Source organism: Bacillus sp. FSL K6-1284 (assembly GCF_038002625.1).
GTDB lineage: Bacteria > Bacillota > Bacilli > Bacillales > Bacillaceae > Bacillus > Bacillus paralicheniformis.
The window spans coordinates 4,307,318-4,364,988 of sequence record NZ_JBBOCW010000001.1; the positions used below are offsets into that span (position 1 = coordinate 4,307,318).

General features: G+C 43.2%; 53 protein-coding genes, 4 tRNA genes, 5 pseudogenes and 1 riboswitch (2 of these 63 running past the window's edge). Of the genes and pseudogenes, 36 read left to right on the forward strand and 26 right to left on the reverse strand.

Annotation, left to right across the window (positions count from 1 at the left end; translation table 11 throughout):
• The 3 genes in view from MHB72_RS21870 to galT are tightly spaced (at most 14 nt apart) and all read left to right on the forward strand, a layout consistent with a single transcriptional unit that may run on beyond the window.
• Window positions 1-1,070, forward strand: the 3' portion of a protein-coding gene (locus tag MHB72_RS21870; protein WP_216919111.1) for a galactokinase. Its footprint begins 100 nt before the window's first position; 1,070 of the gene's 1,170 nt are visible here — the last part of the coding sequence; the start codon falls outside the window, past its left edge; it ends in the stop codon at window positions 1,068-1,070.
• Between the two features lie 14 nt (window positions 1,071-1,084).
• Window positions 1,085-2,086, forward strand: a complete 1,002-nt coding sequence (gene galE / locus MHB72_RS21875) for a UDP-glucose 4-epimerase GalE (RefSeq protein WP_216919109.1) — start codon at window positions 1,085-1,087, stop codon at window positions 2,084-2,086.
• A complete protein-coding gene (gene galT / locus MHB72_RS21880; protein WP_216919107.1) occupies window positions 2,083-3,570 on the forward strand; it encodes a UDP-glucose--hexose-1-phosphate uridylyltransferase in 1,488 nt (495 codons plus the stop codon). The genes galE and galT overlap by 4 nt, the downstream gene beginning before the upstream one ends.
• A 35-nt stretch (window positions 3,571-3,605) precedes the next feature.
• Here the strand turns inward: galT and MHB72_RS21885 are convergent, their stop codons facing one another.
• Window positions 3,606-4,781 (reverse strand): ROK family transcriptional regulator, encoded by a 1,176-nt coding sequence (locus tag MHB72_RS21885; protein WP_216919104.1) that lies wholly within the window; start codon window positions 4,779-4,781, stop codon window positions 3,606-3,608.
• A gap of 206 nt (window positions 4,782-4,987) precedes the next feature.
• Between MHB72_RS21885 and MHB72_RS21890 the strand changes: the two genes are divergently transcribed.
• From MHB72_RS21890 to gnd, 7 genes are all read left to right on the forward strand, one after another.
• Window positions 4,988-5,359: a MarR family winged helix-turn-helix transcriptional regulator gene (locus MHB72_RS21890; RefSeq protein ID WP_228119609.1), complete on the forward strand. Its 372-nt coding sequence runs from the start codon at window positions 4,988-4,990 to the stop codon at window positions 5,357-5,359.
• 12 nt (window positions 5,360-5,371) lie between these two features.
• Window positions 5,372-5,764 (forward strand): rhodanese-like domain-containing protein, encoded by a 393-nt coding sequence (locus MHB72_RS21895; RefSeq protein ID WP_216919103.1) that lies wholly within the window; start codon window positions 5,372-5,374, stop codon window positions 5,762-5,764.
• The gene (locus tag MHB72_RS21900) at window positions 5,758-6,192 is read left to right on the forward strand and encodes an EVE domain-containing protein (protein WP_020453584.1); all 435 of its coding nucleotides are present in this window, start codon (window positions 5,758-5,760) and stop codon (window positions 6,190-6,192) included. Before MHB72_RS21895 ends, MHB72_RS21900 begins: the two co-directional genes overlap by 7 nt.
• 186 nt (window positions 6,193-6,378) lie before the next feature.
• Window positions 6,379-7,110 carry a GntR family transcriptional regulator gene (locus MHB72_RS21905; protein WP_020453585.1) on the forward strand — a complete coding sequence of 244 codons (732 nt, stop codon included), beginning with the start codon at window positions 6,379-6,381 and terminating at the stop codon, window positions 7,108-7,110.
• Window positions 7,103-8,644: a gluconokinase gene (gene gntK, locus MHB72_RS21910; protein WP_023856845.1), complete on the forward strand. Its 1,542-nt coding sequence runs from the start codon at window positions 7,103-7,105 to the stop codon at window positions 8,642-8,644. Before MHB72_RS21905 ends, gntK begins: the two co-directional genes overlap by 8 nt.
• Before the next feature lie 21 nt (window positions 8,645-8,665).
• On the forward strand, window positions 8,666-10,012 hold the full coding sequence (locus MHB72_RS21915) for a GntP family permease (protein WP_023856844.1): 1,347 nt from the start codon (window positions 8,666-8,668) through the stop codon (window positions 10,010-10,012).
• A 30-nt stretch (window positions 10,013-10,042) separates the two neighbouring features.
• The gene (gene gnd, locus MHB72_RS21920; RefSeq protein ID WP_216919101.1) at window positions 10,043-11,449 is read left to right on the forward strand and encodes a decarboxylating NADP(+)-dependent phosphogluconate dehydrogenase; all 1,407 of its coding nucleotides are present in this window, start codon (window positions 10,043-10,045) and stop codon (window positions 11,447-11,449) included.
• Between the two features lie 115 nt (window positions 11,450-11,564).
• Here gnd and MHB72_RS21925 read toward each other — a convergent pair whose 3' ends face one another.
• Complete coding sequence (locus MHB72_RS21925) at window positions 11,565-12,428, reverse strand: HNH endonuclease (protein ID WP_096748425.1); 864 nt, start codon at window positions 12,426-12,428, stop codon at window positions 11,565-11,567.
• 300 nt (window positions 12,429-12,728) lie between these two features.
• On the opposite strand from MHB72_RS21925, the gene adhE reads away from it, so the two are divergent.
• The 3 genes from adhE to ahpF all read left to right on the forward strand — a co-directional run bounded on the left by adhE (window position 12,729) and on the right by ahpF (window position 17,706).
• Complete coding sequence (gene adhE / locus MHB72_RS21930; protein WP_020453589.1) at window positions 12,729-15,332, forward strand: bifunctional acetaldehyde-CoA/alcohol dehydrogenase; 2,604 nt, start codon at window positions 12,729-12,731, stop codon at window positions 15,330-15,332.
• 267 nt (window positions 15,333-15,599) lie between these two features.
• A complete protein-coding gene (gene ahpC, locus MHB72_RS21935; RefSeq protein ID WP_020453590.1) occupies window positions 15,600-16,163 on the forward strand; it encodes an alkyl hydroperoxide reductase subunit C in 564 nt (187 codons plus the stop codon).
• Window positions 16,164-16,176: 13 nt separating this feature from the next.
• Entirely contained in the window at window positions 16,177-17,706 is a 1,530-nt protein-coding gene (gene ahpF, locus MHB72_RS21940) for an alkyl hydroperoxide reductase subunit F (RefSeq protein WP_020453591.1), read from the forward strand.
• 48 nt (window positions 17,707-17,754) lie between these two features.
• On the opposite strand, the gene MHB72_RS21945 is transcribed toward ahpF, so the two are convergent.
• The 3 genes from MHB72_RS21945 to MHB72_RS21955 all read right to left on the reverse strand — a co-directional run bounded on the left by MHB72_RS21945 (window position 17,755) and on the right by MHB72_RS21955 (window position 20,784).
• A complete protein-coding gene (locus tag MHB72_RS21945) occupies window positions 17,755-17,877 on the reverse strand; it encodes a hypothetical protein (protein WP_256163442.1) in 123 nt (40 codons plus the stop codon).
• Window positions 17,878-18,004: 127 nt separating this feature from the next.
• Window positions 18,005-19,357: an amino acid permease gene (locus tag MHB72_RS21950; protein ID WP_025810517.1), complete on the reverse strand. Its 1,353-nt coding sequence runs from the start codon at window positions 19,355-19,357 to the stop codon at window positions 18,005-18,007.
• 147 nt (window positions 19,358-19,504) lie between these two features.
• Window positions 19,505-19,584: riboswitch (glycine riboswitch) on the reverse strand.
• A 237-nt stretch (window positions 19,585-19,821) separates the two neighbouring features.
• The gene (locus MHB72_RS21955) at window positions 19,822-20,784 is read right to left on the reverse strand and encodes a helix-turn-helix transcriptional regulator (RefSeq protein ID WP_025810516.1); all 963 of its coding nucleotides are present in this window, start codon (window positions 20,782-20,784) and stop codon (window positions 19,822-19,824) included.
• Window positions 20,785-20,893: 109 nt separating this feature from the next.
• Between MHB72_RS21955 and MHB72_RS21960 the strand changes: the two genes are divergently transcribed.
• The 16 genes and pseudogenes from MHB72_RS21960 (at window position 20,894) to MHB72_RS22025 (ending at window position 34,804) form a co-directional block, all read left to right on the forward strand.
• Window positions 20,894-21,379 carry a GyrI-like domain-containing protein gene (locus MHB72_RS21960; protein ID WP_216919100.1) on the forward strand — a complete coding sequence of 162 codons (486 nt, stop codon included), beginning with the start codon at window positions 20,894-20,896 and terminating at the stop codon, window positions 21,377-21,379.
• Between the two features lie 21 nt (window positions 21,380-21,400).
• Window positions 21,401-21,865 carry a hypothetical protein gene (locus MHB72_RS21965; RefSeq protein ID WP_020453596.1) on the forward strand — a complete coding sequence of 155 codons (465 nt, stop codon included), beginning with the start codon at window positions 21,401-21,403 and terminating at the stop codon, window positions 21,863-21,865.
• Between the two features lie 212 nt (window positions 21,866-22,077).
• Window positions 22,078-22,161: pseudogene (locus tag MHB72_RS22945) on the forward strand (hypothetical protein); the annotation flags it as partial.
• A gap of 509 nt (window positions 22,162-22,670) precedes the next feature.
• A complete protein-coding gene (gene fbp / locus MHB72_RS21970) occupies window positions 22,671-24,596 on the forward strand; it encodes a fructose-1,6-bisphosphatase (protein ID WP_128822247.1) in 1,926 nt (641 codons plus the stop codon).
• Window positions 24,597-24,705: 109 nt separating this feature from the next.
• A pseudogene (locus MHB72_RS21975) lies at window positions 24,706-25,044 on the forward strand (FAD-dependent oxidoreductase); the annotation flags it as partial.
• A 381-nt stretch (window positions 25,045-25,425) separates the two neighbouring features.
• Window positions 25,426-25,651, forward strand: a pseudogene (locus MHB72_RS22950) (iron-enterobactin transporter ATP-binding protein); the annotation flags it as partial.
• Window positions 25,602-26,522 carry an iron-hydroxamate ABC transporter substrate-binding protein gene (locus tag MHB72_RS21980; protein WP_041817479.1) on the forward strand — a complete coding sequence of 307 codons (921 nt, stop codon included), beginning with the start codon at window positions 25,602-25,604 and terminating at the stop codon, window positions 26,520-26,522. The pseudogene MHB72_RS22950 and the gene MHB72_RS21980, both read left to right, overlap by 50 nt.
• An 84-nt stretch (window positions 26,523-26,606) precedes the next feature.
• Window positions 26,607-27,617, forward strand: coding sequence for a FecCD family ABC transporter permease (locus tag MHB72_RS21985; RefSeq protein WP_216919663.1), 1,011 nt, complete (start codon window positions 26,607-26,609; stop codon window positions 27,615-27,617).
• Window positions 27,614-28,618, forward strand: coding sequence for a FecCD family ABC transporter permease (locus tag MHB72_RS21990; RefSeq protein ID WP_216919098.1), 1,005 nt, complete (start codon window positions 27,614-27,616; stop codon window positions 28,616-28,618). Before MHB72_RS21985 ends, MHB72_RS21990 begins: the two co-directional genes overlap by 4 nt.
• Before the next feature lie 501 nt (window positions 28,619-29,119).
• Window positions 29,120-30,763: a DUF2075 domain-containing protein gene (locus MHB72_RS21995; RefSeq protein WP_216919096.1), complete on the forward strand. Its 1,644-nt coding sequence runs from the start codon at window positions 29,120-29,122 to the stop codon at window positions 30,761-30,763.
• On the forward strand, window positions 30,760-31,071 hold the full coding sequence (locus MHB72_RS22000; protein WP_075212816.1) for a nucleotide pyrophosphohydrolase: 312 nt from the start codon (window positions 30,760-30,762) through the stop codon (window positions 31,069-31,071). Before MHB72_RS21995 ends, MHB72_RS22000 begins: the two co-directional genes overlap by 4 nt.
• A 265-nt stretch (window positions 31,072-31,336) precedes the next feature.
• Window positions 31,337-32,239 (forward strand): ABC transporter ATP-binding protein, encoded by a 903-nt coding sequence (locus tag MHB72_RS22005; protein ID WP_216919094.1) that lies wholly within the window; start codon window positions 31,337-31,339, stop codon window positions 32,237-32,239.
• Window positions 32,236-32,388: pseudogene (locus tag MHB72_RS22010) on the forward strand (ABC transporter permease); the annotation flags it as partial. The gene MHB72_RS22005 and the pseudogene MHB72_RS22010, both read left to right, overlap by 4 nt.
• Window positions 32,382-32,729: pseudogene (locus MHB72_RS22015) on the forward strand (response regulator transcription factor); the annotation flags it as partial. The pseudogenes MHB72_RS22010 and MHB72_RS22015, both read left to right, overlap by 7 nt.
• Before the next feature lie 413 nt (window positions 32,730-33,142).
• Window positions 33,143-33,871, forward strand: a complete 729-nt coding sequence (locus tag MHB72_RS22020) for a DUF4145 domain-containing protein (RefSeq protein WP_216919092.1) — start codon at window positions 33,143-33,145, stop codon at window positions 33,869-33,871.
• Window positions 33,872-33,886: 15 nt separating this feature from the next.
• Window positions 33,887-34,804: a hypothetical protein gene (locus tag MHB72_RS22025; RefSeq protein ID WP_216919090.1), complete on the forward strand. Its 918-nt coding sequence runs from the start codon at window positions 33,887-33,889 to the stop codon at window positions 34,802-34,804.
• Between the two features lie 388 nt (window positions 34,805-35,192).
• Here MHB72_RS22025 and MHB72_RS22030 read toward each other — a convergent pair whose 3' ends face one another.
• From MHB72_RS22030 to MHB72_RS22120, 19 genes are all read right to left on the reverse strand, one after another.
• Window positions 35,193-37,151 (reverse strand): AAA family ATPase, encoded by a 1,959-nt coding sequence (locus MHB72_RS22030; protein WP_216919088.1) that lies wholly within the window; start codon window positions 37,149-37,151, stop codon window positions 35,193-35,195.
• A 165-nt stretch (window positions 37,152-37,316) separates the two neighbouring features.
• A complete protein-coding gene (gene rlmH / locus MHB72_RS22035; protein WP_003177946.1) occupies window positions 37,317-37,796 on the reverse strand; it encodes a 23S rRNA (pseudouridine(1915)-N(3))-methyltransferase RlmH in 480 nt (159 codons plus the stop codon).
• An 80-nt stretch (window positions 37,797-37,876) separates the two neighbouring features.
• Entirely contained in the window at window positions 37,877-38,035 is a 159-nt protein-coding gene (locus MHB72_RS22040) for a CxxH/CxxC protein (RefSeq protein ID WP_003177948.1), read from the reverse strand.
• Between the two features lie 198 nt (window positions 38,036-38,233).
• On the reverse strand, window positions 38,234-38,716 hold the full coding sequence (locus tag MHB72_RS22045) for a DUF4234 domain-containing protein (RefSeq protein WP_216919086.1): 483 nt from the start codon (window positions 38,714-38,716) through the stop codon (window positions 38,234-38,236).
• A gap of 429 nt (window positions 38,717-39,145) precedes the next feature.
• Window positions 39,146-39,664: a GNAT family N-acetyltransferase gene (locus MHB72_RS22050; protein ID WP_035338110.1), complete on the reverse strand. Its 519-nt coding sequence runs from the start codon at window positions 39,662-39,664 to the stop codon at window positions 39,146-39,148.
• Window positions 39,665-39,694: 30 nt separating this feature from the next.
• Window positions 39,695-40,165: a hypothetical protein gene (locus MHB72_RS22055; protein WP_020453614.1), complete on the reverse strand. Its 471-nt coding sequence runs from the start codon at window positions 40,163-40,165 to the stop codon at window positions 39,695-39,697.
• Between the two features lie 252 nt (window positions 40,166-40,417).
• Window positions 40,418-41,269, reverse strand: coding sequence for an SAM hydrolase/SAM-dependent halogenase family protein (locus MHB72_RS22060; RefSeq protein ID WP_043054529.1), 852 nt, complete (start codon window positions 41,267-41,269; stop codon window positions 40,418-40,420).
• 288 nt (window positions 41,270-41,557) lie between these two features.
• Window positions 41,558-42,769 (reverse strand): S1C family serine protease, encoded by a 1,212-nt coding sequence (locus MHB72_RS22065; RefSeq protein WP_026580409.1) that lies wholly within the window; start codon window positions 42,767-42,769, stop codon window positions 41,558-41,560.
• Window positions 42,770-42,851: 82 nt separating this feature from the next.
• The gene (locus MHB72_RS22070; RefSeq protein WP_003177960.1) at window positions 42,852-43,646 is read right to left on the reverse strand and encodes an MBL fold metallo-hydrolase; all 795 of its coding nucleotides are present in this window, start codon (window positions 43,644-43,646) and stop codon (window positions 42,852-42,854) included.
• A 14-nt stretch (window positions 43,647-43,660) separates the two neighbouring features.
• Window positions 43,661-44,509, reverse strand: a complete 849-nt coding sequence (locus tag MHB72_RS22075) for a two-component system regulatory protein YycI (RefSeq protein ID WP_020453617.1) — start codon at window positions 44,507-44,509, stop codon at window positions 43,661-43,663.
• A complete protein-coding gene (locus MHB72_RS22080; RefSeq protein WP_216919083.1) occupies window positions 44,496-45,860 on the reverse strand; it encodes a YycH family regulatory protein in 1,365 nt (454 codons plus the stop codon). Before MHB72_RS22080 ends, MHB72_RS22075 begins: the two co-directional genes overlap by 14 nt.
• A complete protein-coding gene (walK, locus tag MHB72_RS22085) occupies window positions 45,850-47,694 on the reverse strand; it encodes a cell wall metabolism sensor histidine kinase WalK (protein ID WP_020453619.1) in 1,845 nt (614 codons plus the stop codon). The genes MHB72_RS22080 and walK overlap by 11 nt, the downstream gene beginning before the upstream one ends.
• 7 nt (window positions 47,695-47,701) lie before the next feature.
• Window positions 47,702-48,409, reverse strand: a complete 708-nt coding sequence (gene walR / locus MHB72_RS22090) for a cell wall metabolism DNA-binding response regulator WalR (RefSeq protein WP_003177967.1) — start codon at window positions 48,407-48,409, stop codon at window positions 47,702-47,704.
• A gap of 415 nt (window positions 48,410-48,824) precedes the next feature.
• Window positions 48,825-48,897: transfer RNA gene (locus tag MHB72_RS22095), tRNA-Phe, on the reverse strand.
• Between the two features lie 21 nt (window positions 48,898-48,918).
• Window positions 48,919-48,995: transfer RNA gene (locus MHB72_RS22100), tRNA-Asp, on the reverse strand.
• 88 nt (window positions 48,996-49,083) lie between these two features.
• A tRNA-Glu gene (locus tag MHB72_RS22105) sits at window positions 49,084-49,155 on the reverse strand.
• Window positions 49,156-49,162: 7 nt separating this feature from the next.
• A tRNA-Lys gene (locus MHB72_RS22110) sits at window positions 49,163-49,238 on the reverse strand.
• A 224-nt stretch (window positions 49,239-49,462) separates the two neighbouring features.
• A complete protein-coding gene (locus MHB72_RS22115; protein WP_216919080.1) occupies window positions 49,463-49,876 on the reverse strand; it encodes an NUDIX hydrolase in 414 nt (137 codons plus the stop codon).
• Between the two features lie 63 nt (window positions 49,877-49,939).
• Complete coding sequence (locus MHB72_RS22120) at window positions 49,940-51,232, reverse strand: adenylosuccinate synthase (protein ID WP_216919078.1); 1,293 nt, start codon at window positions 51,230-51,232, stop codon at window positions 49,940-49,942.
• Between the two features lie 265 nt (window positions 51,233-51,497).
• Between MHB72_RS22120 and MHB72_RS22125 the strand changes: the two genes are divergently transcribed.
• Entirely contained in the window at window positions 51,498-51,764 is a 267-nt protein-coding gene (locus MHB72_RS22125; protein ID WP_020453622.1) for a holin, read from the forward strand.
• A 17-nt stretch (window positions 51,765-51,781) separates the two neighbouring features.
• Here MHB72_RS22125 and dnaB read toward each other — a convergent pair whose 3' ends face one another.
• The gene (dnaB, locus tag MHB72_RS22130; RefSeq protein WP_020453623.1) at window positions 51,782-53,146 is read right to left on the reverse strand and encodes a replicative DNA helicase; all 1,365 of its coding nucleotides are present in this window, start codon (window positions 53,144-53,146) and stop codon (window positions 51,782-51,784) included.
• Between the two features lie 183 nt (window positions 53,147-53,329).
• On the opposite strand from dnaB, the gene MHB72_RS22135 reads away from it, so the two are divergent.
• Complete coding sequence (locus MHB72_RS22135; protein ID WP_020453624.1) at window positions 53,330-53,527, forward strand: DUF2188 domain-containing protein; 198 nt, start codon at window positions 53,330-53,332, stop codon at window positions 53,525-53,527.
• Window positions 53,528-53,560: 33 nt separating this feature from the next.
• Here MHB72_RS22135 and MHB72_RS22140 read toward each other — a convergent pair whose 3' ends face one another.
• Window positions 53,561-53,788 carry a hypothetical protein gene (locus MHB72_RS22140; RefSeq protein ID WP_436967730.1) on the reverse strand — a complete coding sequence of 76 codons (228 nt, stop codon included), beginning with the start codon at window positions 53,786-53,788 and terminating at the stop codon, window positions 53,561-53,563.
• A 133-nt stretch (window positions 53,789-53,921) separates the two neighbouring features.
• Between MHB72_RS22140 and MHB72_RS22145 the strand changes: the two genes are divergently transcribed.
• From MHB72_RS22145 to MHB72_RS22165, 5 genes are all read left to right on the forward strand, one after another.
• Window positions 53,922-54,074, forward strand: a complete 153-nt coding sequence (locus MHB72_RS22145; RefSeq protein ID WP_020453626.1) for a YycC family protein — start codon at window positions 53,922-53,924, stop codon at window positions 54,072-54,074.
• A gap of 57 nt (window positions 54,075-54,131) precedes the next feature.
• The gene (locus MHB72_RS22150; RefSeq protein WP_020453627.1) at window positions 54,132-55,337 is read left to right on the forward strand and encodes a CynX/NimT family MFS transporter; all 1,206 of its coding nucleotides are present in this window, start codon (window positions 54,132-54,134) and stop codon (window positions 55,335-55,337) included.
• Window positions 55,338-55,468: 131 nt separating this feature from the next.
• The gene (gene nagA, locus MHB72_RS22155; protein ID WP_216919074.1) at window positions 55,469-56,719 is read left to right on the forward strand and encodes an N-acetylglucosamine-6-phosphate deacetylase; all 1,251 of its coding nucleotides are present in this window, start codon (window positions 55,469-55,471) and stop codon (window positions 56,717-56,719) included.
• On the forward strand, window positions 56,716-57,462 hold the full coding sequence (nagB, locus tag MHB72_RS22160; RefSeq protein ID WP_216919072.1) for a glucosamine-6-phosphate deaminase: 747 nt from the start codon (window positions 56,716-56,718) through the stop codon (window positions 57,460-57,462). Before nagA ends, nagB begins: the two co-directional genes overlap by 4 nt.
• A protein-coding gene (locus MHB72_RS22165; protein ID WP_020453630.1) for a GntR family transcriptional regulator crosses the window boundary here: on the forward strand, window positions 57,459-57,671 show its beginning. Its footprint extends 519 nt past the window's final position; the window shows 213 of its 732 coding nt (coding positions 1-213); the start codon lies at window positions 57,459-57,461; the stop codon falls past the right edge of the window. The genes nagB and MHB72_RS22165 overlap by 4 nt, the downstream gene beginning before the upstream one ends.

The window sequence follows — 57,671 nt, forward strand, 5'->3', positions numbered from 1 at the left end:
GCGAACACACGGATTATAATGGAGGGCATGTTTTCCCCGCTTCGATTTCATTTGGCACCTATGCCCTTGGCGTGAAACGAGATGATCAAATGATCCGTTTTTATTCAAAGAACTTCCCTGACAGAGGCATAATTGAATGCAGCTTGAGCGATTTAGCATTTGACCGGTCTGACGGCTGGGCCAACTATCCGAAAGGAATGTTCCTTTTGATGAAAGCAGCAGGCCATCAAATCGTTCACGGCGCCGATATTTTGTATTACGGAAATATTCCGCACGGGGCGGGCCTCTCTTCTTCCGCATCGATTGAACTTGCGACAGGCGTTCTTTTAAAAGGGCTTTATGGTTTGCAGACAGACACGATCTCCTTGGTTAAGCTCGGACAAAAAGTCGAAAACGAATACATTGGCGTAGGCAGCGGCATTATGGACCAATTTGCGATCGGCATGGGGAAAAAGGATCACGCGATTTTGTTAGACTGCCAAACACTTCATTACACATACGCTCCCTTCGTATTGAAGGAACACGATGTGATCATCATCAATACAAACAAACAGCGGACGCTGGCCGGATCTAAATATAATGAAAGGCGGGCCCAATGCGAAGAGGCGCTCCGCGATCTGCAGCAGGAGTTATCGATTGCAAGTCTGGGCGAAATGACGGCGGAAGCATTTGAAGCTCATCAGCACCTCATCCGAGATGAAATTAATCGAAAACGCGCCAAGCATGCGGTGTACGAAAATGCCCGGACGCTGAAAGCGCTGGAAAAACTTCGCGGGGACGATCTCGCCGGGTTCGGCAAGCTGATGAATGAATCTCATATGTCTTTAAGGGATGATTATGAAGTGACAGGGCTGGAGCTTGATACCATTGTCCAGGCGGCTTGGGAACAAGACGGCGTCCTGGGTGCACGCATGACCGGCGCCGGGTTCGGCGGCTGTGCGATTGCGATTGTAGAAAAAGACCGGACAGACAGCTTTAAAGAACGCGTGAATGCCGTCTACCGCGAAACGGTTGGCTATGATGCCGCATTTTATACTGCGGCGATAGGCGACGGCGCCAAAGAAATATAGAAAGGGGAATGGATATGAGTGTGTTAGTTTTGGGCGGTGCCGGCTATATCGGTTCACACGCCGTGTATCAATTATTGGACAGGGGCGAAACCGTCGTTGTCGTTGACAACCTTGAGACCGGCCAAAGACAGGCCGTACATCCTGAGGCAGTCTTTTATGAAGGGGATGTGCGCGATCGCGACTTCCTCCGCACTGTTTTCGAAAAGGAACGTATTGAAGAAGTGATCCACTTCGCCGCCAGTTCACTTGTCGGCGAATCAATGAAAGATCCGCTTAAATACTACGACAACAATGTATCCGGGACACAGGTTTTGCTTCAGACGATGCTTGAGCACGATGTGAAAAAAATCGTATTCTCCTCGACGGCGGCCGTCTACGGAGAGCCTGAATCGGTGCCGATCACAGAAGACATGCCGACGCGGCCGACAAGCACCTACGGGGAAACGAAACTGATCATGGAGAAGCTCATGAAGCGGACTGAAGAAGCCCATGGAGTCAGCTTTGTGTCTCTCAGGTACTTTAATGTCGCAGGAGCAAGGGAAACGGGAGAGATCGGAGAAGACCATCATCCGGAAACACACCTGGTCCCCATCATCCTGCAAACCGCTCTCGGACAAAGACCGCACATTACGATTTTTGGGGATGACTATGATACGCCCGACGGCACGTGCATCCGCGACTATGTTCATGTCGAAGACCTGATTGACGCTCATCTGTCGGCTTTGGACTATTTAAGAGAAGGCGACAAAAGCGATATATTCAACCTCGGCAGCAGCGAAGGATTTTCGGTGAAAGAAATGATTGATGCGGCGAGAAAGGTCACCGGCAAAGACATTCCCGCCGAGATCGGCAAGCGCAGAGCCGGCGACCCGAGCATCCTGATTGCCGGCTCTGACAAAGCAAAGCAGGTCCTAGGCTGGAGGCCTTCGCGCACTTCTGTAGCAAAGATCATTGAAGACGCCTGGAAGTGGCATTCATCACATCCAAACGGGTACAGGAAGGAAGTGTCAACATGATTGAACAAGACATAGCCGGACTCATTCAAAAAGCGCTTGAAACAGGGTTAATCGAACCGGATGACGTGAACTACGCACGCAACCAAGTGATGAACCTGCTGGGTCTGGACTCGTTTCCCGAAGAAGCCCCTGCGGCTTCCGGTGACTCCATCCCCGACCTTTTGGAAAGACTCGCCGCTTATGCAATTGAACACGGCGTCATAACCGACGACGCAGACGCGAAAGACATGCTGGCGGCAAATGTGATGAATTGCTTTGTTGCAAGACCTTCTGTCATCAATGCCGTGTTTCAGCAAAAATACGAGCAATCGCCGCTGGAGGCGACCGCCTATTTTTATCAGCTCAGCAAAAACAGCAACTATATCCAGACAAAACGAATTGAAAGAAATGTTTCGTATCAGGCGGATACACCTTACGGCACAATGGATATTACGATCAATTTGTCAAAGCCGGAAAAAGACCCTGAGCAAATCAAACGGGAGCGCGCCGCTGCAAAACGAGCACGCAGCTATCCGACGTGCCTGCTGTGCAAAGAAAACGAAGGGTATGCAGGACGAATCGGGTATCCCGCCCGGGCGAACCACAGGATTATTAAAGTCCCGCTCGCCGGAGAAAACTGGTATTTTCAATATTCTCCATATGCTTACTATAACGAGCACAGCATTTTATTTTCTGAGCAGCATCGGCCGATGAAAATTGATAAGCTTGCCTTTCACAGGCTGCTTGTTTTTACAGAGCTGTTTCCGCATTATTTTATCGGATCGAATGCCGATTTGCCGATCGTCGGCGGGTCTATTTTAAGCCATGACCATTATCAAGCCGGACGATATGAGTTTGCAATGACGCGCGCAGAAGACGCGTTCTCCTTTCAAATCAAACAGCATCCGGACATCGAAGCCTCTGTTTTAAAATGGCCGATGTCTGTCATCCGCTTGAAAGGAACGGCGATCAACAGCCTTGTCGATGCGGCGGATCATATTTTTCAGACTTGGAAAAACTACTCGGATCAACAAGCGGATATTACGGCTTTTACTGATGAAACGCCTCATAACACGATTACGCCTATTGCAAGAAACATGAGCGGTGTTTTTGAAATCGACCTTGTGCTCAGAAACAACCGGACATCTGCCGAGCATCCATACGGCATATTCCACCCGCATGCTGACGTTCACCATATTAAGAAAGAAAATATCGGCTTAATCGAAGTGATGGGCCTGGCCGTTCTTCCTCCCCGCTTAAAGACCGAACTGGCAGGTGTCCAAGAATTCCTGCTCGGTCAGTCAGATGCCGTTGAAGCGCATCACCGGGAATGGGCCGAACAGCTCAAAACCGAATACGGAGAGCTGTCCGGACCGAAGCATGCTGAATCAATTGTACGAAAAGAACTTGGCCGGAAATTTGTTAAAGCCCTTGAGGATGCCGGGGTATTCAAAAACCGCGAAGCTTTCATGCGCTTCATCCACACGGTCAATCGTCAGGGGTAAGGCTTCACCGGTGTTAAAACAGGCGAAAAAAAGGCTTATTTTAACACCGGATCAAACAGCTCCGCCAACAGCAATGAAACGGCTCCGTAAAGCGTCGCTTCATCGCCGAGCTTCGTTATCGTCACCTCTGTCTGCCTCGCTTCGGCTGTTAAGGCTTTCTGCTGTATCGTTTCTCGTATCGCCGGCAATATGAACCTCCCGCCTTTCATCACTCCGCCGCCCAGCACGATTTTGCCCGGATTGACAAGATGAATGAAGTTGGTCAGCCCGATTCCGATCATCACACCGGTTTCCCGAAAGAGTTCGATACACGTTTGGCAGCCGTTCTCGGCCATTTCAAACAAATCTTTGGCTGTCAGGCTGTCCGGACTTTCTTTTAACCGTTTGTTTCCCCGCTTGGCAATCGCTTTACCGCTCACAATCGTCTGCAGGCAGCCCCGGTTGCCGCACTCGCACTTTTCTCCATTAATATCAATGATCATATGGCCCAGTTCCCCTGCGATTCCTTCCGCTCCATGGTACAGTTTTCCGTTGATGACAATCCCCGCACCGACACCGCGGCCGATGTTTACGGCCGCCATACTGCCGCCTGCATCATCGCGGCCGCCGAACCACGATTCGCCAAGCGCCATCGCCCTGGCATCGTTTTCAACTCTGACCGTTAAGTTGAATTCTTGTTCCAGCATATCTTTAATGGGAATATTGGTTAGGTTTAAAATCGGGGCGATGCGTGACATTCCCGTTTCAGCATCGACGACCCCGTGCATTGCGATGCCGATCCCGATGATCTTTTCCTGATTGACATCGGACCGTCCCAAAATCGCATAAATATTTTCTTTTAAAACATCAATGAACATCTCGTTTGTCAGCGGTTTTTTCAGCAGGCTGGATGTCCGCTGCAGTATCCCTCCGGCTAAATCGGTTAAGACGCACTCCACCGTCTCAGGCCCGGCATCAATGCCAATGACATAATAGGCACCTGTGTTGATGTGCAGCATTGTCGGCTTCCTTCCGCCGCTCGAATGGCCGAGCGTGCTTTCTTTCACGAGCCCTTGTTCGATCAGCTCTTTGACAATGCTTGAGACCGTGGGAGGGGTAATCTTTGTTTCCTTGGCGATCTCGGCTCTCGAAATCGGCTCTGAAGTTCTGATTTTATTAAGAATGATCGATTTGTTCACCGATTTCATTAATTGAAATGTACCGCGTTGCATGTGAAATCCTCCATTTACACCATATCGTAGGTTTTATTGTACCACGGTTAATTAATTAAATTAACAAACGAAAACAAGAAGGCTTGCGTTCAAAAATATAATCAGTTATACTGACTATATTGTTTGGTGATTATTTTAGGTGGTGATGATTTTTGAAACAGTTAAGTCAATTTTACGGATTTTTGCTAGGAAAGGTTCTTCAGCAAATGGAGGATCAATTTGCTGATGTTCTCGCTCCGTATAGCTTGAATGCCAGGCAATTCGGAGTACTTGTATTTATAGAAGAAAACCCTTTTTCTTCTCAAAAACTGATTTCTGAACAACTGCAGATCGACCGTACGACAATGGTGAGCCATGTTGACCATTTAGAAGCTTCAGGCTTTGTGGAAAGGACAAAAAACGCAAGTGATCGCAGGGCATACAGCCTAATCCTTACTGAAAAAGGCAGCGATGTACTGTCATCATGCAAACAGGTTTTAGTACAGACAGAATATGAGGTTTTATCCCCTCTGACTGACAATGAAAAAAAATTATTTAAAGATTTGCTTTTAAAAGTATGGAAAAAGTATAAAAACTAGGAGGCATACCCTATGAATTCACTCGATTTTTTTAATGCACGTTTAGAAGCCACCATTAGTCCAATGGATTATTTTAAATCTTCAAAGAATCACCCTGAAAAATATTTTTTAATAGATGTAAGAAACGGGCCAAGCGAAGTCAGGAGTTTGACGATAAAAGGTGCTCAAGCGATACCTGAACACGATCTCCCTCATCGATTAGAGGATATTCCAAAAGATAAAGAAATCATTGTGTACTGCTGGGATGTCTGGTGCAATACGGCAGCTAAAGCAGCTAAATTTTTATTAGAAAAAGGCTATCAAGTGAAAGAGCTGACCGGAGGGATCGCGGCATGGAGAGAAATGAATTTTCCTGTGTCAGCATGCACCGAAGGGAATACTGACAAGGATGCTTGCGGATGCTGAATGGAATGAAAAGAAGGTATTGGATCGGCGTAGCTTCGCGCGATCACGTCTTGAAAGGTGTATCCGGAGGCTTCGCCCAACTTTGCCACGGAAAAGAGGCGCCTTTAAAAAGAATGAATCCCGATGATTGGATCATTTATTACTCGCCAAAACAAAATCTCAAAGATGATGCGCCCTATCAAAAGTTTACAGCTGTAGGGGAAGTGAGTGATAACAGAGTTTACAAGGTTCATGCGGGAGAAGGATTCTCACCTTACAGAAGGAAGATCAACTTTTTAAAATGCCGGGAAACGCCGATCCACCCATTCATTCCCAACCTCTCTTTCATCAAAAACAAACGGCACTGGGGTTATTCCTTTCGATTTGGGCACATAGAAATTAGCGAACATGACTTCAAACTCATCGTTAAACAAATGGTCAAAATATAAAGGGCAGCTGCTCCCTTTATATTTTTTTGCTTTAGTGGAGTATTTCGAGCGCATTGGCAAAACAAATCGTTTTATAAATGGAAAAAAATTTTCGGAAAATTTGAAATGAAAGTGTTTGCATAATCAAAATAATCGCGTTATCATACTTGTATACAAGTATACTCGTATAACTAGGAAGGTGAGTGTATGAGCCAATCTAAAAATCTTTTATATCCGGAGAAGTGGCTTTCAAGAGCTTCAACAGGTGTTCGCGTCGCATGCGAGCTGAGAATGCGCATTATTTCCGGCTTGATTGAAAGCGGTACCATTTTATCTGAAAATAAATTGGCTGCGGAATTCTCGGTGAGCCGGTCTCCCATCCGCGAGGCTTTAAAAATACTGGCATCGGAAAAAATCATCCGTTTGGAACGGATGGGCGCCGTTGTCATCGGTTTAACCGAAAAAGAAATTGGAGAAATTTATGATGTGCGTCTGGTGATGGAAACATTCGTATTCGAACGGCTTGGACGGGCAAATGTCGACGAACTGGTAACAGACCTCAGCAAAATATTGGAGATGATGAAAGTCTCCATCAAATACAAAGATGCCGACGAGTTCTCATTTCAAGACGTCTTATTTCACGAAACGATTGTCCGCTCCATCAATCATTCTTACATTTTGATGATATGGAACAATCTCAAACCTGTGATGGAAAGCTTTATTCTTTTATCCATGCGGGCCCGCTTAAAAGAAAAATACGAAGACTTTGAACGAATTCTCGATAACCATGAACTTTATATCAAAGCGATCAAAACGAAAGACAGGGATCTGATGCTTAAATCCCTACATCAAAATTTCGATGACGTGCAAGGTAAAGTTGAAGATCTGTGGCTGTCGCAACAAATGCTGGCGAAAGGGGCCGAACAAGAAAATGACTAGTTATATGTTAGGCATAGATATCGGTACGACAAGCACGAAAGCGGTTTTATTCAGTGAAAAAGGGGACGTGATCCAAAAGGAAAGCATCGGCTACGCGCTTTACACACCGGACATCTCGACCGCTGAGCAAAACCCGGATGAGATTTTTCAGGCCGTCATCCAGTCAACGGCGAAAATCATGCAGCAGCATCCTGACAAACAGCCGTCATTCATTTCATTCAGCAGCGCGATGCACAGCGTGATTGCGATGGACGAAAACGACAAGCCGCTCACCTCCTGCATCACTTGGGCAGACAACAGAAGCGAAGGCTGGGCTCATAAAATCAAAGAAGAAATGAACGGGCACAATGTCTATAAACGGACGGGAACGCCGATTCATCCGATGGCGCCGCTAAGCAAAATCACATGGATTGTAAACGAGCATCCTGAAATCGCTGCCAAAGCAAAAAAATATATCGGAATCAAGGAATATATTTTTAAAAAGTTATTTGATCAATATGTCGTCGATTACTCCTTAGCTTCGGCGATGGGAATGATGAATCTCAAAACATTGGCCTGGGATGAAGAAGCACTTGCCATTGCAGGCATCACACCTGACCACCTATCAAAGCTCGTTCCGACAACAGCCATTTTCCATCACTGCAATCCGGAACTGGCGGCGATGATGGGAATTGATCCGCAAACGCCATTTGTCATCGGTGCCAGCGACGGCGTGCTTTCCAACCTCGGCGTCAACGCGATTAAAAAAGGCGAAATCGCCGTCACTATTGGGACAAGCGGTGCGATTCGCACGATTATCGATAAACCGCAAACCGATGAAAAAGGCAGAATCTTTTGCTATGCCTTAACTGAGAATCATTGGGTCATCGGCGGGCCAGTCAACAACGGCGGGATCGTCCTTCGCTGGATCAGAGATGAATTTGCATCATCAGAAATCGAAACGGCAAAACGTCTCGGCATTGATCCGTACGATGTCTTGACCAAAATTGCCGAACGCGTCAGACCGGGTGCCGACGGACTGCTGTTCCATCCATACCTCGCAGGCGAACGGGCGCCGCTCTGGAATCCGGATGTGCGCGGTTCATTCTTCGGCCTCACCATGTCGCATAAAAAAGAACACATGATTCGCGCGGCATTGGAAGGGGTTATTTACAATCTGTACACCGTCTTCCTGGCGTTGACAGAATGCATGGACGGTCCAGTTGCCCGAATTCAGGCGACCGGAGGTTTCGCAAGGTCTGACGTATGGAGGCAAATGATGGCCGATATTTTCGAATCGGAAGTCGTCGTGCCGGAAAGCTATGAAAGCTCTTGTCTCGGAGCCTGCATTTTGGGGCTGTACGCGACAGGGAAAATCGATTCATTCGATGTCGTCTCCGACATGATCGGAAGCACGCACAGACACGCGCCGAAAGAAGAATCGGCCAAAGAATACAGAAAATTAATGCCGCTTTTTATCAACTTATCTCGAGCACTTGAAAACGAATATACACAAATTGCAAATTATCAAAGAAGCTTATCCAGCAAAAAATAGGGGAGAATTGGAGGCGTTATCATGCCATTACTGATCGTAGCAATCGGGATTGTCGCATTATTGCTTTTGATTATGGGGTTAAAACTGAATACGTTTGTTTCCTTGATTATCGTATCGTTCGGGGTTGCATTGGCGCTTGGAATGCCGCTTGACGACATCGTCAAAACGATTGAAGAAGGCCTTGGCGGAACGCTCGGCCATATCGCATTGATCTTCGGGCTCGGCGCCATGCTGGGCAGGCTGATCGCGGATTCAGGGGGCGCTCAGCGCATTGCGATGACCCTCGTCAACAAATTCGGAGAGAAAAACATCCAATGGGCGGTCGTCATCGCCTCCTTTATCATCGGGGTAGCATTATTCTTCGAAGTCGGATTGGTATTATTGATTCCAATTGTATTCGCCATTTCAAGAGAATTGAAGATATCTATTTTATACCTTGGAATTCCAATGACGGCGGCCTTATCCGTCACACACGGCTTCCTGCCCCCGCATCCGGGACCGACGGCTATCGCGGGAGAGCTCGGCGCCAATATCGGGGAAGTGCTGCTCTACGGTATCATTGTTGCAATTCCAACCGTTCTTTTGGCCGGACCTTTATTTACGAAACTGGCGAAAAAAATCGTCCCGCAATCATTTGAGAAAATGGGCAGCATCGCTTCACTCGGTGAGCAGAAAACGTTCAAGCTTGAAGAGACGCCCGGCTTCGGCATCAGCGTCTTCACAGCTATGCTTCCGGTCATTATCATGTCTATTTCGACTGTTATTACGCTTATTCAAGAAACGATGGGTCTTGCAGACAACAGCCTGCTGGCAGCTGTTCGCTTAATCGGGAATGCCTCGACTTCGATGGTCATCTCCCTGTTGGTCGCGATCTATACGATGGGGATCGCCAGAAAGATCCCCATCAAACAAGTGATGGATTCCTGTTCAACCGCCATTACACAAATCGGAATGATGCTCTTGATCATCGGGGGCGGCGGCGCCTTCAAACAAGTCTTGATCAATGGCGGAGTAGGCGACTATGTAGCTGAATTATTCAAAGGAACAGCCATGTCGCCGATCTTGCTCGCCTGGGTCATCGCCGCAATTCTGCGCATCTCCTTAGGATCCGCGACAGTTGCTGCATTAAGCACAACCGGACTCGTTCTTCCGATGCTCGGACAAAGCGATGTCAATCTTGCGCTGGTTGTGCTTGCAACAGGGGCCGGAAGTGTAATCGCTTCCCATGTCAATGACGCAGGCTTCTGGATGTTCAAAGAGTATTTCGGACTAAGCATGAAAGAAACATTTGCCACCTGGACACTGCTTGAAACCATTATCGCGGTGGCCGGATTAGGATTTACTTTATTGTTAAGCCTATTTGTATAAAAAAGTCTTAAATGAAGGAGCAGGTATTACATGCGCAATACAATCGGTGTCATAGGTTTGGGAGTCATGGGGAGCAATATCGCCCTGAACATGGCAAGCAAAGGCGAACAAGTCGCCGTCTATAACTACACAAGGGATTTAACCGATCAACTCGTCCAAAAAACGGGAGGCCAAACAGTCAAGCCGTACTATGAACTTGAAGATTTCGTACAGTCTTTAGAAAAACCGAGAAAAATCTTTCTTATGGTCACAGCAGGCAAACCGGTTGATTCTGTTATCGACTCGCTCGTTCCTCTGCTTGAAGAAGGGGATGTCATCATGGACGGCGGCAACTCCCACTACGAAGATACGGAACGAAGATATGACAGTTTGAAAGCGAAAGGTATCGGCTACTTGGGAATCGGCATTTCCGGCGGCGAAGTCGGCGCTTTAAAAGGCCCATCCATTATGCCCGGCGGAGATCGGGACGTCTACGAAAAAGCAGCTCCGATTCTCACAAAAATCGCCGCCCAAGTAGAAGGAGATCCATGCTGTGTCTACATCGGTCCAAAAGGCGCGGGGCATTTTGTCAAAATGGTGCACAACGGCATCGAATACGCAGACATGCAGCTTATCGCTGAAGCGTATACATTTTTAAGAGAAAAGCTTCTTTTGCCGATAGATGAAATCGCTGACATTTTCGACACGTGGAATCAAGGAGAGCTGAAAAGCTATTTAATCGAAATCACGGCAGAGATCCTGAGGAAAAAGGATGAGCGAACGGGCGCTCCGCTCATCGACGTCATCCTCGACAAAACCGGCCAAAAAGGCACGGGCAAATGGACGAGCCTGCAGGCCATCGACAACGGCATTCCATCATCGATTATCACGGAATCCCTGTTTTCCCGTTACCTGTCATCATTAAAAGACGAACGGACAGCTGCCGAAAACGTATTGGCCGGGCCTGAAACAGAAGAACGGCCCCTGGATCAGAACGTGTGGATCGACCGCGTCAGACAGGCGTTATACATGGGGAAAGTCTGCGCCTATGCCCAAGGCTTCGCTCAATATAAAATGACGTCTGACCTGAACGGATGGCACCTGCCGTTAAAGGACATCGCCCTCATCTTCCGCGGCGGCTGCATCATCCGCGCACAATTTTTAAATCTCATCAGCGAAGCTTTCGACAAACAGCCGGACCTGTCCAACCTGCTGGTCGCACCTGACTTCGCTGAAAAACTAAAAGAATACCAGTCCGGCTTGCGAAAGGTCGTCTGCGAAGGCATCAGCTCAGGCATCTCATTCCCGTGCCTGAGCACCGCCCTCTCCTATTACGACGGCTACCGGACGGGCCGCTCAAACGCAAACCTACTGCAGGCGCAGCGCGATTATTTCGGCGCTCACACGTATGAGCGGACGGATATGGAAGGCGTGTTTCATACGGACTGGCATAAGTAAGGACTGAGACTTTATGAAGTTTTGAAAAACAAACACCTCAGTAAGTAATAGGCTGTCGGGATATCTCTCGACAGCTTATATTTATTATTAGATAAATAATTCAGCATTATAAGATTTATACTTTTGATAAACTATTATTCATATAATGGCCTCTTAAATCATAGATCTTAGCATTCCCAGGAACTTCTTGAAATATAAAACCAAATTTCTGTTGAGCCCATACAATAAAATCACCTTTTTTCTGGCCACATTCTGGACAAATAATAGTAGAACTATTATGCAAATGTTTATTCCAAGTGCAAATTATAAAGTGTAATCCACAAGCCAAACATTTTATTTTCTTTTGAGTATAAGTTGCTGTTGTTTGTACTAATTTACTAATAAGTTTTTCCCCCTCATCTGTAATCTTAATTATATCTCCAGTTGAATGTACCAAGCCTTTAGAAAGTAGTTCAAGTATAGAACTTGAATATTGCGCTTTATTTATACACTTTTGTGTTATATATTGGCCCCCAATTTCTATTAGCAATAGATTTTCCTCGTTTATCTTCTTTATAATTGCAGGTGCTCGTTCACATAACATAGTAGATAATAACTTTATGGACTCACTACTCAAATCACCCTCTTCCTTACTATTTTTAAGAGTTTCAGCAAAGATAGACGACATTAATTCAATCTCTGTCCTGTCAAACGATCTCGATTTGGGTAGTTTGCCCAAACTAACCATTTCATAGACTGTGTCTCTAGCCTTCTTTTGTTCTTTCTTAGTAAAATTCTGAGTCATTTTTGATTTTGTATGGATACTACTATGACATTCAACACAAACAGGTATTAAATTATCAAAATCATCGGTTCCTCCTTCAGACTTTTCTATGATGTGATGCACTTGAATATGTAGTGGTTTAAATTCTTTACAAATACAACAAACTCTTGCACATTTTGCAAGAACTTCTGAACAGACTTCTTCTGTTAATGTCATACTTAATCCCTCCCAAATTTAACATAATGTTACATCTATAAGTAATAAACTGTCAATTCTCGTTTTCATTCTATGATTTCATACTTTGTTCAACATTTCACAAACTAATACTTCAAATTCGTGATATGATAAATTCAGCCACAGAAAAGGAGGACTGATACTAAAATAAACCAGATATCCGCTTCAGGGATAAAATTTTTTAACTCCACTTGTGAAATGTTTCACAAACAATGTCCGCATCATTCATCCCTGAACATCCTGTTGTAATCAAATTCCTATTCATTCACTGGAGGGTTTACAATGGCAATCGAAGAAAAGGAAATGAAACAAAAGCAAAATGCCTCAACCATGGTTGATCAGCTAGTCGAAAAAGGCCTAAAGGCATTGGAAGAATTCCGCAGCTTTGATCAGGAGCAGATTGATGAGATCGTCAAACAGATGGCGCTTGCCGGCCTTGATCAGCACATGCCTCTCGCCAAACTTGCCGTCGAAGAAACGAAGCGCGGCGTTTATGAAGATAAAATCATTAAAAACATGTTTGCCACAGAGTATGTCTACCATCATATCAAATACGATAAAACAGTGGGCATCATCAATGAAAACGAACACGACGGAGTCATTGAAATCGCGGAGCCTGTCGGTGTCATCGCCGGCGTGACGCCGGTGACCAACCCTACTTCCACTACAATGTTCAAGTCCCTGATAGCGATCAAAACAAGAAACCCTATCGTGTTTGCTTTCCATCCATCGGCCCAAAAATGCAGCCGCGAAGCGGCGAGAATCCTTCGGGACGCAGCCGTCAAAGCAGGAGCACCCGACAACTGTATCCAATGGATTGAAACGCCTTCGCTGAATGCAACTCAAGCCTTAATGACCCATCCGAACGTTTCCCTGATTCTCGCAACAGGGGGCGCCGGCATGGTGAAATCAGCGTACAGCTCCGGAAAACCGGCCCTTGGCGTCGGACCTGGAAACGTTCCGTGCTACATCGAGAAGTCTGCCAACCTGAAGCAAGCCGTCAATGATCTGATCTTATCCAAAACATTTGACAACGGCATGATTTGCGCATCAGAGCAGGCCGTCATCATAGACAAAGACATCTACTCAGACGTCAAAGTCGAAATGACAAGAAACAACTGCTATTTCTTAAATGAAACCGAAAAATCAAAGGTCGAGAAATTGGTCATCAATGAAAATACTTGCGCGGTAAACGCTGATATCGTCGGCATGCCGGCATTCAAAATCGCTGAAATGGCCGGTGTCAAAGTGCCTCAAGATACAAAAATCCTCATCGCCGAATTAGAAGGCGTAGGTCCGGATTACCCGCTGTCCAGGGAAAAACTGAGCCCTGTTTTAGCGTGCTACAAAGTCAGCGGAATTCAAGAGGGATTAAAACGCGCCGAAGACATGCTGGCGTTCGGCGGAACCGGCCACTCGGCGGTAATTCATACGAACGATCAAGAAGCCGTTAAAGAATTCGGATTACGTATGAAAGCCGGGCGGATCATCGTCAATGCACCGTCGTCACAAGGGGCGATCGGCGACATTTACAACGCCTATATGCCTTCTTTAACACTCGGATGCGGCACATATGGCGGAAACTCCGTCTCGTCAAACGTTGGAGCTGTTCATTTAATCAACACGAAAAAAGTGGCGAAAAGGAATGTCAATATGCAGTGGTTTAAAGTTCCTCCAAAAATCTATTTTGAAAAACACGCAACCCAATATTTAGCGAAAATGCCTGACATCTCAAAAGCGTTGATTGTGACTGATCCGGGGATGGTGAAACTCGGATATGTAGACCGCGTCCTACACTACTTAAGAAGGCGCCCGGATTACGTTCATTGTGAAATTTTTTCTGATGTCGAGCCTGATCCTTCAATCGAAACGGTGATGAACGGCGTCGACATGATGGCCAAATTCCAGCCGGATGTCATCATCGCCCTCGGCGGAGGTTCTGCAATGGATGCCGCAAAAGGAATGTGGTTGTTCTATGAGCACCCGGATGCTGAATTCTTTGGATTAAAGCAAAAATTCCTGGACATCCGCAAGCGCATTGTCAAATACCCGAAACTGGGCGAAAAAGCAAAATTCGTCGCGATCCCGACGACATCAGGCACAGGCTCTGAAGTCACTTCATTCTCTGTCATTACAGACAAAGAAACGAATACGAAGTATCCGCTGGCCGACTATGAATTAACGCCGGACGTCGCGATCATTGACCCGCAATTTGTCATGACCGTGCCGAAACATATTACGGCTGACACAGGAATGGACGTATTAACACACGCAATTGAATCATACGTATCGTGCATGGCTAACGACTATACAGACGGCTTGGCCATGAAGGCCATCCAGCTGATCTTCGAATACCTGCCTAGAGCATACAAAAACGGCAGCGACGAGCTGGCCCGCGAAAAAGTGCATAATGCATCAACGATTGCCGGAATGGCGTTTTCCAATGCCTTCCTTGGCATCAACCACAGCTTAGCCCATAAGCTTGGCGCGGAGTTTCACATCGCTCATGGACGGGCAAACGCCATCCTTCTGCCGCACGTGATCCGCTATAATGCAGAAAAGCCGAAAAAGTTCACGGCATTTCCTAAATACAGCCACTTCATAGCCGATCAGCGCTACGCGGAGATTGCCAGAACGCTCGGCCTGCCTGCAAAAACAACTGCAGAAGGCGTTGAAAGCCTGATCCAGGAGATTATCTCGCTCGCCAAAGAGCTTAAAATTCCGATGAGCATTAAACAAAACGGCGTGGATGCTGCCGCATTCGAAAGCAAAGTGGATCTCATGGCCGAACGCGCCTTTGAAGATCAGTGTACGACAGCCAATCCGAAGCTGCCGCTCGTTTCGGAGCTTGCTGAGATTTACCGTTCCGCATATAAAGGAGTTTAGCCAAAGAAGCCGTCATTCCGACGGCTTTTCGTTTTCAATTAGGACTCTTCATTCTCACTACTCTACCATTTGTGCCAATCATACTATATGAAAGTTACGAAACTCCAACTCTTTTCTTTAGCTGAAATACTTAACAAAAAATTAACGGGCTTTCCCCTTGACAAAAAATATTTATTACTTGATAATTTGTATATAATTATAATAATTACAGAGAAATAAAGTTTACAATTTTTATTTCTCTTAAACTACATTCAGGAGGACGATATTATGTCTCTAATCGGAAAAGAAGTACAACCATTCGCAGCGAAAGCTTACAAAAACGGTGAGTTTATCGATGTTACACACGAAGATCTAAAAGGCCAATGGAGCATTTTCTGCTTCTATCCAGCAGATTTCTCATTTGTTTGCCCGACTGAGCTTGAAGACCTTCAAAACGAATATGCTGCCCTAAAAGAACTTGGTGTCGAAGTATACTCTGTTTCTACAGACACTCACTTCGTACATAAAGGATGGCATGACAGCTCTGAGAAAATCGGCAAAATCACTTACGCGATGATCGGCGACCCGTCTCAAACGATCTCCCGCAACTTTGAAGTGCTGAACGAAGAAGAAGGTCTTGCTGACCGCGGAACATTCATCATCGATCCGGACGGTGTGATCCAAGCTGTTGAAATTAACGCAGGCGGTATCGGCCGTGATGCAAGCACCCTGATCAACAAAGTAAAAGCGGCTCAATACGTCCGCCAAAACCCAGGCGAAGTTTGCCCGGCTAAATGGGAAGAAGGTTCTGAAACACTGACACCAAGCCTTGACCTAGTAGGCAAAATCTAAGGAGTGCATTCAATTGGTACTTGAAGCAAATATCAAAGCACAATTAAACCAATACATGCAGATGATTGAAAATGACATCGTCCTTAAAGTCAGTACAGGCGATGACAGTGTCTCTAAGGATATGCTGGCTCTTGTAGAAGAGCTGGCTTCCATGTCATCAAAAATCACTGTTGAAAAGGCGCAGCTCGACAGAACGCCAAGCTTCAGCGTCAATCGTGCCGGAGAAGAAACAGGCGTCACATTCGCCGGAGTTCCGCTCGGTCACGAATTCACATCTTTGGTGCTGGCACTCTTGCAAGTAAGCGGCCGACCGCCGAAAGTCGATCAAAAAATCATCGATCAAATCAAGAACATCAGCGGCGAATACCGCTTCGAATCTTATATCAGCCTCACATGCCACAACTGCCCGGACGTTGTGCAGGCATTGAACATGATGAGCGTGCTCAACCCGAACATCACGCACACGATGATCGATGGTGCGGCATACAAGTCAGAAGTCGAAAGCAAAAACATTATGGCTGTGCCGACCGTATACTTGAACGGCGAATCCTTTGGAAGCGGCCGAATGACGCTTGAAGAAATTCTTGCGAAAATGGGCAGCGGCACAGATGCATCTGAGCTTTCTGATAAAGATCCGTTCGATGTACTCGTTGTCGGAGGCGGACCTGCCGGTGCAAGCGCAGCAATCTATGCGGCGCGCAAAGGCATCCGCACAGGAATCGTTGCCGAACGCTTCGGCGGCCAAGTCCTTGACACGATGAGCATCGAGAACTTCATCAGCGTGAAGCGCACCGAAGGGCCGAAGCTTGCGGCAAGCCTTGAAGAACACGTGAAGGATTACGAGATCGACGTCATGAACCTGCAACGCGCAAAAGGTCTCGAGAAAAAAGATCTTTTCCATCTTGAACTCGAAAACGGCGCTGTTCTGAAAAGCAAAACCGTCATTCTGTCAACTGGCGCACGCTGGCGCAATATCGGCGTACCTGGCGAACAAGAGTTCAAAAACAAAGGTGTCGCATACTGCCCTCACTGTGACGGACCGTTGTTTGAAGGCAAAGACGTCGCCGTCATCGGCGGCGGGAACTCCGGTATCGAAGCAGCGATTGACCTTGCAGGTATCGTCAACCACGTGACTGTTCTTGAGTTCGCACCGGAGCTGAAAGCAGACGAAGTTCTGCAAAAACGTCTCTACAGTCTCCCTAACGTGACTGTCGTGAAAAACGCCCAAACAAAAGAAATCACGGGTGATGAAAACGTAAACGGCATCACTTACGTTGACCGTGAAACAGGAGAAGAAAAACACGTCGAGCTCCAAGGCGTCTTCGTCCAAATCGGTCTTGTGCCGAACACGGAATGGCTCCCTGAAACCGTCGAACGCAACCGCATCGGCGAAATCGCAGTCGACAAACGCGGCGAAACAACCATCCCTGGCCTATTCGCTGCCGGCGACTGCACAGACGGACCATATAACCAAATCATTATTTCAATGGGATCGGGGGCAAATGCCGCATTAGGGGCGTTTGATTATTTGATCCGGAACTAACACGAAAGGCGCTATGCTGCTTAAACGGCAGTATGGCGCTTTTTTATGTTATAACCCATATAAATGGGACTTCACATCATGGCCGACAAACGCTTTCCATATGATCAAATTGTACGGATAGGACCAAGCGGGATATTGCGATTGTCCATTCATGTATGAATTGTATTCCATGACTCCATTCCTCTCGTTCTCATGTCTACATTAAATATAAACCTATAAAAGGAAACGGTTAATCAAAAATAAAGACGGCATACTGCATGCAGTACACCGTCTTTTTCAAGAGATTTAATTTGACTCATCATGTTCTTTTTGTCCTGTTTTTTTTCATCCAAAATAAAATAAACAATACAATAAACCATAGAGGAGTCAGCAGCAAGGCCGGGCGAGTCGCATCCGCATACAGCATAATCATGAGAATGACCGCAAACATCGCCAGGACAACATAATTGATAAACGGCGCGAATGGCGCTTTGAATGTTGATGCTGCGTGTAAGTGCGGACGGGTTTTCCTGTATCTAATATGGCTGACAAGAATCACACCCCACACCCATATGAAACAAATCGCGCTGATGGTTGTCACGATCCCAAAGGCTTGTTCCGGTATCAGTTTGCTTAATAGCGCTCCTGCTGACAGGACAATGGTTGATACCCATAACGCGTGACTCGGCACATGGTTTTTATTCAGCTTCGCAAAATTGGCCGGGCCCTGTTTCGTTTTACTTAAATTGTACAGAATCCGGCTTGTTGAAAACATCCCGCTGTTACAAGCAGACGCGGCTGACGTTAATACAACAAAATTAATGATTCCCGCGGCAAGCGGGATGCCGACTAAGCTGAAGGTTTTCACAAAAGGACTTTCCGCTGCATTCAGTTCCATCCAAGGGTTAATACATAATAAGACGATAAGCGCGCCGACGTAGAAAAATAAAATCCGTAAAGGAATTTTATTAATAGCCGATGGAATATTTTTTTTCGGGTTCGACGTTTCCGCCGCCGATACACCTACTAATTCCACACCGACATATGCAAAGATCACCATTTGGAAAGAAAGCAAAAAGCCTGAAAATCCGTTTGGAAACAAACCGCCATGCGCCCAAAGGTTGGTAACCGAAACCGTTCCTGTATGCGTCTTAAACCCGATCACCAGCAAAATAACACCGATGACAATTAACGCAAGAATCGTGATCACCTTTATTAAAGCGAACCAAAATTCCAATTCTCCAAAAAGCTTGACAGTCAACAGATTGAGCCCTAATAAAATGAGTAAACAGATAAGTGCAGGGACCCACTGCGGAATATCAAACCAATATTTCACATAGACACCGACGGCAATCACATCCGCCATAGCCGTCATAATCCAGCAAAACCAATAGGTCCACCCGGTGACAAACGCCGCACGCGGCCCCAGATACTCCTCGGCAATATCGGTTAACGATTGATAACCCGCTTTAGATAACAGCAATTCTCCCAGCGCCCGCATCACGAAAAAAAGCGCAATACCTACAATGAAATACGCAAAGATGATAGAAGGACCCGCCAATTGAATCGCCTTACCGGAGCCTAAAAACAACCCGGTGCCAATCGTCCCGCCAATAGCGATAAGCTGTACGTGCCGATTGGATAAGTCCCTCTTTAATTCCCGCTGTTCCACATCAAACTCCTCCTTACCTCTCTAGTGAACGACGAGCAGTAAAAAAGCCCATAAAAAAAGAGATTGGATGTCCTCCAATCTCGCGGTCATAAGAATATCAAAATATATTTGTGCCGCTGACAATCATCAGCACGACAAATACATATTCGGTACTCTTCTGTCCTTTTGCCTGAGATTGTGAACCCTTCGGCGCCGCAGAATTCCGCGGTCTCTCCAGAAGCTGCTCCTGCTGTAGTTCGACCCACAGCAATCATAGCTTGCATGTATTGAGTTTTTCGATAGAGATGATTACTATCGGATAACTTTTAATTTTAATAGAGGTTGAGTGATTTGTCAATGGTCCTATTTATAGTTAACGCTAGTATTCTTAAACTCACCTATACTAGCGACAATATTTTCACCTGGTTTATAAATCAGCTTCTATTACGGAATCCTTTCGAAAATTGGGGTTTAACTGGCACTGCTCATGGGCAGAATAAGCATAATCTCTCTTGTAAACCTTCTAATACTTCTTCTGGTACTTCCCTGACCTTGATATCTTCACCTAGGAAAAGCAGCCAATTTGTTATTTCGGACAATTCTTCGGGATGATTCACATTGATAAAAGTCTTTAGAATGGCTGCGGTTTGATAAGGATTCGTATAGGAAATTGAAATTTTTAAAGGATGATATTTTTTGAATTGGGCAATCGCCTGTGGACCAAGTTCAAGGACAAGGTTGATTACTTCTTCCTGCTTACTTAGTTTCTCTAAAATCTTTTTCTTACTTATTCTTTTTTTCACAGAGTATGGTTTGACATTGGTAAGATTGTCCACAGGGAAAATCCTCCTCCTTTCATCCTTTAAGTCAAAGCCTTCAATCAGCCAAAGGCCTTTTTCATGATAAAGGTGCAGAAGATAAATGGGATAAGTCTTTATTACCTTCTCTTCTTTGATGGTAATCAATAAATAGCTATCCAAAAGAAGGAGCTGGATGAGTTTTTCTAACATGGGATGGGGGAGATCTGAAAGCTCAAGCAGGTCGGGATTATTGGGGTTTGTCCCTTCAAAAAGCAAGATTCGATTTAAAAAAACCAGGGCCTCTTGCTGGTTTTCTGAGATAAGGCCCAGTAATTTTTCAGCTAAAGACTGACGGCTCTTTAGATAAGGGAGTTGTTGATTTCTTGTAGCCATAAAAGCGATAAAAAGAGCTTTAATCTCATGATCGGTAAAGCGAACAGCAGGCAGGACAGAGTGGTTCATGACAAAATAACCCCCGCTCCTTCCAACTTCAGCAACAAGCGGCATCCCCATAGCTTCAATTTCCCTGATATCCCTGATAGCTGTCGAACGAGAGATGTGAAATTCCTGCATGATTTCAGAAATTGTAAAGTGGGCGCGGTTGTTGATATACCGCATGATGATATTAATCCGTTCAACTTTTTTCATCGGGGCCTCCTAAACAGTATCATTTTTTGACATGATTTAAGGTTATTATAAACGCATCAAGTGAAAAGACAAATCATTTGATTATTTTAAAAAAAGGAAGGTTTTGAATATGAAAAATTACACGCTGGAGGAAAAAGACAGCTTTGCCGTTTTTGGTATTGGAACGGAGCTTGAGAGCGATTACACAGATTCTGCTGGCATAAATAAGGAAAAGGCAGACTTTTGGGCGGCCGTCAAACAAGATGGAAGGCTTGACACTTTAAAAGCCATAGCTACAAATGACTATATTTTTGCCGTGAACGAAGCGGTAAACAACAAGATGATGCATTATGCTGGCGTGATGACAGAGGCAGAGGCGTCGGTGGCAGGAGAAACCAGAGTTATCCAATTTCCTAAGGGGGAATACCTGGTTGTTAAAGGGGAAGGGAAGACGGCTGATGAGTTGAGCAATAAGCTTACTGGCATTGCCTTCGGTCAAGTCTTGCCGGAAGCAAAGAATTTTGCCTATGTTGGCGGGCCGAATGCAACGGTTGAGATGGGGCAGCGAAACGGCTTAGTATTCGGTGAAATGTGGATTCCTGTTGTTAAGAAATAAAAAGATAAAGGAGAGCTGGAATTGTCCTATATCGTTGATTTTAAAAATGTCTCTACGGTTGGATTAGAGTCTTCACCTGCAGCAGAAGCACTTGCTGGTTTACGTGCTAATGAAGCCCGTTACTTTATGAACAAATACAAGCATGAATTTACGGTTGTACCAGCCAGCGAGTCCTGCGAGACCCTTGATTATGTGAACCGAATTTTGAAAGAAGAACGTGATATTGAGTTTGCGGCCAAACCTTTAGAAACGTCGCGTTTTCAAGTGGAAAATATCAAAATTGCCTATGTTTTTTATGAGGATGGTCTTGCAGTCAACGTCATGTATACGATTGATGATCCTAAAAAGCGGGCCGTTGGGTTTAAGCTTTCTGAGGGGATGGAGGTACCAAAGGAGTTAGAAGGGAAGTTTAAGTTCGCTAGGCAGAAGTCTAAATTAGCTGGAACCATTAGGGGCTCCTACTTTGTCATTAAAGGAGAATATTAAAGTAAAAAGCGTAAGTGCCGGAATTCAGTCATTTTTCGTATTTGATCATTCTTTTTCTTTATTCGGATAAGAAAAACTTGGTTGAGCAAAAAAACAAATTCAGCAAAAACAACAACCATTCATGCATTCAAATGACAAAACAGCACCTCTCCATCAAATTTGAAGGTGCTGTTATTTTTTTAGCGTAAACCTTATTGACGACTTATAGTAAGGCTGGTGCAAATGCAGCTATCCACCCTGCCTGTAAAGGCATCCGCACAGGGATTGCCGCTGAACGCTTCGGTGGTCAAGTTCTTGGCGATGATAAAAAGCCCCATAACAAAGAGACCGGATGTCCTCCAATCTCGTGGTCATAAGAATAACAAATCATATTTGTGCCGCTGACAATCATCAGCACGACAAATACTGCTTAAGATTATAAAACCCTTCCGCGGTCTCTTCAGAAGCTTCCCCTGCTATAAGTACGACCCACAGTAATCATGGCCTGCTACGTATTGAGTTTTCATTCCTCTCATTTCTGAAAACGAGACAATCCTGCGATAGAAAAATGACCAAGCCAAAGCCGGGTTACTTCCTAAGCTGAAATGCGGTGTCCGATTAATGTTAAAGAAGCCTTCTCAAGCTTTCTCTCCGCTCATCTCAGCGCCTCTTTCCCTCGTTTTGATTGTCTCAAAAAGGAGTTATGCGGTACTATCATATAAAGGTCAATTATTTAAAAATAATGTCATACTTTTAAAATCACCTTATCATGCAAATGCTCGTACATAGGGGGACAGCTCCTATTCTAAAAAGGGGATGGACGATTTTGGAAACCAAATATTTAGATTTACTCGCACAAAAATACGATTGTGAAGCAAAAGTGGTAACGGAAATCATTAATTTGAAAGCGATACTGAACCTGCCGAAAGGCACCGAGCATTTTGTCAGTGATTTGCACGGGGAATACCAGGCATTCCAGCACGTGCTGCGGAATGGTTCAGGAAGAGTAAAAGAGAAGATACGCGATATTTTCAGCGGTGTCATTTATGATAGAGAAATTGATGAATTAGCAGCATTAGTGTATTATCCGGAAGACAAACTGAAGTTAATAAAACATAATTACGATACGAAAGCATTGTTAAACGATTGGTATAAAGAAACGATTAATCGAATGATTAAGCTTGTATCTTATTGCTCTTCCAAGTATACCCGCTCCAAATTACGCAAAGCACTGCCCTCTCAGTTTGCTTATATTACGGAGGAGCTGCTGTATAAAACAGAAGAAGCTGCCAACAAAGAACAGTATTACTCCAAAATCGTAGATCAGATCATTGCGCTTGGCCAAGCTGATAAGCTGATCACCGGTCTTGCATATAGCACGCAGCGATTGGTTGTCGACCATCTGCATGTTGTCGGCGATATTTACGACCGCGGACCGCAGCCGGATCAGATTATGGAAGAACTAATCAACTATCATTCAGTCGATATTCAGTGGGGAAATCACGATGTCCTTTGGATAGGCGCTTATTCAGGCTCTAAAGTATGCCTGGCAAATATTATCCGCATCTGTGCCCGCTATGACAACTTGGATATTATTGAAGACGTGTACGGCATCAATCTGAGACCGCTCTTGAACCTTGCCGAAAAATATTACGATGATAACCCATCTTTCCGTCCGAAAGCAGACGAAAACAGACCGGAAGATGAGATTAAGCAAATCACAAAAATTCATCAAGCGATTGCGATGATCCAATTCAAGCTTGAAAGCCCGATTATCAAGAGACGGCCGAACTTTAATATGGAAGAGCGGCTGTTATTAGAGAAAATAGATTACGACAAAAACGAAATCACGCTGCACGGAAAAACATATCAGCTGGAAAACACCTGCTTTGCGACAGTGAATCCGGAGCAGCCAGATCAGCTATTAGAAGAAGAAGCAGAAGTCATAGACAAGCTGCTATTCTCTGTCCAGCATTCCGAAAAGCTGGGCCGCCATATGAATTTTATGATGAAAAAAGGCAGCCTTTATTTAAAATATAACGGCAACCTGTTGATTCACGGCTGTATTCCAGTTGATGAAAACGGCAATATGGAAACGATGATGATTGAGGATAAACCGTATGCGGGCCGTGAGCTGCTTGATGTATTTGAACGATTCTTGCGGGAAGCGTTTGCCCACCCGGAAGAAACCGATGATCTGGCGACAGATATGGTCTGGTATTTATGGACAGGCGAGCACTCCTCCCTTTTTGGAAAACGCGCTATGACGACCTTTGAGCGGTATTTCATTAAAGAGAAGGAAACACATAAAGAGAAGAAAAACCCGTATTACTATTTGCGTGAAGACGAGGCAACCTGCCGAAACATCCTGAAAGAATTCGGCCTCAACCCGGATCATGGCCATATCATCAACGGCCATACACCGGTAAAAGAAATCGAAGGAGAAGATCCGATCAAAGCAAACGGAAAAATGATCGTCATCGACGGCGGCTTCTCCAAAGCCTACCAATCGACAACAGGTATCGCCGGCTACACGCTGTTATACAACTCCTACGGCATGCAGCTCGTCGCCCATAAACACTTTAATTCCAAGGCGGAAGTGCTGAGCACCGGAACTGATGTCTTAACGGTGAAGCGATTAGTGGATAAAGAGCTTGAGCGGAAGAAAGTAAAGGAAACGAATGTTGGTGAGGAACTCTTGAAGGAAGTAGCTATTTTGGAGAGATTGCGGGAGTATCGGTATATGAAGTGAGGAAATGTGGAGTTCAGGGATCATTCTCTGGGCTCTTTTTTACGGTTTTCCACTTCGTACAGCAAATTGCTAACAAGGTCTGGTTTTCTGCTCGTTCATAGATAAGTAAGCGGCGATTGATCTCGCAGGCATCGTCAACCATGTCACTGTTCTTGAGTTCGCACCGGAGCTGAAAGCAGAGGAAGTCCTGCAAAAACGCCTCTACAGCCTGTCAAACGCGACTGTAGTGAAACATGTACAAATGAAAGAAATTACAGGTGACCTAAACGTAAACGGCATCACTTACATGGATCGTGAAACAGGCGAAGAACAACACGTTGAACTCCAAGCTGTCTTCGTCAAAATCGGTCTCCTGCCAAACACAGAGTGGTTAGACGGATCAGTCGAGTGCAACCGCATCGGCGAAATCGCAGTCGATAAACGCGGCCAAACAAGCACCCCCGGCCTGTTGACTCATCACCGTTCACTTCCAAACATCATTCGTAATTGATTATCAATGATAAGTTATTAAACTTGTTTTCATCATAATTAATTTTTTCTTTCTAAAAGGTTTCACTTTCATGAGGGTACTATGATAAGGACACAATTTCTGTATTGACATATTGAAAAATGAAATATATATTTATTGTTGATATTGATAATCATTATCGTTTATTTATTTTCATTCTGCTGTTCATACAGCTATTTACTGAAGAATTAAATACTGGCTCTGGAGGACGTTTAATTGTAAAAAATCTCTGTGTAACGATTCCAGATAAAAAGGAACAACCATATCCTGAGGTCAGCGCCAATGTGTTTGAATTGCTATGGCTCTTGTACGGGAGACGGACATGATTTACATCGAGCTGCTCGTTTTTTTCGGATTATATCATTGCATTAAAGACGGCGAAGTCGTGAAGGCTGGGCTTGTGAAGAGGCGAGTACTGCGGGAAGTCTTTCAAATTGGCCCGAGAACAAATAAACCGAAGTGTGTTACTTACAATTTATTAAGAGGTGAAAATGAGCATGAAGAAACTATTAATCCCGTTTATGCTACTGCTGACGCTTATGATTAGTGCATGCGGCAATGAAGAGTCAGCAACAAAGGATAGCGGCTCAGCAAAAAAAGAATCTAAAACGATTACATACCAAGCGGAAACAGGACCAATCGAAGTTCCAGCCGATCCGCAAAGAGTTGTTATGCTTTCAGGGTATACCGGAAATGTGTTAGATTTAGGAGTCAACGTTGTCGGTGTAGACACTTGGTCTAAAAACAATCCAACCTTTAAAGAAAAGTTAAAAGATGTTCAAGAAGTTTCAGAAGATGACCTAGAAAAAATTATTGAATTAGAGCCAGATTTAATCATCGCGTTATCAACGGTAAAAAATTTAGACAAATTAAATGAGATCGCTCCTACTGTTACTTATACATGGGGTAAAGTAGATTATTTAACTCAGCACGTGGAAATTGGCAAGCTACTAAACAAAGAAAAAGAAGCCCGAGCATGGGTTGACGACTTTAAACAGCGGGCAGAAGAAATCGGAGAAGATATTCGCACAAAAATCGGCAAGGATTCAACTGTATCTGTTATTGAAGCATATGGGAAAGATCTTTATGTTTACGGTAATAACTGGGCGCGCGGTACAGAAATCTTATATCAAACGATGAAACTAAATATGCCTGAAAAAGTAAAGAAAGACGCATTAAAAGCAGGGTATTATACGTTATCAGCTGAAGTGCTTCCAAAATATGCGGGAGATTATGTCATTTTAAGTAAGTACTCTGATGCGAATACATCTTTCCAAGAAACAGACACATACAAGAACATTCCAGCTGTCAAAAATGGACATGTCATTGAAATGCAAGGTGAAGGCGCATCATTCACTGACCCAATCACACTTGAAAAACAACTAGCATTCTTTAAAAAAGCGTTTCTAGGAAACTAAGACTAGAAAAGCAGAGGTCTATTGAAAGGGGTTGGCCAAAGGGCAGCCCCTTTCCCATTCTAAGAAAGGAAAATGATGAGCTTTATGATAAGAAAAACTCAATCTTTTACCTCATTTGCCTTCAAACTCATCTTAGGAATTCTAGTGTTTATTGGTATGTTTTTTATGGCAATGGTATTTGGAGCTGCAGACGTTTCAGTTGAAGATGTATGGTTGGCTCTTTCGTCTTCTGCAACCGGCGATCATATTTCGATTATCCGTGATATTCGGTTACCTCGTGAAATAGCTGCGATTTTTGTTGGCGCAGCTCTTGCTGTCTCTGGTGCAATCATGCAAGGTATAACAAGAAACCCACTTGCTGATCCAGGTTTACTAGGATTATCTGCCGGGGCTTATGCAGCATTGGCTGTTACGATCGCTTTCCTTCCATCAGCCAATTACTTTTTGACGATGGTTGCCTGTTTTATTGGAGCCGCACTCGGTGCCTTGTTGGTTTTTGGAATCGGTTCGATGAAAAAAGGCGGATTCTCTCCTTTCCGTATTGTGTTAGCGGGTTCTGCTGTTTCCGCCTTTTTATACGCCATTGCTGAAGGGCTTGGCCTTTATTTTAAAATTTCTAAAGATATCTCGATGTGGACAGCAGGAGGGATGGTTGGAACAACTTGGAATCAACTGCGAATCATCGTACCTTTTATTATCATTGGAATTGTTGTTTCCTTTTTCCTCTCGAGACAACTTACCATTCTCAGCTTAAATGAAGAAGTTGCCGTTGGCTTAGGTCAAAATATCATCAGAATTAAAATCCTTCTATTTATTATCATTATCATTCTCGCGGGAGCATCTGTTGCTCTGGTTGGCAATATGACCTTTATCGGTCTTATGATTCCTCATATTGTTCGGGCAATTGTTGGAACCGATTATCGTTTTATTTTACCAATGTCTGCAACTTGCGGAGCTACTTTTATGCTATTTGCTGATACACTTGGCCGTACCTTAAATGCACCATATGAAACACCTGTTATAGCCATTGTCGCTATGCTTGGTTTACCGTTCTTCCTGATCATTGTCCGAAAGGGAGGAAAAACACTCTCATGATACATTCAACATTAATTAAAAAACAGCGAATGATTTTATCGATTTCTCTCATACTCATCATAGCTACAGCTATTATTGGGATGGGAATAGGGTCTGCTAGTTTATCTTTTGACAGACTCATCCACACTCTATTAGGTCAAGGAACCTTTAAAGAGGAATTTATATTATATTCTATTCGATTGCCTCGAATATTGATTACTTTATTAGCTGGGATGGCACTTGCTATATCAGGTGCTATTTTGCAAGGAATCACAAAAAATGATTTAGCGGATCCAGGCATTATTGGGATTAATTCCGGTGCTGGGGTTGCCATTGCCGTTTTCTTTTTATTTTTCCCGACTGAAGCTGGATCATTTGTTTATATGATTCCAATTGTTGGCTTTATAGGAGCGATTATAACGGGCTTCTTCATTTATCTGTTAGCCTATAACAAAAATAGTGGTATGCAGCCTATAGGCTTAGTCCTCATCGGAGTCGGATTCTCAACTGCACTTTCCGGAGCTATGATTGTCATTATTTCTTCTACTGAACGGACAAAAGTTGATTTCATCGCCAAATGGCTGGCGGGTAATATTTGGGGTACGGATTGGCCATTTATTGGAGCTCTTCTGCCTTGGTTAGTCATCTTGATTCCGTTTACTTTGTACAAAGCAAGTCGACTAAATCTATTAGGATTAAGCGAGCCTGTAACCATTGGAGTTGGGGTTTCCATTGAAAGGGAGCGGATCGTTTTGCTTTTAACAGCTGTCGCATTAGCGGCTGCTGCCGTTTCTGTCACAGGAGGTATTTCCTTTATCGGATTAATGGCCCCACATATCGCCAAAACTTTAGTAGGACCCAGAAATCAACTATTTATCCCTGTTGCTATTCTACTTGGCGGTTGGTTCTTATTATTCGCCGACACAATCGGACGTAATATCATTGAAACCACTATACCGGCTGGAATCATGGTCTCATTAATCGGGGCACCTTATTTTATTTATTTGCTATTGAAAAAGTAAAATCCATAAAAACGAGGCTGTTCCAATGAGTCTCCAAAAATTCATTTCAAAATGTACCCATTAAATCAAACCCTTTGGTAGTCCATTTTGCAGAGGTGGTATGAAAGGGAGGAGTTTTCTCTTTTCAGACGACCTCTTTTATCTATTAGAGTGAAAATCTAAAAAACCTCATTTACTTATGATACGCTCCCCACCTGATTTCTCCATATCATGATAAATTGTTCAAGCAACACTGCTTCCGCAGCTCGCGGTCATGTTTAATTCTTTGATCCAATGCCGTTCTGATCTTATTAACAGCCACCTCTTATCGAGGCTTGCTACTAAGTTTTATTTCAACAAAAAACCGTTTGTTATAGCTGCTTCCTTGTCATCGTAGAGTCCGTGACAACCGTACGGCGCTTTTTCTGACTCTTTCTCCGGAAAATATTTGCATACTTATATCAATAGGCTGCCATAAATATGGTACTATTATTTTAAAAAAGAGATTCAGAGGCAGAAACAATGAATGAACTTGTGTTTGAAAAGAGAGAATTTACTTCAGATCATGTGAATGTTGTAAAAGCACTGCATTTAAATAACTATCCGATTGTGTACATCCTTTATAATGAGAAAAAGAAGCCGACTGCATATATTGGGCAAACGGTTCAAGCTGCACGGCGTTTGAAGAATCATATAGATGATAAAAAGCGAAAGAATTTGAATCGTTTTATATTAATCGGGCATGAGAAATTTCACCAGTCTGCGACCTACAATATTGAGTCAAATTTAATTAACTATTTTATCGCCGATAACCGCTATCAGCTTCAAAACGTGAGCCAGACCAGGTCTAGGGAAATGCACAATTACTATCAGAAACCCTTTTATAATGAAAATATCTTTCAAGTCATTTGGGAGAAGCTGAGAAAAGAGAAAATTGTGAGCGATTCTCTTGAAAACCTTAGGAACAAAGACATTTATAAGTTATCTCCTTATAAGGAACTCTCACCCCAGCAGCTTGATATAAAAAATAAGATCCTTGATTTCTGTCAAGAACGTATACAAAAAGAAGGAAATCATGTCATTGTCATAGAAGGAGATGCCGGCACAGGTAAAAGTGTCCTGTTAAGCTCCCTGTTTAATACAATTCAAGATTTAGCTAAGAGCGAAGACTCTTTTTTGGAAGAAACAGATAATTACTTGCTGGTGAATCATAGCGAAATGCTGAAAACCTATAAAAGCATCGCCAACAGCTTACCGAATTTAAAGAAAAAGAGTTTCATGAAGCCGACAACATTTATTAATGAGAAAACAAAGACGGGAGCAACAGCGGATATCGTATTAGTAGACGAAGCTCATCTGCTTCTGACAAAGGAAGATTCCTATAACAATTTCCGCTACCAAAACCAGCTGGATGAGATCATTAAGCGAAGTAAAATCACTGTTGTGATCTTTGATCCAAAACAAGTCTTAAAGATTAAAAGTTATTGGAACGATAGATTGCTCGAAGAAATCATCAATCAGTATGATGCGAAAACTGTGAAACTTACAGACCAAATGAGAATGAATGCCAATCCAGAAACGATGAAGTGGATTGACAGCTTTGTTGAAAAGAAAATTCTTTCTTTGCCGACTGAAGACTCCTCCTTCGAGCTAAAAATATTCGATGATGCTGCTGCGTTTAAGAAAGCCATTGAAAGTAAAAACAACAAAGACGGGCTCTCTCGGATTGTCTCGACATTTGATTATTTACATAAAAAAGATAAAAAGACGTACATCGTTGATGAAGAAGGGATTAACATGCCCTGGAACAGCACCCAGGATAAAGTGACATGGGCCGAAAATCCGACTTCAATTAAAGAAGTCGGCTCCATTTATACTGTTCAAGGGTTTGATTTAAATTACGTCGGCGTCGTTCTCGGCCCTTCCGTAAGCTATGATGAAGACAACGACGAACTGGTAATTGATACTTCCAAATACAAAGATACAGGGGCATACATTTCTCGTACAGATTTGTCGCCAGAACAGAATGAACAAATTAAAGAACAAATCATCTTAAATTCAATAAATGTCCTGATGAAACGGGGCATTCACGGTCTCTATATTTATGCAACAGACCCTAAATTAAGAAAAAGACTACTCGAGTTAGAAAGGGGAAAATCATCATGAGTGATATCCAAAGCCTAATCAACGCAATCAACGAATTCAGAGATGAACGAAACTGGAGACAATACCATAACCCAAAAGACCTCGCCATCTCAATCTCCATCGAAGCAGCAGAGCTGCTCGAAGACTTCCAATGGATCAGCAGTGAAGAAGCACTCAAAGCCAATAAAGAAAACATCCGTGAAGAAATCGCAGATGTTTTAATCTACTCATTCATGTTATGTAACGATCTTGGACTGGATGTAAAAGAGATTGTGGAAGAGAAGATTGTGAAGAATGGGAGGAAGTATCCGGTTAATCATAATGGTTGAGACTCTCCTTTTAAGTAGAGAGAGCTTCTTTCCCAATTGAAGACCGCTCTCTCTATCTCCATGATGCGTTGATGATGATGGCGCTCTGCTCGGTTATCTTACCGTAATCCCCCCACTTCATTTGCTTTTAGCACCGTTCGCTAGCTCCCTGTTATTTTTTTAAAAAATGACATTTGTCACCCGATTTTCATGACATCACTTACTAAAATCCGCCTCCCTCAGCTTATACAATGGAATGAGTAAATCAGGAGGTGGTCTGTAAGCCATGAGCGATGTTGTGAGCTTGACGAATGTGACAAAGACATTCCGCCAAAAAACGGCGGTTAATCAGATAGATTTTTCAATTAAAAAAGGAGAAATTATAGCCATTCTAGGGCCAAACGGCGCCGGGAAAACAACAACGATTTCTATGATATTGGGGCTGTTAAAACCGACGGCAGGCAATATCACATTATTCGGTTCCATGCCGCATGAAAAACGGGTGCGTGAAAAAATCGGCACGATGCTGCAGGAAGTCAGCGTCATGCCTGGTTTGCGTGCAGGTGAAATCATCGAACTCGTTAGGAGCTACTACCCAAAGCCTCTATCCTTTCAAAAGCTTAGAGCGTTGACAGGTTTGACAGACAAGGATTTAAAAACACAGGCGGAAAAGTTGTCAGGCGGGCAAAAGCGGCGTCTCGGCTTTGCCTTGGCGCTTGCCGGTGATCCAGAACTGATGATCTTTGACGAACCCACGGTCGGAATGGATATCACTTCAAGAAACCGCTTTTGGCAAACGGTTCAAACGCTCGCAGAGCAAGGAAAAACAATCATTTTTTCTACACACTACTTACAGGAAGCAGATGATGCCGCGCAACGAATCTTGCTGTTTAAAGACGGCAGCATAGTAGCTGACGGGACGCCGCTCCAAATAAAATCAAGAATATCGAAGCATTCAGTTTCATTTATAGTCGATCCCGAACAGTCGCTTGAAAAGCTGTATCAGCACCCGGAAATCAAACGGATTTTTCGTAAAAACAACCGGGTTTACATCGACACGGCCAATACGGACAAAATATTGGAACTCATTTTCGCAGAAAAGATCGGCGCTTATGATATTCAAATTGAACGCGGAAACCTTGAAGAGGCGTTTCGCCAGCTGACAGGCAAAGGAGACGATGTAAAATGAATGTATTTCAGATGCAATGCAGAATGGAAATCAAAAGAATGCTTCGAAACCGCTATTTTGTCTTTTGGTCATTGGCTATGCCGATTGCTTTTTATTATATTTTTACAAATGTCGTCAATACGAATGCTCCCGACCCTGCCGCTTGGAAGTGGCAGAAGAGCTGACGAAACTAGCCTCAAAAAGTAAGGTTATCATTTTAACAACATTCGCCCGCCCCAGCTACTTCGAACGCGCCGCCAAAAGCAATGTCCACGGCTATCTGCTCAAGGACGGGGAAATCGACGACCTCGCAGATGCCATTCGCAAGGTAAACCCGCTCACCGAACGGGAGCAGGACATCCTGCGATTGGCGGCTTCGGGAAAGACGACGAAAGAAATTGCCGCCGAGCTGTTCCTATCAGCCGGTACCGTCCGGAACTATATTTCTGAGAATATGCATAAGCTGGGTGCGAAGAACCGGACGGAGGCGGCGAAGGTTGCTAAGGGGTAGGTTTGACCTAGTCATTTCATAAAAAGGGCTTAGAAAAGGTTAAATTTAATATTTTAAAAGTTGTATAAATATTAATAACAAACTAATTTCCCAATGGTTTTTTGCTTTATTTTTCCCTTTTTAAATACTGGTCTCTGTATAATCTCTAAATACAGTTCATGCATGGATTAATGATATAATTATGTTTAATTGATATCAAGCCAACAACTAATCATCAATTCTCTTTCCCTAACATTACCATAACCATTTTTCGAAATACTTCCTTCATCATATTCTTCTCATTAGACTTTTTTCAAAATCTGTTTTATTGATATGCAAATTGATATAAGAATATTGTATAATACAGGTATAATTATGTTTTCTGAATCAAAGCACTTTTCAAAATTTATTATAACTTTTTTAGGGGTTTCATTATGTTCTTGGACAAGTTTATTAAATTTAGTAAGTTGAGTGAAAAAACTGAAATTGAGAAAGTGAAGCTATTAGCCTTTTATAAAAATTCTAATGATGGCACAAACTCATTCTCTATAGACTCTATATTACAAGATCTAAGTGATATTGGACATCCAATATCGAATATTTCTCGTCTAAAGAAGAATATAGCAAAATCAAGAGATTTCAAAAAGAAAAATAAAGATAATACATATGTATTAACACCCTCTATAAGAGATAGGTTGCAAAAAGAATATGGCAGTTATTTCGAAAACACAGATGAAATTACTTCTTCTAATGAGGTTCTCGATGAGGGCTTATTTTTAGGTAAACGAGGATATTTAGACAAACTAATTAAACAAATTAATAATTGCTATACTAATAATTGTTTTGATGCTTGTGCTGTACTTATGCGGAGAGTTTTTGAAGTTTCTCTTATTCTCGCCTATGAGCATCACCAAATTCAAGATGACATAAAAGATGCAAATGGCGATTATTTAATGCTTGAAAAAATAACAAAAAATGCGTTAAAAAATAAAACATTAAATATCTCACGTTCGAGAAATGAATATAACTCAATAAGAGAATTAGGGAATTTTGCTGCACATAAAATAAAATACAATACTAGAAAAAAAGATATTGACGATATTAAACAGACTTATAGAGTGTGTTTAGAAGAATTATATTACCTCGCAGGTTTATTAAAGTAGGGAGGACTAAATATAATGACTAATCGAATTAGAATTAAATTAGGATCAATTGAGTTTGAAGTTGAGGGAGATAAGGACTTAATTCAGAACGAAAGGCAGCAATTTCTCAATTTTTTACCTCAAGCTTCTGCATATGTATCTCATGAAGAACAAAAAAAAATTATAGATGTTACATCGGAAACGTTGGGATCATCTGAAAGTTTGACTATTATTGAAAATGAAAAATACGAATCTACAGCTAATTTTTTTAACAAAAAATCTTTTAATAAAGATGTAGAATTAGTAATGGGGACTGCTTACTTTATTGATATTATTGAAGGAAACGGCCCTTTTACAATTAAAGATATTGAGAATAAACTAGCAGAAGCTAGATATCCAAAGCCATCAAACATTTCACGTGATATAAGTAAAAATATAAAGAAAGGATATATCGATGAACATACTGAAAAACGAGATGGATTAAAAACATTTAGAGTTCTTTCTGAGGGGAAAAAATGGTGTGAATCTTATATTCCATCTGAATCTACATTAAAAACTAGGAAGCAAACTACTAGTAAGAAAAATTCCAGAAATAGTTCTAAAACAAAATCGACCAAAAAAATTTCAAAACCAAATCTATTAACAAACCTTAATTTCAGACCAAATGGAAAATTGTCTTTAAAAGATCTTGTAAAGAATTATAATATTAAATCTGATATGGAGAGAGTTTTATTTATTGCTTATTACCTAGAAAATGAATTGGGAATTGAAGAGATAACAATAGATCATTTATACACTGGTTTCAAAGAACTTGAAACCAAAATTCCTACCGCACTTACCCAAGTAATAAGGCATACACAAAATAGAAAAGGTTGGATTGAAATTAATGATAATATAATTAATGTCTCAATTCACGGCGAAAATTATATAAAGTTTGATGCTGAAAAAAAATAAATGAGGTAAGGTTAAAAGAATTTTAGAAAAAGTGTTTATAAAGTTAAATATACATTTTTTCTTTTATAAATACAAAATAAAAGTGATTAATTTCTCACCATCTGAAATTAATCAGGGGGGATATTTGTACTTCTCCCCTGATTTCGATTTCTATAACCAAAATATATTCACTATTATGAACAACTCTCCTAATATGTTTTTATAAACTCCCTGATGTACTTGTATAAATCCTCTTTCCTTCGAAATTATATAACTTAAATAATTTGGAACTGTAATATTCTTGGTCAACGGCTAATCATCATCATTATTTAGCACATGTGGAATTTCCCCAAAAAAATTATCGTAACTCTTTAGTTCCTTTTTAGTTGTCATTAATAAGACCATCTAGTCAACTAATAAAATAATTAGTTATAAGATCAAATAACATTGGAACTTTTGTAGACTTCTGATTTTCTACTTCTTTAAGATAATTTTCAGCAATTATATACTTACTTCGATGATCATCAATAAAAGAATATATTTGTTCTTTTTGCTTAATACCTTCAAGAGTTAATGGGCTAAATATTGAATTCTCCCCTTTTATGATTGAAACTTTTATTTCATCGTTAAAAGTAAAACTTGCTAATGCATCTCTTTGTCCCATAGAGCCATGTTCTTGAATCGATTTAACTACTGCATAATAAAGAATTTTAGGTTCTAAGCAATCTTCAATTTCTGATGGTTTATAATAACCGTTTTTAATCAATCTACTAAGATCCACCTTACTCAGTTCTCTGTTAATTTGAATTCTAGAAATTTTTAACTTATCATTAACTTCATTTGGGGAATCAATAATGTTTAACATATCGTCAGTGTCTACAAGACATAAAACTTTACCCTTTAAAGGCTTGCTTTCACTTTTTTCCGAAAATGGAATTAGTAAATAATTATATAGTTTTACTACATTACCACATCCCCCAACTGCTAATATTTTCAAATTGGGAATGCTGGTTAAATAATGTTCGAGATATAGCTTATCATCGCTTCCCTCACAAATTATCCAGTTTGTATCATCAGCCCTCATTGAGCTTAAAATTGATGATGTAAGTTCAAAATAGCTTTTAATCATGACATCTCTAGGCAAGGATCCTCTCTTCTCAAAATAATTATTTAAGTCATATGAAAGTATATTTATCTTTCTGCTACTATCATTTCTTTCAAGAAATTGAAGATTACCAGTATCTGTTACAGGGAGAGACCCATACCAGTGCGTTGTTAATAACAACTGGTTATTTTTCGAAAGTCTTTGGAGCCTTTCAAATTGATTAAAAGCATTTGAAATATGTAACGAATTTTCAGGTTCATCAATTGCTAAGACTACACTTTTTTTAGACTTACTTTCGCTCTCTAAGAGAAAGGCTGTGGCAACATCAATTAAGGCAATCCTTTGTTCTCCAGAACTTAGTTCATTAATCTCTTTCTTCTCTTTTTTTAGTGTCCTTATTGAAAAAAAAGCCTCCAATATTTTTTTTCTTACATCTGTAGAGGTAAGATTCTTTTTAAATGCTCCTTCTACTTTAAAAGCATACTTGTTATCTATTTCTCCTATTATGTGATTTATTGATTTCATATACTCATTTAGGGAATTATTTAAGAAATCAATAACACTAATTGATTTTCTTCCCTCTTTAAAGTTCTTTTCATTTAAAATAGAATCAATTTTATTTAATATATCCGTACTCATTAACTCTTGCATTTCGCGATTTTCAATTTTAAGAACACTACTTGTATTCGTTTCAACCGGAATATAAATATAAGAGTAATAGTCCCTTATTATACTTAAAAGTACATCATAATCAAATCTCCCTAAATTCTCAGGCATATTCTTTAAAAGATCCTTAGTAAACGTACTAAAAAACACCTTATTTTTATTCTCATAACTTATTCCAATCATAAACAAATAATAGTTTTCAGGATCGTATCTATATTTTAGCTCATCTCTATAACGAAAGAATATGGTAAATTCTTCAGAATTTAGATTTGGATTTATATCTTGATTTGATGTCCAGAAATAATCACTAAGAAATGAAATAAAATTTAACGCTTCTGTATTAGGAACTTTTTGGTTCAACTCCTCTTTTTTTATTAAAAATACTGGTGCTAAAAACGTTTGTTCTTTTTTACCATTTTTGTTTTTGTTCCAATATCTATTATTGAAAAAAGTATTCAGACCTTCCAAAATAGAACTTTTACCAACACCATTGTTCCCAACAAAGATGGAGTACTTATTAACGTCATCATTACAAATCGGTATAAAATATAATCCTTGATATGTTTTGTAATGCCTCAAAAATAAACCTATAATCATAAAATATACCACCTGAAAAATTTTTTAAAGCACTTACATTTACTCCTTATACTACTTTTTGAGTATATCACATTAGTCTTATAATATCTTTGTTCGATGATAGAAAGTATTTTATGTTGCAACTACTAACAATTATGTCATTTTTCTTAATCTCTAAAACCTCACTCACTTATGATAAGGTTCCCCCCGATTAATCCGAAACGCCCGATAAACCTGTTCCAGCAAAATCAGCCTCATCAGCTGATGCGGGAACGTCATCCGTGAAAACGACAGCTTTTCATCTGCGCGCTTCAGGACGGCGTCGCTCAAGCCGAGCGAGCCGCCGATGACGAAGGTTACCTTGCTCTTTCCATATGTGGCGAGTCTATCCATATTATCGGCTAATTCTTCCGAACTTTTCATTTTTCCTTCGATTGCCAAAGCGATGACATGGGCGTCGGGGCTGATTTTGGAGAGAATTCGTTCGCCTTCTTTGTCTTTGACGATTTTCATGTCCTGATCGCTTAAGTTTTCCGGGGCTTTTTCGTCCGGCAGTTCGATGATGTCGACTTTTGCGTATGCCGAAAGCCGTTTTATGTATTCGTCAATTCCTTGTTTTAAATATTTTTCTTTTAGTTTTCCGATTGCTACGATTGATATATTCACAGGTCATCCCCACTTTAAGAACAAGTTATTCAGATTCTTTATCCACAATTGTGGATAAAGGTTGTGTATTTAGTGTCCGATCATTCGTTCCCCACTATATATACTGCAGGCTTATCGCACAATTCACAGGTTGTGGATAAACTGTGTGTATGTTCGATTTTTCTGATTTCAGGGGCCAATTCTTCTTCATCCACATACATGTCAATGACGGTTTCAATATGCTCTTCGCAAGACTTCATAAAAGTCCCTCCAATATCTGTATCATTGGGCTCTTTTATAAAAAAGCTCCTTATTCAATATACCCTATTTATGCACATGTTAGTAGGTTTTAGCATGACTTCATGCGGTTATCCACAAGCTTTTATATTCCTCTGGATAACTCTGTTCCAGCTAAATTAAAAACACCAGCTAATCTCGCTGATGCTTTCATCTTGTTTTTATATTGCTTCTCTTTTTTCCTGAACAACTGAAGAATGCTGATTCGTGATATGCTGCAAATATGAAACGTTAAGAATGAAAGTCCAAAACCCGTTAACCGGCTTTTCTGACAACCCAATAAATGCTTTTCTAACCTTAAATGCACTAACTAGATTTATCGTCCAAAAAAGGAGAAATGAGAGCTGCGGGAGGAAGCTGTGTCCGGGGCGCAGCGGGAGAAGCAAAATGCTGTTGCTGTATGGCAGCAGATCTTCTCTTTGAAATGTGATTGAGTAAAAAGTCCAAAAAGGCTCCAAAATTGAAAAGACGCTTAACAGCAGCGTCACTTTTATGGCGACATACGGGAGCTTAATTTGGCATCGTTCTAAATTCTTTCTTCTTGAAAGAAACCAATACGGGATGTATATACCCGACGTTATGATTGTTAATAACACCGCATATATGGCTTTTATTTTCGGAAATTCTTCTAATTCCTTACTCATGCTGAAACACTCTTCTTTCCTTAAAACTGTTCTTCCAGGTCTTTTTATCCTTGTCATCTATACTTTTCCACTTTCCATATCAAAATGTACTATATTGAATGCAATAAATCAAAATCCATTGAAGTGTCAAATTGGGATTTTCTTAGGTATATGGATTCTTTTTTTTGACCTGAATAAAAAAACTATATCATTTTACCTAATCCTTATTTCTTATTCACCTGCAGAAATTCGACAATCAATAGGACATTATTCGTCATATTTTTACCTTTGTAATATGCAATCTGTCATTACGTAACATAAAGAGGTTCATTCGAATCATTTTGTCTTTTTTTCGTTATTTCCCACCTCTCTCAAATAGGAATAATGACACGCTTTGTTTCATGTGGAACATTGGCCATGAAAAAAGATCAAAGCTTCACAGCTTTGATCTTACAGCCTCTTGCTCATATGCAAATCCGTCGTCTCAAAATTCATTTTTTCATAAAGCCGCTTCGCCTTTTTATTATGGGCGAATACATGCAGGGACAGCTTTTGGACTCCTAATTGCTTTGCCTCTTCTTCTAAGACGGCTAAAGCCTGCTGGCCGATTCCCTGCCCTCGATACGCTTCATAAAGCCCGAAATCGTAAATAAATGCTTCCTTTTGAGGATGGTGCGGGTCAGCGTAGAGCCAAAGCCAACCTGCGGCATCCTCACTGTCGTCCATGATTGACCATAGATGATGGTTGTTCGTTTCAATGCCGTTTGGCAATAGAGCTGCAAATTGCTCTTCTGCTTTCTCCATCGCTTCCGCCACTGTCCATGTGCCCGCTTTTACTTTCTCCATGGCGTAATGCTGGATGGAATAGGCATGGTATGTCTTAAAGTCTTCTTCCGTCATTGGCATTAAACGGATTGCCGGTTTTTTTCTCGGTTTGTTTAAGTCAATTTTAATTTTTGATTTCAACATCAAATTGTGCTTCACTTCCTTGTTTATTGATCATGATGCTTTGCTCAGCCATTCGCTTTTCGGCTCGGAAAGTTTATTGATTCTGTGCTGAATGTAAATGACATTCAAAAGGAACGCAAAAATGGATCCATTCGCAGGTTCTTTGCCTGAGAGCTTGTTTAATGAAGCGGTCACCACCAGTGCGCAGTAAATCAAAACACCTGCGGACAGAATCAAAATCACGCGGTCGAGCAGCATATAAAGGCTGTAATGCATGTCAGGAAAAGCGATTTTTGCTGATATTCTAATTGGAATCGAAAATAAATGATAAAATATGATAGCTTTTAACGTGGTGTAGGGAATATCATGATAAGGCAGCAAATCGAAGCTTTTTTTCCTGGATAGAAACCAGTATGGTATGTAAACCCCCAGTGTGATCAGACATAGCACAAAAACGGACACGATACTTCTGCTCTTTACATTAGACAGCGTTTTCAACGCAGTCTGCACATTGTCGTTCATATCATTCCTCCGGACACTCGTTTTCCAAACAAATGAATTGAATGAATTTTTTCATAGCAGCGGCACACCCCCTCAATATATTCTTTTCTCCGCTTTTAGACAATATGACTTAGGTACCAATATGACAAATGTACTATTTTTTAAAAAGGATTGCCGCCTTCTCGATTAGCTGAAAAATGTGTGACAACCGTTTTTATGTCATAAGAATGAAACAAAAAACAAAGAGCCTGATTGGAATTCAGGCTCTTTTGTTTACCGCTGTATACTTTTTTGAAGAGAAATCTGCCAGTTGATGCCGGTGCCAATATGGTGTGTTTTGGCAAAGGATCCTTGATTGAGGGCAATACCCAGGCGGTCTAATGAATTGATATAAACAACCGGCTTACCGACCGGCATATCAGCAAACGACCGTCCAAAAGCCATCGTTTGCTGATAGACTTTGGTGTCCTCGTGTTTGATGACCACTTCCACAGGATCTCCGTATTGAACGTCAAGTGACTTGAACAGTTTACGGCTGATATTTGTCCAAAGGTTTCCAAACCGGATATCTAAAATGTCGATCGTTCCGGTTATCCAATCATTTTCGATATAAGCTTCCATGACCGGAAGTTTGACGATGGAATCTGTTGAAACTTCAGGACCGATCCGGTCGAAGCTGAGAATCCCGGCTGCCAGTCTTGCCCCGGTGTAAGCGTAAATGTCGCGTCCATGGAAAGTATGTGATTCGCCTGATCTCGGAAGCCTGTTTTGCGCTTCATCAAGATAGCGCACTTCGACAATCCCATTCTGCCGGCTGATATGGGTGAGTGTTCCGTTGTCCGGTGTGATGATATATTGATCGGAAGAGGTTCTGACTGCGACGCTGCGGCGTTCCGAACCAACACCTGGATCGACGACAGACACGAAGACAGTGCCTTCAGGCCAATAAGAAACGGACTGTAGCAGCCGATAGGAAGCCTCCCAAATGTGAAAAACGGGAATGTTGTGCGTCAAATCAAAAATCCGGAGTGAACTGTCAACTGAATAAGCCACGCCGTACATCGCATTTACCGCCCCGTCATCAAGGCCAAAATCAGATTGTAATACAAGTGCATGCTGACTCATCCTATCTCCCTTTCCGCCTTGATTTTCGCAGTGAATCTGCCTTTGCCAAAATGTTTAAATCATCATATCGTACGCGAAATTGAAACGCAATATGATGTTTTGTCTATTTTTTAGAAACTCTCATTTTTATTGAAGCAAAAACTTCGATTTCACACCCTAAAAACCCGATTATTCATCCGGAAAGTCTTATTTTCCTCTCTAACTATCCCATTTTTGACTTTTGACGATCATTCCTCAGACTTGGCATAATAAAAAAACAGCCCGGCCGTACCGGCCAGACTGTCTTTATCAGCTTCCCAATTTGGATCGGGACAGCTTTACTTCTGTTGTTCTTTCTTTTCCGCCCCGCAGGTATTTGATTTTCACCTTATCGCCGACGTTTTTGGTGTAAAGCTTTTTACGCAGATCAACGATATCGTAAACGCGGTCACCGTTGAATTCGACGATGACATCAAGCTCTTTCAAACCGGCTCTGCCTGCAGGAGACACCGGCTGAACGCCCATTACAACGACCCCTGATGTTACGTCTTTCGGCAGTTTAAGCGTTTCCTGCCAGTGGTAGCTTGCAATGTCGCCAAGTGATTTCATCTCAATTCCGAAATACGGCCGTCTTACTTCTCCGTACGTTTCCAAATCTTCGATAACCGGAATGGCAAGGTTGGCAGGGATGCTCAGACCGATGCCTTCGACGGCTGATTCAGCGATTTTCATCGAATTAATGCCGATGACTTTTCCATCAATATTAAACAGTCCGCCTCCGCTGTTGCCCGGGTTAATGGCAGCATCCGTCTGCAATACTTCGGCATTCCAGTCCGGCTGTCCGTCTCCGTTTGAATCGACCGGAACAGCGCGTTCGGTTCCTGAGATGATTCCTTGTGTAACAGACCCTGAAAACTGCAGGCCGAGCGGGTTTCCAATCGCGATGACAGGCTCGCCTGTCTTCACTTTATCAGAATCTCCGAATTCAGCAGCCGCTTTTATTTTATTGCTGCTGACTTGCAGGACGGCCAGATCCATCAGTTTATCACTGCCGATCAGTTTTGCCGGAATCCGCGTTCCGTCATTCAGACTGACTTCGATTTGGGATGCCCCTTCAATGACATGGTGGTTGGTCACAATGTGGGATGTTTTGCCGTCCTTTTTATAAATAACGCCCGAGCCTGTTCCCGCTTCGCTGTCTCCATCCCATACACCGGTTTTTTGGATGTTGATAACGCCGACAACAGAATCAGAAACCTTAGAGACCACTTGTGTGACTTCATTGTTCACGTTGACGGATACATTGCGGACCGCACCGCCCTGCTGAGCTCCTTGACCTCCGCGCGCTTCAATGACTTGCAGATTGTACGGCAGCCATCCCTGCTGCGAGAGATACGGCAGCGCAAACACTGTTAAAAGAGCGCCGATAACGGCGCCGACCAGGCTTGAAAACAAAAAGCTTCTCCAATTTCTCACCGGCTTTTCCCGAACGAATTTTTCCTCATCATGATTAAACTCCACTATATTCAAATCCTTTCAAGGAACGATATATGTATATAGTGTGGATCATCTGCCCGCAGATTAATCATTCAATCAGTAAAATTTACACCGCTACAAGAGGTGTCGGTTTCTTAGGATCGGTATCATATAAGTCAAACGTTTCTCCCGCTGCAAATCCTTTGGCAGCCAACGTTTGCTGGACGGACATTCTCGCTAGCTCTTTCATGTTGTTGTCCTGGCTTAAATGAGCCAAATAAATTCTCGATGTCTCATCACCGATTACATCAGTCATTGCGAGTGCTGCGTCCTCATTGGATACATGTCCGACGTCGCTTAAGATCCGGCGCTTGATGTTCCACGGATAGCGGCCCATTTGCAGCATGCCGACATCATGATTGCTTTCAAAAACAAAAGCGTTTGCCGAGCGGATAATGCCTTTCATTCTGTCGCTGACATAGCCCGTATCCGTAATCAAAGCGAGCTTTCGGCCATTATAATGAAAAACATAAAACATCGGCTCTGCGGCGTCGTGGGATACGCCAAACGATTCGACATCGAGGGAGCCGAACGATTTGACGGTTTCCATTGGAAACACGAATTTTTGGCCGTTATCCATTTTGCCGATATGCCCTTCCATCGCCTTCCACGTTTTTTCATTGGCGTAAACGGGCAGCTCATATTTTCTTGCCAGCACACCAAGTCCTTTTATATGATCACTGTGCTCATGCGTAACAAAAATGCCGTCAAGCTGATCAAGCTTTCGGTCAATTTGCGCCATCAGCCCTTCCATCGCCTTCCCGCTAAGTCCTGCGTCAACTAAAAAAGCGTGGTCATCGGTTTCCAAATATAAAGCATTACCGGTACTCCCGCTCGCAAGTACGCTAAATTGCAGGCTCATGGTTTCTCACTCCATTATGATTTTTCCTTTTTCTCTTGTGATTGAAGAAGCGCTCCATCCCGTGCATCCACGATAAATTCTTCGTGAATGGTTTTATCGTCCGTTTTGCGCTCCACTTCGATCCGCCAAACGGGCACGAAAATTTGCGCGCTTGCCAGCGGATACTGCGTGAAATAGCCAAGCTCGGCTGATTTAATTTTGCTGTACTTCTTCAAATAATCCGGATAGTACAAAGCTTCAACCGCTCCGACTGCGGAGATCAGACTTTCCGTTTTGACTTCTTTTATATCCTGCAGCATCGACTGCTTATATGAAACAACTTCGTTTTTATTATTCAGGTACAGAACGACTTCGCCCATCTCTGTGTTATCATCGTTTTGCCGATCCTGAAAAATGTAATTTCCATTATAGGTTTGGAAGAAAACGATCTGTTTTCCGGATTTATCGACTTTCCAAAGCTTGTACTTGTTGCCGTCGATAATCTCTTCGTTCACGATTTCCCTTGCTTTTGTCTCCATATCCGCTTTCGGAAGTGCAATGGGTGTTTCAAATTCCATTTCTATTTCCGTCAAAGCGTTCTCTTTTGCGGTATTCATTAACGCCTTCGGCTTTTGCCCTTTTAACGATTTAATCTCGCTTTGCTTAAAGACTCGCTTTTGTGCAGAGATTGAGGAACCTTTTGATGTCTCTTTAGACAAGTTGCCGTATGAAATATGGTCTGCTTTCATATCTTCCTGCAGCGTTGATTTTTCTAAAATCGGAAACTGATTGTTGCTGCGCTTATCAAAGTATTGAAAGGCCAAAAAGATATCAAGGATGAGGAAGACGATAATGAAGATTGTTTTTGTTCTATTCCACTCCATTCTCAACGCCCTCCTTCACCGCTGAATCTTTCTTTGATACCGGCTTTATCGTACCGTTTATTTTAATGCACCAAGTCGGTACAAGTTTTACAAGAGGGTCTTGTTCCTCTGATACTGAGACCATTTCATAGGCAGGAAAGATTTGCTCAATCTTATCAAAGTCATACTCTTCATTGTCTTGCAGGAACTGAATCAATTCTTCTCCGCTCATGATTTCTTTATCCTTTTTGCTGACCGGATTAGCGTTTGCGCCCAAGACATATGTTGGGTGTTTATAATCCAATATGTCGTTGTTTGCCCAGCGAAGTTCAATCGCTGTCGTTCCGAAAGGCTGGTTTTGGCTGTTAACGACCGGCAGCTGATCCATAAACAGATTAAAGTTGATCTGCTGATTTTCATTCAAGCCGAAAAATTGATAATCATCCGTCCAGCTTCCCGTGTCGTTTAAATATTTAAAGCTTTTATTGATCAGCTCTCCATTTTGATAAGCAGAACTCGGTTCCAGGTTGCGGTGCTGGAACTTAATCTGTCTGTTGTTCGAGTAGACCTCCAAAAGGCTTGTTCCATCCGTATATACCGGTCGGTTTAAGTTGGTTTCCTGCCGGACGGTTTGCGGATCATCAAATAAAGCTTTTTTAAAACGCGTCGGGCTGATCGTTTCTGTAAAATACTCTTTTTCAGACAGCTTCAGCCTATTAACCGGAAGCAAGACATCTCTGCGAGAATTGATTGCAAAGTCCTCGTAAAGAGGCATCTGCGATTTTTCTTTTTCAATGTCTGCAAGGATGTTGCGGTAATTTGCCGATTCAATCACCGCTTCAACAACCGTCTCTTTGCTGAAGGATACAAAGTAGATTTTTTTCATGCCCCGTCCTTCATTGAAAGGAAGAACAATTCTGTCAAAAGAGTTGTATTCATAAGAGTTGGCGGACCATTTGAAAAGCGGCTGCAGCACATCGATTGGAATATTGTCGCTAAAAACGAGATCCAATTTGGAGTCTTTATTTTTAGCGTACAGCCAGTTTTTGAACTGCTGCCTGTCAAATTTGTCCGAGATATCCTTTAACGATTTGACTTCCCATCGGCTCATGTCGTCCCAGAGCTGAGAATAGAGCGTCGTATCATTCAGCAAATAATGCTGTCCATTCTCATGAATGAACATTTGCTGAGGTTTGACGGCTTCATTTAGCAACTTTGTCTGATTTGTAATCGGCTGTTTATCGCTGACCTGAGCCTGTGAATCTTCTACTTTTTCGTAATTCCCCTGAAATCCCCAAATATTAAAAGTAAAAAGAAGACTGATCAAAACCAAAAGGGACAGTATTATCGTTTTAATTGTTTCACGCTTCATCCCAATCATCCTCTTGTTCTTCTTTATATGGCAGGGTAAATGTGATCGTTGTTCCTTTTCCTTCGATACTGTCGGCCCAAATGTCGCCGCCATGGGCTTGTACCATTTCTTTTGCGATCGCAAGACCAAGCCCCGTACCGCCGAGTCTTCTTGTTCTGGCTTTATCGACACGGTAGAAACGCTCGAAGATCTTCTCCATGTCTTTTCTCGGAATGCCGACACCTTCGTCTTTGACACTGATATAAAGAAGCTCTTCTTCTTCATTTACATCAACAGAGAACGTGATATGGCCTCCTTCAGGGGAATATTTCAATGCATTTGAAATGATATTATCCAGCACTTGCGTAATCTTGTCCGGATCGATTTCAACATACAATTCTCTATCCGGCAGATTACTGATAAACTCAACATGCTGCTCTTTCGTCATTTCAAAGCGCTCAATAATCAATGAGAAGAAACGGATAAAATGAATCCATTCTTTATTGAATTGGTAGTCCTTGCTGTCAAACTTAGAAAGCTGCAGCAAGTCGTTGACAAGTCTGATCATGCGCTCTGTTTCATTCTGTGTCACATTCAAGAAGCGCGGCGCAATGTTTGGATCCTGCCACGCGCCTTCCGCAAGCGCTTCTAAATAGCTGCGCATTGTGGTGAGCGGCGTTCTTAGTTCGTGGGAGACATTTGCCACAAATTCTCTCCGTTCTTGATCGATCTGCTCTTGTTCTGTGACATCGTAAATAACCGCAATCAACCCATCAATCTTTCCGTGTTCTTTTTGGATGACCGAGAAATTGACGCGAAGCACAGACGTCCGTTCTTCCTGTTCAATTTCAAGAAGGAGCGAGTCCTGCTGTTCAACCAAATCTTCGAACGTGTATTCATCTTCAAGGCCGAGCAGTGAGGTGATCGGCATTTCGAGAGCCGTTTCACGTGAAACATTTAAAAGCTCCAGTGCCGGCGTATTAAGCAAAATAATCGCGCCATTTCGGTTTGTCGCGATAACCCCGTCTGTCATATAGGCAATAACAGAAGATAGTTTTTTTCGTTCGCCTTCTGTCATGGATTGAGCTTCTTTCAGCTCTCTCGTTAAATAATTAAACGTTGTGGCCAGCTGGCCGATTTCGTCGTTTCCGTACTTTCTGACTTTTCTTGAGAAATTTCCTTTCGCCAGTTCAATGGCCTGCTTTCTCATATCTGACAACGGATGTGTAATCGTTCGCGCGACAAAAATCCCGAGGAATGCAGTGATTCCAAGCGCAATAAAAGTTCCAGACGCTAAAATGGTGTTGATCGTCCGGATTTGATTGTAGACATTATCCATCGATGCCACGACATAAATGGCCCCGATCGTCTCTTGATTCGATTTTTTAATCGGCGTGACTGAAATCCGCACTTTGCTGTCACGCTCCGGGTCGAAAAATTTGTTTTCGTACGGAATACCGACAAGCAGTGTCCTTTTAATAATGCCCTCTGTTGTCTTTTTCCCCGCCACCTCCCGGTTATAAGGATTGGAGGTCGCGATGACTTCATAGCTTTTATCAATCAGACTGACTTCGAGAATTTCGCCTTCCTTGCTGAAATCATTTAGAATCCGCTCTGCGTCTTCTTTCAAGGTAGTCGAGGAAGACGTGCTTCTATCCTTCGTCATTTCCTGTTCCAGATAATACGAGAGGTTGTTCACCCGCTGGTCAAGAGAGTCATTATATGATTTAAGAAGTGACTTCTCCATCTCATTGACAAAGTAGACGCCGATAATCTGCATGGCAACGATAATCAGCAGAACGTATATTAAGGTAAACTTAAAATGAATCGAGCGGAAAAAACTGACTTTATTCATTTCGGTATTAGTCCTGTTCCGGATTTCTCAAATAGTAGCCGACACCGCGCCTTGTGACGATCCAGCTTGGGTGACTCGGATTATCCTCGATTTTTTCGCGAAGGCGTCTGACCGTAACGTCAACTGTCCGGACATCTCCAAAGTAGTCGTATCCCCACACGGTTTGCAGCAGATGCTCACGCGTCATGACCTGCCCGATATGTTTAGCAAGGTAATGCAGCAGTTCGAATTCCCGATGCGTCAGTTCGATTGTCTCGTCTCGTTTTGAAACGACGTAGGCATCCGGAAAAATGACGAGCGATCCGATTTGAATTTCGTTTGAAGACGATTCTTCTTCGGCAGGAGCCGCTGTGTTCTGTCTTCTCAAGTTCGCTTTGACACGCGCGAGCAGTTCGCGAGTGCTGAACGGTTTTGTCACATAGTCGTCAGCTCCCAGTTCAAGACCGATGACTTTATCGATTTCCGAATCCTTTGCTGTCAGCATAATGATGGGCATATCATATTTTTTGCGGACTTCACGGCACACTTCCACACCGTCCTTGTTCGGAAGCATGATGTCGAGCAGAATCATATCAGGGTTGAGATCCTCAACCATCTGAAGCGCTTCATTGCCGTCGTATGCGCAATGGACTTCATAGCCCTCTTTTTTCAGATTAAACTCTAAAATATCAGCAATCGGCTTTTCATCATCTACAACTAGTATCTTTTTTTCCATTATTCGTTCCCCCTGGTTCAGAGTTTGGATACAATACAGCCAGCGGATGGCTGCCTAAGTTTTATATCAAGTACACTGCATGTCTTCATTAAAAAACACTTTCTAGAAAATAGATTTCTTATACATTATAACGTTTATGAAGCAAAAGTTAAAAAAATAGTTCAAAGGAAAACGTTTGGAAATTAAATCCACCTGCTATTTTTCCGCTTTTATCACAACAATTAAATTTTTGTGACTTTTTTTACTGAAAAATGAAACATCTTCCCCTTCAAGACCGTCTATATAGTAACGTCTTCTTCTTCGGCCGGGTTACCGGCCTCCCTTTTTTTCTCCTTTTTATTCCTTCAGCATTTTATTTCCTTGTTTTCAGCTAAAAGAAAACGCATCTGCTTAAAAACAGACGCGCTTTTTAGAGTGGCTCGGGACGGAATCGAACCGCCGACACACGGATTTTCAGTCCGTTGCTCTACCAACTGAGCTACCGAGCCAGGTATGTAACTTATTTAAAATGGCGGTCCGGACGGGACTCGAACCCGCGACCTCCTGCGTGACAGGCAGGCATTCTAACCAACTGAACTACCGGACCTTGCATATTTACAGTACCTGCTTCGGAGAAGAATCGTGGTCTCCTCCGGAGCAAGCGGGGATTTAGCAATTACGCTAAAGTAAATCAATGACCCGTACGGGATTCGAACCCGTGTTACCGCCGTGAAAGGGCGGTGTCTTAACCGCTTGACCAACGGGCCAGGGAAATGGTGAGCCATGAAGGACTCGAACCTTCGACCCTCTGATTAAAAGTCAGATGCTCTACCAACTGAGCTAATGGCTCAAGATTAAATTACACCCTTAGATTTAATCTGAAATAACGACGTCCACATCTCAGGAAGCTTTTTCGAGATGTCTCTCGATGTGTACGCTGAAGCGAATTCTCCGAAGCTTATTCGGACGTGCTCTACCAACTGAGCTAATGGCTCGTTTCGTTGTTTTCGCAACAACGAGATTTATATTATCATAGAACGAACAGAAGTGGCAATATATTTTTTTATTTTTTTATTATTTTTTCCCTTCGTGATGATACTCCGCCCCTTCGCGGTTCAGCCAGTGCATGATTCCGTTCGGATGGAATACAGACAGCAGCCGGTCAGCTTCATGAAGCGGCATCCACTTGGCTTCAACAATGTTCTCGTCAAACGTGATGGCATCCGGACGATCGGTGATCCGGGCTCTAAAGACGATGAAATATACATGCTCGCCGCCGATAATCGCTTCATTTATAGCTAATATATCAAGAGGCTGAATTCCGTAGCCTGTTTCTTCCTTCATTTCTCTCGCCGCGGCTTCTGTTAGCGATTCTCCAGCTTCCGCCTTGCCGCCCGGCAGCGTCCACGATTGATTTTTCTTATTTTTCACCATCAGGATGTTTCCGTTCTCTTCCACGAATGAATATACAACATCGACACGTTCCACCCGTTTGCCCTCCTTGTCCTTGAAAAACAAAGCCCCTGCGAACTGCAGAGGCTCTTCTGGAATTTAGTTCGGACGATAAACGCTTCTCACCACATTTGTTTGAGAGCGGTCAGGACCGACTGAGAAAATAGAAAGCGGAATGCCTGTCAGCTGAGAAACTCGCTCTAGATAATGGCGGGCATTTTCAGGCAGATCGCTCAAGTTTTTCGCTCCTGTGATATCTTCTGTCCAGCCCGGCATTTCTTCATAGACAGGCTCACATTCAGCGAGCGCTTTTAAGCTTGCCGGGAACTCTTCGAGGATCTCGCCGCGGTATTTGTAAGCGACACAGATTTTCAATGTTTCAATACCGGTCAATACGTCAATTGAATTTAATGAAAGGTCGGTAATTCCGCTGACGCGGCGGGCATGGCGGACAACCACGCTGTCAAACCAGCCGACGCGGCGCGGGCGCCCTGTTGTTGTTCCGTATTCGCGGCCGACCTCACGGATTTGGTCTCCGATCTCATTGTTCAGCTCTGTCGGGAACGGCCCGTCTCCGACACGCGTTGTGTAAGCTTTCGATACACCAACGACATGCTGGATTTTTGTCGGTCCCACACCTGAGCCGATCGTTACGCCGCCGGCGACAGGGTTTGAAGATGTAACAAACGGATATGTTCCTTGGTCGATATCAAGCATAACCCCTTGCGCCCCTTCGAATAAGACGCGGCGGCCGTCATCAAGCGCGTCGTTTAAGACGACGGACGTGTCGCAGACATATTGTTTGATCTGCTGGCCGTACTCATAGTATTCGTCTAAAATGTCATCTATTTTAAATCCTTCCGCATCGTACATTTTTTCCAGCAGACGGTTTTTTTCTTCTAAATTGCGGGCGAGCTTTTCTTCAAAGACTTCTCTATCCAGCAGATCGGCGATGCGGATTCCGACGCGAGCGGCTTTGTCCATATAAGCCGGGCCGATTCCTTTTTTCGTCGTGCCGATTTTATTGGCCCCTTTCCGCTCTTCTTCGACCGCATCAAGCTTTAAATGATACGGCAGAATGACATGGGCCCTGTTGGAGATTCTCAAGTTGTCCGTGCTGACGTTCCGCTCATGAAGATAAGCCAGCTCCGTCACCAATGCTTTCGGATCAACAACCATTCCGTTGCCGATCACACACGTTTTATCCTTATAAAAAATACCGGATGGAATCAAATGCAGTTTGTACGTTACCCCGTTGAATTTAATTGTATGTCCTGCGTTATTTCCGCCTTGGTACCGTGCGATTACCTCTGCGTTTTCGGAAAGAAAATCGGTGATTTTGCCTTTTCCTTCGTCACCCCACTGCGTACCTACAACAACTACTGAAGACATATCCGTGCACCTCCGTTAACCTTTTCAAACGATATCAATATCAAACACATTCAGTTTATCAGTGTCATCCCGCAAAGTCAATCGGAAATCCGAACATTAATTTTAACACCAAACACATTTGTTCGTTATTATAAAGCAAATTTCATATATTTTCTTTTTAATAGACAGTCTGTAAGTCAAATCTTAAAAATAAGCGTTTTTCTTGGACAAAGACACATAAAAAACCGGCAACACAAATATTCAATAAGTAAGGAGGGAGATGCCGATGGAGACGGTATTAATTTTTGCATCTGTTTTATCGCCGATTATTTTGGCGCTGGTCGAATTGGTGAAGAAGACGTTCAAGGTGCCGAAAAACTTGATTCCGCTCGTTTCACTCTTGATAGGTTTGCTGATCGGGGCCGCAGCATATCCTTTTACAGACCTTGAACTCGTGCTCCGTTTATGGTCCGGAGGACTTGCCGGATTAACCGCAACGGGGTTATTTGAAATCGGTAAAAACCGCAATGCAAGAAAAAAGAAAAATCCCTGAGAGCATGTCTCAGGGATTTAAGCACCAGGCGCAACACCCGCGTCATCAAACCGGCGTTCAAGGTTGACGAACTTATTGTATTCTTTTACAAAAGCGAGTGAGACGGTCCCGACCGGGCCGTTCCTTTGTTTTGCAATAATGATTTCAATGATGTTTTTATTCTCAGATTCTTTGTCATAGTAATCATCGCGGTACAGGAACGCAACGATATCGGCGTCCTGCTCGATACTTCCCGATTCCCGGATGTCCGACATCATCGGACGCTTGTCCTGGCGCTGCTCGACGCCCCGGGAAAGCTGTGAAAGGGCGATGACTGGAACTTCAAGCTCCCTCGCCAGCGCTTTCAGTGCACGGGATATTTCCGACACTTCCTGCTGACGGTTGTCACTTGATCTGCCGCTTCCTTGGATGAGCTGCAGGTAGTCGATCAAAATCATGCCGAGGCCGTTCTCCTGCTTTAACCGTCTGCACTTGGAACGGATTTCGCTGACGCGGATCCCCGGTGTATCATCGATGAAAATACCGCTGTTTGATAAGCTTCCCATCGCCATTGTCAGCTTGCCCCAATCTTCTTCCGTCAGGTTTCCGGTCCGGAGATTCTGGGCGTTGATGTTGCCTTCCGCACAGAGCATCCGCATGACCAGCTGTTCGGCGCCCATCTCAAGGCTGAAGATCGCGACGCTTTCATCGGTTTTAGTCGCCACGTTTTGGGCGATGTTTAAGGCAAAAGCAGTTTTACCGACTGACGGACGGGCGGCTACGATGATCAAATCGTTTCTTTGAAAGCCCGCCGTCATTCGGTCAAGCTCGGTAAAACCTGTCGGGATCCCGGTAATGTCCCCTTTTCTGTTGTGGAGCTGTTCGATATTATCGTAAGTTTGAACGAGCACATCTTTAATATTTTGAAAGGCCCCGGAGTTTTTGCGCTGGGCGACTTCCATAATCGTTTTTTCTGCTTCGCTTAAGAGGTCTTCGACTTCATCCTCCCTTGTATATCCGTCTTGAGCAATCGTCGTTGCCGTACGGATCAAGCGGCGGAGAATCGATTTTTCTTCCACGATTTTTGCATAATACTCTATATTAGCCGCAGTCGGCACAGAATTTGCAATATCCGTCAAATAAGAAATACCGCCAACCTCTTCCAAAAGGTCCGTGTTCGCAAGCTCTGATGTCACCGTCACCAGGTCTACAGGCTCGCCGCGGTCTCCAAGAACAAGCATGGCGTTATATATTTTTTGGTGCGACATTCTGTAAAAATCATCTGGAATCAAGACTTCTGACGCCAAAGTTAAAGCTGATGGTTCTAAAAAAACAGCACCTAACACGGCCTGTTCGGCTTCGATATTTTGCGGCGGCAGCCTGTCATTCAGAAGATCTGTCATGTTAAGCACCGTCCTCCCATTTAAAAATAATCCAACGTCTATTTTACCATTTTTACAGAAAAAAAGTAGACTCGCTTTTTGTAGAAATATTTTCATAGAAAGGGAGAACGGCAATGAGGATGTTTGCTCCCCTGATTTATCCGGGAAAACAAATCAATAACATGTTTGGGGAGGTTGTTTTTCATGAAGGTCTATATGGTGACACCAAATGCCGAGACGGACGGATGGTTTTTGAAACTGGAAGATACGGCGCCTGTTGAGCTTTATGACACAAGGACAGAGGCCGTAGAAAAAGGAGAAGAGATGGCGAAAGAGAATCGTCCTGCGAAGCTTGTCATCTATGACCGGCAGGACAACAAAGAAGACGAACGGTCTTATTAAACACCTCGGCCGAGGTGTTTTTTTATTCCACTATTAATCCAGCCGGCTGTTCCAATAGTTTTTCATAAGCATGCTGACCATCAAATCGGTCGCATGTTGGTACAAATCCCATTCTTCATAGGCCGCAAATTTCATCCGCAGCGTTTGCAGCACATTGCGCATATCTTTGTATTCTTCAAATGTGTAAAGCCCTTTCGCTCTGATCTGCTGTTCATACAATTTCTTTTTCAGCACAGATAATGTCGAATTCAAGACGATCACCTCCTCTTTATTTATATCGCTTTTTTCTTTTTCTTCCAACTCACTTGTCATATGATGTTACAATATATATCGGAGTCAATATTCACTGTTGCGTACTCTGTACACTGGGGTACAATATAAAATGGAGGACTTTATGAAACCTTTACAAATATCTGCCGAAACGGCGCAAAAACTTTCGGAAAGCTTAAATCTTCCTCTTGAACAAATCATGCATATGCCGCAGCATATCCTGCTTGCGAAAATTGCCGAAATTCAGAAGCAAGATCAAAAAAGTAACCTTGGATGATGTTCCGGGTTTCTTTTTCATGTCACTTTTCCACCTGAAAGCAAAGGAGAATACAGCATGCATTACATTGACGCTCGACGCCCTCGTTTGAACAATATCTTATTGATTGCAGGAATCATATTTATCGCTTTTAATTTAAGACCGGCTATTACATCTGTCGGGCCATTGATCAGTTCGATCCGCTCGGATATGGATTTGACGAACGGCATGGCCGGCTTCTTGACGACGCTGCCGCTGTTATCTTTCGCCGTCCTGTCCCCCATCGCCCCTAAGCTCGGACAGAAGCTGGGCAATGAGAGAACCCTCTGGGTCGGATTGGTCATCTTATTGATCGGGATTTTGCTGCGCTCTTACGGAGAAGCTTTCACACTATTTGCGGGAACCGCATTGATCGGAGTCGGCATCGCCATCTCCAATGTGCTCTTGCCCAGCCTGATCAAACATAAATTTCCTGACAAAGCGGGAATTATGACAAGTTACTATACGACAGCCATGTCGATTTTTGCGGCGCTCGCTTCAGGGATCAGCATTCCGCTGTCACACGGTTTAGCGTGGGGATGGAGCGCATCGCTTATGGTCTGGGCCGGTCTCGCGTTTGTTGCGATTTTGATCTGGGTTCCCCAGCTCCGCTATCATGATACGGGAAACCGTACGGTCAGCTTAAAGACGGACGGCCAAACGGTCTGGCGCTCGAAAATCGCCTGGCAGGTCACATTCTTTATGGGCATACAGTCGTTCTTGTTTTACTGCACGATCGCCTGGCTACCTGAAATTCTCCGTTCGCATGGGATGAGCATGTCGCTTGCCGGCTGGATGCTGTCGCTGATGCAGTTCGCCAGCCTCCCGTCGACATTTTTGACTCCGGTTCTTGCCGGGCGGTTCCGAAACCAAAAAAGCATCGTGCTGGCCCTTGGCATCCTATACTTGGCGGGGATGTCAGGGCTATTGTACGGAGGCAATACAGCGATGCTGACGCTGTGGGTCATTTTAATCGGAATCGGACAAGGATCCAGCATCAGTTTAGCCTTGACTTTAATCGGGCTGAGAAGCGAAAATGCCGATCAAGCAGCGGCATTATCAGGAATGTCGCAATCAGCCGGATATTTGCTGGCAGCGATTGGTCCAAGCTTTGTCGGTTTTCTTTACGATCACATGCACTCATGGAACGGACCGATTTTACTGTTCATCGGTGCGCTGGTCGCTTTAATCGGTGCAGGACTCGGTGCGGGAAGAAATCAATATATTTATGCTAAAGCAGCATAACGAAGCCGGCAGATAAGCCGGCTTTTTTTTTGGAACATAACCTGACAACACAGCGGCTAAATGAAGTGTGATGCTGTATGATCAGATTTGACAAAATAATTCTCTTAATGGTCTAGACAACTAGAGTTGTAATGTTCTATACTGATGATAACGTTTTCAAGAAAGGACTTTTGACTGTGAAAACCAACCCATCCCAACGCTATATGTTTAAACATCTTCATATTTACAGTGAAAATGGAATGATAGAAGACGGATTTCTTCTGACGAATGGGGAAAAAATCGAGGCTTACGGACCAATGACTGATATTCCCGCTTCCGCCGCAACAGCAGAACAACTGACATTTCCGGAGAACTTCAAAGTGCTGCCGGGCATGATTGATGTTCATATTCACGGAGCAAACGGAGCAGATGTCATGGACGGAACAGCCGAGGCTTTGGAAACAATGGCCGAAGCCCTGCCGAAAGAAGGAACGACAAGCTTCCTGGCGACGACGATGACCCAGGATAAGGCCACGATCGAGCATGCGCTGGCAAACGTTCACCGCTATAAGGAAGCCGGCGGCCAGCCCGGGACCGCCGAAGTATTAGGCGTTCACTTAGAAGGCCCTTTTATTTCAAAGAAACGGTGCGGCGCCCAGCCGCCGGATGATATTATCCCGCCGGATCTTTCGTTATTTAAAGAATGGCAGCGCATCTCCGGGAATAACATTAAATTAGTCACACTTGCGCCAGAGCTGGAAGGGTCTTTGGAACTAATTTCCTTTTTGAAAGAAACAGGTGTCACGGCTTCCGCCGGCCACTCCGACGCCGGACTCAAAGAAATGGCAGACGGGATTAAGGCCGGCATCTCCCATGTCACCCATTTGTTCAACGGCATGCGGGGGCTGCACCATCGCGAGCCGGGGACGGCCGGAAGCGCCCTTCTGCATGATGAACTGAAGGCCGAAGTCATAGCCGACGGCATTCATGTTCACCCTGCGGTCGTCAAGCTGGCATTTCAGCAAAAACAGAAAGAAGGCATCATTTTAATTACGGATGCGATGCGCGCAAAATGCTTAAAAAATGGAACCTATACATTAGGCGGACAGGAGGTGTTCGTGAAAGGCGAAAAAGCCGTCTTAGAGGATGGTACGCTTGCCGGCAGCATCTTGAAGATGAACCAGGCTGCTCTGAACATGATGGATTTTACAGGATGTTCACTCGAAGATATCGTGTACATGACAGCGGTCAATCCCGCCAAGCAGCTTCATGTGTTTGACCGAAAAGGCAGCATACGAAGCGGGAAAGATGCCGATTTGATCATTTTAAATGAAAAAAATGAAGTTGTGATGACGCTTTGCAAAGGCGTGATTGCTTTCAGCAAAAGGGAGGTTTCACCATGAAAATCATTGAAGCTAAAGATTATCAGGACATGAGCCAAACGGCCGCCCGACTCATCATCGAGAAAGTAAACCGCTTATCTGCGCCTGTTCTCGGCCTTGCAACCGGAGGAACGCCTCTCGGCACATATCAGGTTTTAAGGGAAGATCATGCGCATAACAAAACGACTTACAAACACGTCTATACCGTTAACTTAGACGAGTATGTCGGCGTTTCCCCGGATCATGAAAACAGCTATACATTCTATATGAAAAAACAGCTTTTCGATCACATTGACATTCCGCTCAGCCATACCCATCTTCCGGACGGAATGGCTTGTGACCTGGACGCTGAATGCAGCCGCTATGAAGCGCTGATCGAGCGGCTTGGAGGCATTGATCTCCAAGTGCTCGGCCTCGGCTTGAACGGCCACATCGGATTTAACGAACCGGGCACCCCATTTTCATCGAAAACGCATAAAGTCGAACTGACACAATCAACGAAAGAAGCCAATGCCCGTTATTTTGATTCTTATGACGCCGTCCCGTCGCAAGCCATAACGATGGGCATTTCCACGATCATGAAAAGCAAGCAGATTCTGCTGCTCGTTTCAGGAGAGAAAAAAGCGGGCATCCTGGCGAAGCTTCTTAGTGAAGAACCAAATGAAGACACGCCCGCTTCTGTCTTAAAAACACACCAGAACGTCGTCATCATAGCGGACAGCGATGCTTTATCAATCGTGAAAGAAAGGGGTATGGCCTTTTGATCAAAAAAGATTCCCACATTCCGATTTACTATCAGATTGAGACCGAGATTAAAAAGCTTGCCGAAACAAAAGATTTGAAGCCCGGCGACCTCATTCCTTCTGAAAGAGAGTTTGCAGAAAAATATGAGGTAAGCAGGATGACCGTCCGGCAGGCAGTCAACAATCTCGTCAATGAAGGCATCCTCGTCCGACAGCGGGGAAAAGGAACA

Excerpts from the sequence above, each read along its gene's own strand:
- galE (WP_216919109.1), top strand. The coding sequence starts at position 1,085 with ATGAGTGTGTTAGTTTTGGGCGGTGCCGGCTATATCGGTTCACACGCC.
- galT (WP_216919107.1), top strand. The coding sequence starts at position 2,083 with ATGATTGAACAAGACATAGCCGGACTCATTCAAAAAGCGCTTGAAACA.
- MHB72_RS21885 (WP_216919104.1), bottom strand. The coding sequence starts at position 4,781 with ATGCAACGCGGTACATTTCAATTAATGAAATCGGTGAACAAATCGATC.
- MHB72_RS21890 (WP_228119609.1), top strand. The coding sequence starts at position 4,988 with ATGGAGGATCAATTTGCTGATGTTCTCGCTCCGTATAGCTTGAATGCC.
- MHB72_RS21895 (WP_216919103.1), top strand. The coding sequence starts at position 5,372 with ATGAATTCACTCGATTTTTTTAATGCACGTTTAGAAGCCACCATTAGT.
- MHB72_RS21900 (WP_020453584.1), top strand. The coding sequence starts at position 5,758 with ATGCTGAATGGAATGAAAAGAAGGTATTGGATCGGCGTAGCTTCGCGC.
- MHB72_RS21905 (WP_020453585.1), top strand. The coding sequence starts at position 6,379 with ATGAGCCAATCTAAAAATCTTTTATATCCGGAGAAGTGGCTTTCAAGA.
- gntK (WP_023856845.1), top strand. The coding sequence starts at position 7,103 with ATGACTAGTTATATGTTAGGCATAGATATCGGTACGACAAGCACGAAA.
- MHB72_RS21915 (WP_023856844.1), top strand. The coding sequence starts at position 8,666 with ATGCCATTACTGATCGTAGCAATCGGGATTGTCGCATTATTGCTTTTG.
- gnd (WP_216919101.1), top strand. The coding sequence starts at position 10,043 with ATGCGCAATACAATCGGTGTCATAGGTTTGGGAGTCATGGGGAGCAAT.
- MHB72_RS21925 (WP_096748425.1), bottom strand. The coding sequence starts at position 12,428 with ATGACATTAACAGAAGAAGTCTGTTCAGAAGTTCTTGCAAAATGTGCA.
- adhE (WP_020453589.1), top strand. The coding sequence starts at position 12,729 with ATGGCAATCGAAGAAAAGGAAATGAAACAAAAGCAAAATGCCTCAACC.
- ahpC (WP_020453590.1), top strand. The coding sequence starts at position 15,600 with ATGTCTCTAATCGGAAAAGAAGTACAACCATTCGCAGCGAAAGCTTAC.
- MHB72_RS21945 (WP_256163442.1), bottom strand. The coding sequence starts at position 17,877 with ATGGAATACAATTCATACATGAATGGACAATCGCAATATCCCGCTTGG.
- MHB72_RS21955 (WP_025810516.1), bottom strand. The coding sequence starts at position 20,784 with ATGAAAAAAGTTGAACGGATTAATATCATCATGCGGTATATCAACAAC.
- MHB72_RS21960 (WP_216919100.1), top strand. The coding sequence starts at position 20,894 with ATGAAAAATTACACGCTGGAGGAAAAAGACAGCTTTGCCGTTTTTGGT.
- MHB72_RS21980 (WP_041817479.1), top strand. The coding sequence starts at position 25,602 with ATGAAGAAACTATTAATCCCGTTTATGCTACTGCTGACGCTTATGATT.
- MHB72_RS21985 (WP_216919663.1), top strand. The coding sequence starts at position 26,607 with ATGATAAGAAAAACTCAATCTTTTACCTCATTTGCCTTCAAACTCATC.
- MHB72_RS21990 (WP_216919098.1), top strand. The coding sequence starts at position 27,614 with ATGATACATTCAACATTAATTAAAAAACAGCGAATGATTTTATCGATT.
- MHB72_RS21995 (WP_216919096.1), top strand. The coding sequence starts at position 29,120 with ATGAATGAACTTGTGTTTGAAAAGAGAGAATTTACTTCAGATCATGTG.
- MHB72_RS22000 (WP_075212816.1), top strand. The coding sequence starts at position 30,760 with ATGAGTGATATCCAAAGCCTAATCAACGCAATCAACGAATTCAGAGAT.
- MHB72_RS22005 (WP_216919094.1), top strand. The coding sequence starts at position 31,337 with ATGAGCGATGTTGTGAGCTTGACGAATGTGACAAAGACATTCCGCCAA.
- MHB72_RS22020 (WP_216919092.1), top strand. The coding sequence starts at position 33,143 with ATGTTCTTGGACAAGTTTATTAAATTTAGTAAGTTGAGTGAAAAAACT.
- MHB72_RS22025 (WP_216919090.1), top strand. The coding sequence starts at position 33,887 with ATGACTAATCGAATTAGAATTAAATTAGGATCAATTGAGTTTGAAGTT.
- MHB72_RS22030 (WP_216919088.1), bottom strand. The coding sequence starts at position 37,151 with ATGATTATAGGTTTATTTTTGAGGCATTACAAAACATATCAAGGATTA.
- MHB72_RS22040 (WP_003177948.1), bottom strand. The coding sequence starts at position 38,035 with ATGAAGTCTTGCGAAGAGCATATTGAAACCGTCATTGACATGTATGTG.
- MHB72_RS22045 (WP_216919086.1), bottom strand. The coding sequence starts at position 38,716 with ATGAGTAAGGAATTAGAAGAATTTCCGAAAATAAAAGCCATATATGCG.
- MHB72_RS22050 (WP_035338110.1), bottom strand. The coding sequence starts at position 39,664 with ATGTTGAAATCAAAAATTAAAATTGACTTAAACAAACCGAGAAAAAAA.
- MHB72_RS22055 (WP_020453614.1), bottom strand. The coding sequence starts at position 40,165 with ATGAACGACAATGTGCAGACTGCGTTGAAAACGCTGTCTAATGTAAAG.
- MHB72_RS22060 (WP_043054529.1), bottom strand. The coding sequence starts at position 41,269 with ATGAGTCAGCATGCACTTGTATTACAATCTGATTTTGGCCTTGATGAC.
- MHB72_RS22070 (WP_003177960.1), bottom strand. The coding sequence starts at position 43,646 with ATGAGCCTGCAATTTAGCGTACTTGCGAGCGGGAGTACCGGTAATGCT.
- MHB72_RS22075 (WP_020453617.1), bottom strand. The coding sequence starts at position 44,509 with ATGGAGTGGAATAGAACAAAAACAATCTTCATTATCGTCTTCCTCATC.
- MHB72_RS22080 (WP_216919083.1), bottom strand. The coding sequence starts at position 45,860 with ATGAAGCGTGAAACAATTAAAACGATAATACTGTCCCTTTTGGTTTTG.
- walK (WP_020453619.1), bottom strand. The coding sequence starts at position 47,694 with ATGAATAAAGTCAGTTTTTTCCGCTCGATTCATTTTAAGTTTACCTTA.
- walR (WP_003177967.1), bottom strand. The coding sequence starts at position 48,409 with ATGGAAAAAAAGATACTAGTTGTAGATGATGAAAAGCCGATTGCTGAT.
- MHB72_RS22120 (WP_216919078.1), bottom strand. The coding sequence starts at position 51,232 with ATGTCTTCAGTAGTTGTTGTAGGTACGCAGTGGGGTGACGAAGGAAAA.
- MHB72_RS22125 (WP_020453622.1), top strand. The coding sequence starts at position 51,498 with ATGGAGACGGTATTAATTTTTGCATCTGTTTTATCGCCGATTATTTTG.
- dnaB (WP_020453623.1), bottom strand. The coding sequence starts at position 53,146 with ATGACAGATCTTCTGAATGACAGGCTGCCGCCGCAAAATATCGAAGCC.
- MHB72_RS22135 (WP_020453624.1), top strand. The coding sequence starts at position 53,330 with ATGAAGGTCTATATGGTGACACCAAATGCCGAGACGGACGGATGGTTT.
- MHB72_RS22145 (WP_020453626.1), top strand. The coding sequence starts at position 53,922 with ATGAAACCTTTACAAATATCTGCCGAAACGGCGCAAAAACTTTCGGAA.
- MHB72_RS22150 (WP_020453627.1), top strand. The coding sequence starts at position 54,132 with ATGCATTACATTGACGCTCGACGCCCTCGTTTGAACAATATCTTATTG.
- nagA (WP_216919074.1), top strand. The coding sequence starts at position 55,469 with ATGTTCTATACTGATGATAACGTTTTCAAGAAAGGACTTTTGACTGTG.
- nagB (WP_216919072.1), top strand. The coding sequence starts at position 56,716 with ATGAAAATCATTGAAGCTAAAGATTATCAGGACATGAGCCAAACGGCC.